Annotated in this window: 46 protein-coding genes and 1 tRNA gene (1 of these 47 running past the window's edge); 28 read left to right on the plus strand and 19 right to left on the minus strand. The window is 55.0% G+C overall.

From position 1 onward, the window contains the following. A partial coding sequence (locus HOV93_RS23375) for a transposase (protein WP_207398978.1) occupies positions 1-592 on the plus strand: 592 nt, incomplete at its 5' end. Positions 593-655: 63 nt separating this feature from the next. Beyond that, positions 656-1,318: a hypothetical protein gene (locus tag HOV93_RS23380; protein WP_207398979.1), complete on the plus strand. Its 663-nt coding sequence runs from the start codon at positions 656-658 to the stop codon at positions 1,316-1,318. Between the two features lie 348 nt (positions 1,319-1,666). Here the strand turns inward: HOV93_RS23380 and HOV93_RS23385 are convergent, their stop codons facing one another. Together HOV93_RS23385 and HOV93_RS23390 are read right to left on the minus strand one after the other, a co-directional pair. Further along, complete coding sequence (locus HOV93_RS23385) at positions 1,667-2,308, minus strand: 3-keto-disaccharide hydrolase (RefSeq protein ID WP_207398980.1); 642 nt, start codon at positions 2,306-2,308, stop codon at positions 1,667-1,669. 97 nt (positions 2,309-2,405) lie between these two features. Next, positions 2,406-3,362, minus strand: a complete 957-nt coding sequence (locus HOV93_RS23390) for a GDP-mannose 4,6-dehydratase (RefSeq protein WP_207398981.1) — start codon at positions 3,360-3,362, stop codon at positions 2,406-2,408. A gap of 169 nt (positions 3,363-3,531) precedes the next feature. On the opposite strand from HOV93_RS23390, the gene HOV93_RS23395 reads away from it, so the two are divergent. From HOV93_RS23395 to HOV93_RS23420, 6 genes are all read left to right on the plus strand, one after another. Then, positions 3,532-3,942: a VanZ family protein gene (locus HOV93_RS23395; protein ID WP_207398982.1), complete on the plus strand. Its 411-nt coding sequence runs from the start codon at positions 3,532-3,534 to the stop codon at positions 3,940-3,942. A gap of 17 nt (positions 3,943-3,959) precedes the next feature. Continuing rightward, positions 3,960-4,982 (plus strand): endonuclease V, encoded by a 1,023-nt coding sequence (locus HOV93_RS23400; RefSeq protein ID WP_207398983.1) that lies wholly within the window; start codon positions 3,960-3,962, stop codon positions 4,980-4,982. Then, the gene (locus HOV93_RS23405) at positions 4,966-5,850 is read left to right on the plus strand and encodes a hypothetical protein (protein WP_207398984.1); all 885 of its coding nucleotides are present in this window, start codon (positions 4,966-4,968) and stop codon (positions 5,848-5,850) included. Before HOV93_RS23400 ends, HOV93_RS23405 begins: the two co-directional genes overlap by 17 nt. Before the next feature lie 101 nt (positions 5,851-5,951). Beyond that, the gene (locus HOV93_RS23410; protein WP_207398985.1) at positions 5,952-6,890 is read left to right on the plus strand and encodes a DUF6807 domain-containing protein; all 939 of its coding nucleotides are present in this window, start codon (positions 5,952-5,954) and stop codon (positions 6,888-6,890) included. Between the two features lie 247 nt (positions 6,891-7,137). After that, positions 7,138-7,431, plus strand: coding sequence for a hypothetical protein (locus HOV93_RS23415; RefSeq protein ID WP_207398986.1), 294 nt, complete (start codon positions 7,138-7,140; stop codon positions 7,429-7,431). A gap of 94 nt (positions 7,432-7,525) precedes the next feature. Then, positions 7,526-7,771 (plus strand): carbon storage regulator, encoded by a 246-nt coding sequence (locus HOV93_RS23420; protein WP_207398987.1) that lies wholly within the window; start codon positions 7,526-7,528, stop codon positions 7,769-7,771. 246 nt (positions 7,772-8,017) lie between these two features. Here the strand turns inward: HOV93_RS23420 and HOV93_RS23425 are convergent, their stop codons facing one another. Then, entirely contained in the window at positions 8,018-8,242 is a 225-nt protein-coding gene (locus HOV93_RS23425; protein ID WP_207398988.1) for a hypothetical protein, read from the minus strand. Between the two features lie 667 nt (positions 8,243-8,909). On the opposite strand from HOV93_RS23425, the gene HOV93_RS23430 reads away from it, so the two are divergent. Continuing rightward, on the plus strand, positions 8,910-9,335 hold the full coding sequence (locus HOV93_RS23430) for a secondary thiamine-phosphate synthase enzyme YjbQ (protein WP_207398989.1): 426 nt from the start codon (positions 8,910-8,912) through the stop codon (positions 9,333-9,335). 147 nt (positions 9,336-9,482) lie between these two features. On the opposite strand, the gene HOV93_RS23435 is transcribed toward HOV93_RS23430, so the two are convergent. Both HOV93_RS23435 and HOV93_RS23440 read right to left on the minus strand, forming a co-directional pair. Then, a complete protein-coding gene (locus HOV93_RS23435; RefSeq protein WP_207398990.1) occupies positions 9,483-10,589 on the minus strand; it encodes a lipid-binding SYLF domain-containing protein in 1,107 nt (368 codons plus the stop codon). Positions 10,590-10,874: 285 nt separating this feature from the next. Further along, on the minus strand, positions 10,875-12,095 hold the full coding sequence (locus HOV93_RS23440) for an amidohydrolase family protein (protein ID WP_207398991.1): 1,221 nt from the start codon (positions 12,093-12,095) through the stop codon (positions 10,875-10,877). Positions 12,096-12,256: 161 nt separating this feature from the next. Between HOV93_RS23440 and HOV93_RS23445 the strand changes: the two genes are divergently transcribed. Together HOV93_RS23445 and HOV93_RS23450 are read left to right on the plus strand one after the other, a co-directional pair. Next, positions 12,257-14,458 (plus strand): serine/threonine protein kinase, encoded by a 2,202-nt coding sequence (locus HOV93_RS23445; protein ID WP_207398992.1) that lies wholly within the window; start codon positions 12,257-12,259, stop codon positions 14,456-14,458. 13 nt (positions 14,459-14,471) lie between these two features. Beyond that, on the plus strand, positions 14,472-16,214 hold the full coding sequence (locus HOV93_RS23450) for an adenylate/guanylate cyclase domain-containing protein (RefSeq protein WP_207398993.1): 1,743 nt from the start codon (positions 14,472-14,474) through the stop codon (positions 16,212-16,214). On the opposite strand, the gene HOV93_RS23455 is transcribed toward HOV93_RS23450, so the two are convergent. From HOV93_RS23455 to HOV93_RS23465, 3 genes are all read right to left on the minus strand, one after another. Further along, on the minus strand, positions 16,215-17,648 hold the full coding sequence (locus HOV93_RS23455; protein WP_207398994.1) for a bifunctional folylpolyglutamate synthase/dihydrofolate synthase: 1,434 nt from the start codon (positions 17,646-17,648) through the stop codon (positions 16,215-16,217). Between the two features lie 476 nt (positions 17,649-18,124). Next, a complete protein-coding gene (locus tag HOV93_RS23460) occupies positions 18,125-19,135 on the minus strand; it encodes a DUF1559 domain-containing protein (RefSeq protein WP_207399028.1) in 1,011 nt (336 codons plus the stop codon). Positions 19,136-19,369: 234 nt separating this feature from the next. Continuing rightward, the gene (locus HOV93_RS23465; RefSeq protein WP_207398995.1) at positions 19,370-20,383 is read right to left on the minus strand and encodes a DUF1559 domain-containing protein; all 1,014 of its coding nucleotides are present in this window, start codon (positions 20,381-20,383) and stop codon (positions 19,370-19,372) included. A gap of 494 nt (positions 20,384-20,877) precedes the next feature. Here HOV93_RS23465 and HOV93_RS23470 point away from each other — a divergent pair, with 494 nt between their 5' ends. The 4 genes from HOV93_RS23470 (at position 20,878) to HOV93_RS23485 (ending at position 26,953) form a co-directional block, all read left to right on the plus strand. Continuing rightward, positions 20,878-21,807, plus strand: a complete 930-nt coding sequence (locus HOV93_RS23470) for an ABC transporter ATP-binding protein (RefSeq protein ID WP_207398996.1) — start codon at positions 20,878-20,880, stop codon at positions 21,805-21,807. A 64-nt stretch (positions 21,808-21,871) separates the two neighbouring features. Continuing rightward, complete coding sequence (locus tag HOV93_RS23475; RefSeq protein WP_207398997.1) at positions 21,872-23,743, plus strand: ABC transporter permease; 1,872 nt, start codon at positions 21,872-21,874, stop codon at positions 23,741-23,743. After that, on the plus strand, positions 23,740-25,659 hold the full coding sequence (locus tag HOV93_RS23480) for a hypothetical protein (RefSeq protein ID WP_207398998.1): 1,920 nt from the start codon (positions 23,740-23,742) through the stop codon (positions 25,657-25,659). The genes HOV93_RS23475 and HOV93_RS23480 overlap by 4 nt, the downstream gene beginning before the upstream one ends. 19 nt (positions 25,660-25,678) lie before the next feature. Continuing rightward, positions 25,679-26,953, plus strand: coding sequence for a MauE/DoxX family redox-associated membrane protein (locus tag HOV93_RS23485; RefSeq protein WP_207398999.1), 1,275 nt, complete (start codon positions 25,679-25,681; stop codon positions 26,951-26,953). Here HOV93_RS23485 and HOV93_RS23490 read toward each other — a convergent pair. After that, a complete protein-coding gene (locus tag HOV93_RS23490) occupies positions 26,950-27,621 on the minus strand; it encodes a class I SAM-dependent methyltransferase (RefSeq protein ID WP_207399000.1) in 672 nt (223 codons plus the stop codon). The two genes, HOV93_RS23485 and HOV93_RS23490, sit on opposite strands and share 4 nt — an antisense overlap. A 176-nt stretch (positions 27,622-27,797) precedes the next feature. Here HOV93_RS23490 and HOV93_RS23495 point away from each other — a divergent pair, with 176 nt between their 5' ends. The 5 genes from HOV93_RS23495 (at position 27,798) to ilvB (ending at position 36,149) form a co-directional block, all read left to right on the plus strand. Beyond that, the gene (locus tag HOV93_RS23495) at positions 27,798-29,609 is read left to right on the plus strand and encodes a serine/threonine-protein kinase (protein ID WP_207399001.1); all 1,812 of its coding nucleotides are present in this window, start codon (positions 27,798-27,800) and stop codon (positions 29,607-29,609) included. Positions 29,610-29,782: 173 nt separating this feature from the next. Then, complete coding sequence (locus HOV93_RS23500; protein ID WP_207399002.1) at positions 29,783-31,549, plus strand: hypothetical protein; 1,767 nt, start codon at positions 29,783-29,785, stop codon at positions 31,547-31,549. Continuing rightward, complete coding sequence (locus HOV93_RS23505) at positions 31,546-32,412, plus strand: glycosyltransferase family 2 protein (protein ID WP_207399003.1); 867 nt, start codon at positions 31,546-31,548, stop codon at positions 32,410-32,412. Before HOV93_RS23500 ends, HOV93_RS23505 begins: the two co-directional genes overlap by 4 nt. A 352-nt stretch (positions 32,413-32,764) precedes the next feature. Beyond that, entirely contained in the window at positions 32,765-33,691 is a 927-nt protein-coding gene (locus HOV93_RS23510) for a hypothetical protein (protein ID WP_207399004.1), read from the plus strand. A 727-nt stretch (positions 33,692-34,418) separates the two neighbouring features. Further along, entirely contained in the window at positions 34,419-36,149 is a 1,731-nt protein-coding gene (ilvB, locus tag HOV93_RS23515; protein ID WP_207399029.1) for a biosynthetic-type acetolactate synthase large subunit, read from the plus strand. A gap of 69 nt (positions 36,150-36,218) precedes the next feature. Here ilvB and HOV93_RS23520 read toward each other — a convergent pair whose 3' ends face one another. The 3 genes from HOV93_RS23520 to HOV93_RS23530 all read right to left on the minus strand — a co-directional run bounded on the left by HOV93_RS23520 (position 36,219) and on the right by HOV93_RS23530 (position 39,786). Beyond that, the gene (locus HOV93_RS23520) at positions 36,219-36,998 is read right to left on the minus strand and encodes a hypothetical protein (protein WP_207399005.1); all 780 of its coding nucleotides are present in this window, start codon (positions 36,996-36,998) and stop codon (positions 36,219-36,221) included. A gap of 36 nt (positions 36,999-37,034) precedes the next feature. Continuing rightward, positions 37,035-38,978 (minus strand): vWA domain-containing protein, encoded by a 1,944-nt coding sequence (locus HOV93_RS23525; protein ID WP_207399006.1) that lies wholly within the window; start codon positions 38,976-38,978, stop codon positions 37,035-37,037. 169 nt (positions 38,979-39,147) lie between these two features. Continuing rightward, the gene (locus HOV93_RS23530) at positions 39,148-39,786 is read right to left on the minus strand and encodes a TetR/AcrR family transcriptional regulator (protein ID WP_207399007.1); all 639 of its coding nucleotides are present in this window, start codon (positions 39,784-39,786) and stop codon (positions 39,148-39,150) included. Between the two features lie 118 nt (positions 39,787-39,904). Between HOV93_RS23530 and HOV93_RS23535 the strand changes: the two genes are divergently transcribed. Further along, on the plus strand, positions 39,905-41,164 hold the full coding sequence (locus HOV93_RS23535; RefSeq protein ID WP_207399008.1) for a multidrug effflux MFS transporter: 1,260 nt from the start codon (positions 39,905-39,907) through the stop codon (positions 41,162-41,164). A gap of 16 nt (positions 41,165-41,180) precedes the next feature. On the opposite strand, the gene HOV93_RS23540 is transcribed toward HOV93_RS23535, so the two are convergent. After that, entirely contained in the window at positions 41,181-41,981 is an 801-nt protein-coding gene (locus tag HOV93_RS23540) for a hypothetical protein (protein ID WP_207399009.1), read from the minus strand. A 209-nt stretch (positions 41,982-42,190) separates the two neighbouring features. On the opposite strand from HOV93_RS23540, the gene HOV93_RS23545 reads away from it, so the two are divergent. Further along, the gene (locus HOV93_RS23545) at positions 42,191-43,195 is read left to right on the plus strand and encodes an SMP-30/gluconolactonase/LRE family protein (RefSeq protein WP_207399010.1); all 1,005 of its coding nucleotides are present in this window, start codon (positions 42,191-42,193) and stop codon (positions 43,193-43,195) included. A 104-nt stretch (positions 43,196-43,299) separates the two neighbouring features. Then, a complete protein-coding gene (locus HOV93_RS23550) occupies positions 43,300-44,184 on the plus strand; it encodes an RAD55 family ATPase (protein WP_207399011.1) in 885 nt (294 codons plus the stop codon). Positions 44,185-44,193: 9 nt separating this feature from the next. Here the strand turns inward: HOV93_RS23550 and HOV93_RS23555 are convergent, their stop codons facing one another. Continuing rightward, positions 44,194-44,532 (minus strand): tetratricopeptide repeat protein, encoded by a 339-nt coding sequence (locus tag HOV93_RS23555; RefSeq protein WP_207399012.1) that lies wholly within the window; start codon positions 44,530-44,532, stop codon positions 44,194-44,196. 284 nt (positions 44,533-44,816) lie between these two features. Between HOV93_RS23555 and lpxA the strand changes: the two genes are divergently transcribed. Continuing rightward, positions 44,817-45,686: an acyl-ACP--UDP-N-acetylglucosamine O-acyltransferase gene (gene lpxA / locus HOV93_RS23560; RefSeq protein WP_207399013.1), complete on the plus strand. Its 870-nt coding sequence runs from the start codon at positions 44,817-44,819 to the stop codon at positions 45,684-45,686. Positions 45,687-45,737: 51 nt separating this feature from the next. Here the strand turns inward: lpxA and HOV93_RS23565 are convergent, their stop codons facing one another. The 3 genes from HOV93_RS23565 to HOV93_RS23575 form a co-directional block, all read right to left on the minus strand. Continuing rightward, positions 45,738-46,142 carry a carboxypeptidase-like regulatory domain-containing protein gene (locus HOV93_RS23565; RefSeq protein ID WP_207399014.1) on the minus strand — a complete coding sequence of 135 codons (405 nt, stop codon included), beginning with the start codon at positions 46,140-46,142 and terminating at the stop codon, positions 45,738-45,740. Positions 46,143-46,246: 104 nt separating this feature from the next. Then, positions 46,247-47,173, minus strand: coding sequence for a DUF1559 domain-containing protein (locus HOV93_RS23570; RefSeq protein ID WP_207399015.1), 927 nt, complete (start codon positions 47,171-47,173; stop codon positions 46,247-46,249). 236 nt (positions 47,174-47,409) lie between these two features. Then, a complete protein-coding gene (locus HOV93_RS23575; protein ID WP_207399016.1) occupies positions 47,410-48,981 on the minus strand; it encodes a hypothetical protein in 1,572 nt (523 codons plus the stop codon). Between the two features lie 395 nt (positions 48,982-49,376). Here HOV93_RS23575 and HOV93_RS23580 point away from each other — a divergent pair, with 395 nt between their 5' ends. Together HOV93_RS23580 and HOV93_RS23585 are read left to right on the plus strand one after the other, a co-directional pair. Continuing rightward, a complete protein-coding gene (locus HOV93_RS23580; protein ID WP_207399017.1) occupies positions 49,377-49,820 on the plus strand; it encodes a BLUF domain-containing protein in 444 nt (147 codons plus the stop codon). Positions 49,821-49,961: 141 nt separating this feature from the next. Further along, positions 49,962-50,046: transfer RNA gene (locus HOV93_RS23585), tRNA-Leu, on the plus strand. A 63-nt stretch (positions 50,047-50,109) separates the two neighbouring features. Here HOV93_RS23585 and HOV93_RS23590 read toward each other — a convergent pair. Continuing rightward, a complete protein-coding gene (locus HOV93_RS23590) occupies positions 50,110-52,602 on the minus strand; it encodes a c-type cytochrome (protein WP_207399018.1) in 2,493 nt (830 codons plus the stop codon). Positions 52,603-52,795: 193 nt separating this feature from the next. Continuing rightward, positions 52,796-54,082, minus strand: coding sequence for a PQQ-binding-like beta-propeller repeat protein (locus HOV93_RS23595; protein WP_207399019.1), 1,287 nt, complete (start codon positions 54,080-54,082; stop codon positions 52,796-52,798). A 295-nt stretch (positions 54,083-54,377) separates the two neighbouring features. Here HOV93_RS23595 and HOV93_RS23600 point away from each other — a divergent pair, with 295 nt between their 5' ends. Both HOV93_RS23600 and HOV93_RS23605 read left to right on the plus strand, forming a co-directional pair. After that, a complete protein-coding gene (locus HOV93_RS23600; RefSeq protein WP_207399020.1) occupies positions 54,378-55,202 on the plus strand; it encodes a DUF4339 domain-containing protein in 825 nt (274 codons plus the stop codon). A gap of 146 nt (positions 55,203-55,348) precedes the next feature. Further along, positions 55,349-57,671, plus strand: the 5' portion of a protein-coding gene (locus HOV93_RS23605) for a PVC-type heme-binding CxxCH protein (RefSeq protein WP_207399021.1). 1,235 nt of this gene lie beyond the right edge of the window; only the first 2,323 of its 3,558 coding nucleotides appear in the window; it begins with the start codon at positions 55,349-55,351; its stop codon lies off the right edge, out of view.

Below are 57,671 nucleotides of genomic sequence, written 5' to 3' on the forward strand. Positions count from 1 at the left end.
CAAAGAGGAAGACTATGAAGCATTTCTTCGCGTGCTGGGCGAAGGGCTGCGGCGTTACCCGGTCGAGCTCTTCGCACTGACGTTGATGCCCAATCATTGGCATTTGATCCTTCGACCCGAGCAAGACGGCATGATGGGGCGGATGCTCCGCTGGGTCACGGCCACGCACACGCAGCGTTACCACGCTCATTATCAAACGACGGGCGAGGGGCATTTGTACCAGTCTCGGTTCAAGAGCTTTCCAATTGCCGACGACAAACACTTCTTGGTAGTCTGTCGTTATGTCGAGCGGAACCCGCTTCGGGCCAGCCTGGTCAAGCGAGCCGAAGACTGGCGTTGGAGTTCACTGTGGCGTTGGACGAACAAAGCCGATCGGGAGCCCCGGCTGCTTTCTCCCTGGCCAATTGCTCGAACGCCCCACTGGCTCCAACGTGTGAACGAATCACTTAGCGAGAAAGAGCTCGGCGCGCTCCGCCAATGCGTCAGCCGCGGCCGACCCTATGGCAATCAAGAATGGACACAAGCCGAGGCCCAGCGTTCCGGCTTGAGTTACACCCTCCGCCCCCGCGGGCGGCCGCGTAAGAGTAGTTAGAGAAAAAGAACCCCGTCCCCTTGTTTCCCTCTTTTCTCCCTCACCAACAAAACACACGAGGCCATGATGATTCTCAAGCACATTTACCTGTATCTAAATCCTTCAGAGTACCCTGATCCGCTCGTTACAGAGTTCGGTTTCCGGACTCGATACATCTGCAACTTCATCGAGCGGCGTCTGAAAGAAGAGAAATTCAATGCTGACGGTTTCAGCAAGATCTGCGTACAAGGGCGGGATGAGCCAGGTGAGGAGTGCCACATTGTTTCTGAAAATGCCCTAGTTCCGGAAGTACACTTTGATCGTGCTCGGTATGAAAACCTGAAAGACGAAGAACATCACGAGTTCTTTCTTGAGATGCTTGAGAGAGGGCTAACAAAGTGTCAGAAATCGTATGTTATACCGCTTTCTTCCCTTCACTCAGCAGTGGAAGAATTTCGCTCCTGCCGGTATGTAAATCAGTGGGAGCACAAGAAGAAACGACTCAGTAACGGACTAGTAGTGAGCTTGCAATGCGAATTGACCATGACCGAGTTTGTCTTAACTCTCTCCATCAAAAAAGGTAACGAGCTTCTCTTTGAGAGGCCAATTCTCAATACCAAGCCAGATGAACTCATCTTCGCCCATCAATTCAAGGACATTGCACAATCGGACGGTGAGCTTGTGGTTACGAATAAGTTCGGAAAGACACTGTATAACCTCCGGCTCAGCGACTTGACATTGGCATGAATCTCTGCGTTACGTTCTTCGCAAATGAAGATAAGGGGACGGGGGTCTTTTTTCTTGAATTCGTACCTGGGCATGACACAACGTGCTGATGCCCAGAACGAGAAAAGAGACCTACCCGCTTTCCTGTCTCCCAACTCCGAGCAACTGCGGCTACCACAATCGGCCCAATGGCTACGATATGCGGTAGTCGCCGATTGGCCTGCCGCACGATATGTGACTCACCGTCCACAATTCCGCTTTGACGTGACTTTGGCGACTCAAACGGGTTTGATTTACCACTCATATTCGTTGAGCAAAAACACGCCTGCAAGAGATGCTGTATTTCCCCATCGTGCTTAGGCAAGAAACCTACTCTCCCAAAACCCGCAGTTCGATCTTCCGGATCTCTCCGGCACTTTGCCAGGCGACAATTCCCATCGGTTCTGATAGATCGACTTCGCTTCGCGTCGAGATCTTCTTTCCTTCCAGGGTTACGTCGATTACCTGTTTGCCGTCGATCCAGGCTTCGATTTTTTTGTCGGTTACGCGGAGCTTGAACTGGTACCACTGCTCGTCTTTGAAGGCGATGTAGGTGGTTGTTTCGTTTTCCGAAGCGTCAGCGCCGTCGACGTTGCTGAGGCCGACGACGGCTCCGCCCCAGCCGCCGGGGACGAAGCTGCAGTACTTGTCTTTCACGGGGAACGTGACGGCGGCGAAGAAATCGATGCCCATTGTTCGCCGGGCTTCCCAGGTCAGTTCGTAGTTCGACCGGGGGAAGTCCGCGTTTTTGTAGGTAATGCCGGTCAGCATTGCCCCCTGCCCCATCGTGATGACGCCATCTTTGACTTCGACGGCGCCTTCGCCGCCAAACTGGGGCACGTCGAAGTGCTCGAGCGTTTTGCCGTCGAACAGAGACTTGGCCTTCGGCTTTTCTTGGGCCTCTTCGGCCAGCACTGGCAGGGCAATCAGAAGAAGAGTCGACAGAGCGAGAGCATTGGTTATGGTGCGCATGGCGTGAATTACTTGCAGGCAGGAAGTTGGATCGAAACGCATTTCGCGTCCACGTGGCGGACCCTTCCAGCTTACCAAGCCGATGACGCCGATTCCATTAGCCGTGCCAGTCGCGGAACCAATCGACGTATTCCTGGATGCCCTCTTCGATCAGTACTTTTGGGCCGTAACCAAGCAGCTGCTCGGCCTTTTCGAGATTAGCGTAGGTGATTGGCAGGTCCTCAGGCCGCTCAGGCTGATAGTCGATGACGGCCTTTTTGCCGAACGACTTCTCGAGAAGCTCGATCAACCGCCGCATCTCGATCGGGTCGCTGTGCCCTATGTTGATCTCTTGCCCGACGACCCCGTCTGCGGTGAGCGCGGAAATGAAGCCTTGGCAGATGTCGCTGACATGGGTGAAGTCGCGGCGGATGCTGCCGTCGCCGAACAGGGGAATTGGGGTCCCTTCGTGCACGGCCTTGGCGAAGATCGTCAGGGCCAGGTCAGGCCGCAGCCGTGGTCCATAAACACTGAACGGACGAAGACACGCCGTCGGAACGCCGTGCAGTTGATGGTAGGTCAAACACAATAACTCGGCGGCCCGCTTGGTGGCCCCGTACGGACTGGCCGGAATACCAAGCGGGACATCTTCGCAAAAGGGAACACCAGCACCCTTGCCGTAGACCGTGGAAGACGAGGCCAGAAGGAAACGCTTCACAGGATGATGCCTGGCCGCTTCGAGCAAACTCAAGGTCCCGGCGACATTGGCGTGCTGGTACATCTCTGGCTTCTGCACGCTGATCCGCACGCCAGCCATCGCACCCAGATGCACCACCTGGTCGATATCGTGCTCGTCGAACAGCCGCTTCATAGCAGCCGAATCGCAAAAGTCCCCTTCGATGAGCGTTACCCGCGGTTCGTCGGCCACCGGCTTGACGTTTTCTCGCTTGAGCGCCGGATCGTAGTAATCGTTGAAGTTATCGATACTGACAAGCTGCGCGTCGGATTGCTTCAGCAAGATCTGCGTCAGGTGACTACCAATGAAACCGGCTCCGCCGGTGATCAGAATGGCCATGCGTTGATTTGGGGGTTGTGCTCGTGATCAGGAAATTGCCCAGAACCTATATTCGCTACAGACGATACTAGATTCGGGGCGATTCTCGCAAGACACAACGTGGTTGTGAGCCCCTCAGGCGTCGAGTAGTCTGGAAGCTCCTCGTTTTTATCTGCCAAGAAAGCCATTGATGTCACAGCGAAAAATGCCGCTGATAGCCACCATCGTCCTTTTGGGGCTGTGGGCAATTGCTTTCACGGCAACGCACTGGCCCATGTCAGATCCCCAGCAGCAAGCCCTATTTCCGCACGTCGATAAAGTCGTGCATGCTGCGATCTACGCGGTTCTGGCCATTACGACACTAATAGCTGCGACCGTTTGGAACTATCGATGGTCGCTCACGCTGGCGGCGACGGTCGCATTGGCAATGGTGGGCCTGGGCATCTTCGACGAAGTGACCCAAATGCTGGTTGCCGGTCGCACGGCCGATCCGCTGGATCTTGCGGCCGATGCCTTGGGGGCGGTCGTGGGTATTGGCCTGTTTGGCCTTTCGCGGTGCGTTTGTGCTTCGTGGGAAGTTTATGCTAGCGATACTCCTTGAAACCAAGGTCTGCCTAAATGGCCAGTCCTGATCTTCGTGAAGTTGCCGACTCGTTCGTCGCTGGTATCCCGAATTTAAGGGACCAGGTCGACCAGCTGGTTCGTTCGATCGCGCCGGGAAGCGTTGCCACCTATGGCGATCTGGCCAAGTCGCTCGGCGATATCGCGGCCAGCCGCTGGGTGGCGACGTATCTGCTCGATCCCACTTGCCGCGTGGCGGACTTTTCGCATCGCGTGGTGCGCTCGACGGGGGAGATCGGTCTGCACTACTCTGGCAGCAGCGAGACCAAGACTGAGTTGCTGCGTGCCGAAGGAGTTGTGATTGCGAAAGAAACCGTCCATCTTGAAACCTACCGCGCCCAGCTGCCACCGATTGGTCGCTCGCTCTCCGAGTTAAAAGCATGGCAGCTTGATTTTGAGAGCCCGGCAGAACCGGCGTTTCGACTTGAAGACATTGAAGCGATCGGCGGCATCGATGTTTCCTACGGCAAGGTCCAAGCCGTGGCGGCCTGTAGCCGTATGCAAGTGGATGGGAAAACTACGATCGGCACGCAGACCTATGTGGGCGCAGCAGAATTTCCCTATATCACCGGCTATCTGGCGTTTCGTGAGATCCCATTGCACTTGAATCTGCTCGCCGATATGCAGGTAGCAGGCACATTGCCGGACGTGCTGCTGGTCGATGGCAACGGGCGGCTGCATCCGCGGCGGATGGGGATCGCCACGATGCTAGGCGGGCTCGCCGGAATTCCAACGATTGGTGTGGCTAAGAAGCTGATATGCGGAGTGCTACGGGTGCCTGAGCTTCGCGTCGGTAAGTGGGAACCCATTGTCGTGTCGAAAGACCAGCCAGACGAGATCCTCGGCTATGCGATCGTGCCGCATACGAAGACGAAGCACCCGATCTATGTTTCACGAGGCTTCGGAGTGGACGACCAGGCGATGCTCGAAATTGTCGAACGCTGCTTGAATGGGCATCGCTCGCCAGAGCCTATCTATTGGGCCGATCGCGAAAGTCGGCGGCATGCTAGCACGCTGTAGCCGATTCATCTGGACCTCAGGCAAGCGATTTAGGTATGGTTCTCCGCAATCGGAGTTCCCCTACCTATACGACTTTTTCGCCGAGCAGATCGATATCGTGAAAACTGCATTGCTTTCGACCGCTATCCTGACCGCCTGGGCCTCTTTCGTGTGCGTGAGCGCCGCCGCCGACTTTCAAGTGACTACGCAGATCTTTCGGGGCAATGCCCGGATTCCAGCGGTCACCTATCAGACGGTCTTTCAGGGAACCAAGGTCTACGACGTGGTCACCACTCCGCCGCGTCAGGTAACGATCATCGACTACGACTCGGGCCAAATTACGCTGCTGGATCCACAGCGAAGCGTGAAACTCATTCTGACCACGCAAAACGTGCTGCAGCACTCGACCTATTTCAAATCGCATGGGACTTTTCCTGAGGGCCCCCTGTGGACGTTCCTCCGCGATCCCAAATTCGAGACCAATTACAATCCACAAAACCAGGTGCTGAAACTTGCTGGCGATCCGCTGACTTATGAAGCAGACGTGACCAAAATCGAGAATCAGCCGATCGTCGTCGATTACGCACGCTTCTGTGACTGGTCTTGCCTGTTGAATTTCATCTGCGCCGGTAGCGATTTGCCCCAGGCACGCATGGAGTTGAACAGCCAGATTCGTGCGAAAGGGGCCGTTCCAGCTGAAGTCCGCAAGACAATCCGGCATGCCGACCCTACCAAAAGCATCTCACTGCGCAGCACGCACGAGTATCACTGGAAGCTGCAGGAGGACGACACCAAGCTGGTTCAGTCGATTCAGGCCGACCTCGAAAAGGCCAATGCCGTTTCCTTCGACGAATACGTAAAACCAGCGTTTGTCGCGCCACAAAAGTAAATGGTTGCTGGATTGCGGAATATCTCTCAGGTACGATGAGAACAGTTCTGTAAAGATTGACTGTTCCTCTATCCCACCTGAATTGTAAGGATATGCCGCGCATGATCCGTCTGTTTAGCATTCTATTGCTGGTTGGTTTTTCGTCTGTCTGTGTCGCTCAATCGTATGAAATCGTCCAAGAGGACGACGGCCTGACCGTTCATTTCGACGGAAAGCTGCTGACCCGCTATCTGACCAAAAGCGGCTCGAAGCCGATTCTTTACCCGCTGCTAGGCCCAGGCGGCCTGCCGATGACGCGTCAGTACCCGATGGAGGCCGCTGGCGAACACGAACGGGACGACCACCCCCACCATCGCAGTGTGTGGTTCACCCATGGTAAGGTCAACGGCACCGACTTCTGGCTGGAAAAGGACGGAGTCGGCGGCCTGATCATCCACGAGAAGTTCGAGAAGGTCACCGACGGCGACACAGCCCAGATCGTGTCGCTCAACCGCTGGGAGACGCCTGAGGGCAAGGTGCTTTGCCACGATCGCCGCAGCATCACTTTCGGCCACGACGAGGGACGTCAGTACTTTGACTATGACGTCACCGTGATCGCTGGCGAAGAGCCGGTCACCTTTGGCGACACCAAAGAAGGTGCGTTCGGCATTCGTGTCCCTGGAACCATGAAAGTGGACGCCAAGAAGGGGGGCACTCTTGTTAACGACCAAGACGAAAAGAACAAAGACGCTTGGGGTAAGAAGTCGGCTTGGGTCGATTACTACGGCCCTGTAAAGGACAAGACGGTCGGTATCACCATCATGAACCACCCGTCGAGCTATGGTTACCCAACGCACTGGCACGTCCGCACGTACGGTCTGTTCGCAGCCAACCCATTCGGCATCCACGACTTTGTCGGCAAGGACGTCAAGTCAGGCGACCACACGATCGAGCCTGGTAAGACAATGAACCTTCGCTACCGCGTTCTGCTTCACGAGGGGACGACCGAAGACGCTGATATCGCTGCTGCCTTTGCACGCTACGAAAAGGTCAAAAAGTAAGGCCTCGCGTCTCAAAATCTCTCGAATTCTGCTGAAATAGATCAAAGCCCAGGCAATCTTGTTGCCTGGGCTTTTTGTTCGCGCACAACGAATAAAATTCCCATACTTCCTAGTCTATCTATGTCAAACTTTGACGCGTGCCCTGCCGATACCTACTTTTGCAAACACTTAACCCAGACTACCCAACCAGCCTACTCTCGATGGCGATTGAGACATTGGCAGGATAGATACGGAGTATCCCCAACCTATGGCCGCTGATTCCCCGTGTTTCACGCAGTTGGAACACCTTCGGCAATACATTTACCAGATTCTATGTGACAAAGAACAGCTTGAGCCGGGCGTATTCCCCATGACCGAGCGAGTCATTGTGCGGGCAGAAGATCCTTGCGGGATCTACTTTTGCTTGCACGGCCCTCGTAGCGTCAAATGCACGGCCATCTGGGAGACTGATACAAACACGATCTTGTTCTATGGAGCCAGTGGCGAGCGGTTCCTGAGAACGCAACTGTCGAGTGCTTCTGCCTTACAGGTGGCAGCCTGATATCAGGACCCTCGGCTAATGGATTGGCCGACCGTCACATGATCGCTGGATCCGAATTTCATCTTACGACACATAAACATGGAGGTTTATTCATATGCTAGTGCTTTCCCGCAAGGAAGGTGAGAAGCTTCGACTTGGCGAAGAGATCTTAATCACCGTAGTTAAAGTCGGTGCTGACAAGGTTCGCCTGGGGATTCAAGCACCTTCGAATTTACTGATCCTGCGCGACGAACTCGAGTTGCACGATCAGATTGAGGCCGAGGAGGATGAACGCATCACGCTGGTTTTCACACAGGAAATCAACCAGCCGGTAGCCAAACCGATGCGTATCGCGGCCTAATCATGCCGAGGGCAGGCATGATTGCGGAACACGTAGGATGGCTACGGCCCAACAAGAGCGAATGCCATCTTCCCAGTTTGGTGCGTCAGGCGGACGAATTGATGGCCGTCTGCCGACGCTGGTAGCCATCCTACGAGACGCGTGAGATTTGAAAACAAACCAATTGATTCAGGCAGCGCATAAAAAAATGAGGGGTGTATCCGACCCCTCATTCATCCTGTATCATCCGATACGTCCTCGTCAGCTTTACTCACGAGGACGAATGGCACCAGTCAGACCGGAGTAATCGCAACGGTCTTCGTCGTGCCATAGCGGCAGACCCTGCTCGACTCGGCGACGAAGGACATGAATCTTTGCTTCGGAACCAGCGGGAGCGTCGGTTGGAATAAACTCATCACCAGCATCCGGGACGAAGTCTTCATCGTGGCCGAACTTCAGGATCGCATCAAAAACATTCTTAATCTTCTGCATCTTGTAAAATACCTACTTTCAAACAAGGTCGCACTAGGCGTGATTTTGTGTACGGCTTATTCAGCCGGATGGTTCGTATCGATCAAAGGGCAGTGTGGGCAGAAATTCTACCGACTGACCTATGCGGGTATTCAGAGCAATATCCGTTCGCTCGTGAGACAGCATGCAGCCGGCTTATTGAACTTGGGGCTCTAGACCCAAACAGTTCTCGGCTTGCGGTGCTGACGACCTCCACTTCGACCCTTAAAAATCAGTAAATTCTTTGCAGGGCGATGTGTCTTGAGACTTGGCCGCTGACCTTTCCTAAAGATCCTCCTCAGGATTGATCAAGCACACGATTATTTATCGATCGCTTAACGTGTCAATAGAATTTTCTGCGCGTTGCCGCAAGGCAGGTTTTTCTACAAAGGTCAAACGATTCAATACCTTCCGATCTAAAGCATATGTTTGAAATGCCAAAAGGCAAAAACCTTCCTGTAACTAAGAGCTAAAACTACCTTAGCTTCAAGTTAACGGACAATTAACCTACATTGGTGGTTCACCAGACGGGTTGCCGAAGAAAATACAATCCGTGAAGCTGTACGGGTTAACCGGCAAGGCCCCTTGCCAAAACTTTTTTCCTTGCTTCGAAATTTTCCTCGACGATTGTTCCACTTGGGGGGCCAAAATGGCTTGGATCCAAAAAGAAGTAACGCTCCGTGCTCGTTCTCGCGGATTCCATTTAGTGACCCGTGAGGTCCTCGCCGAGTTGCCGGAACTGCGTGATATCTCGGTTGGCTTGCTGAATATCTTCATTCAACACACATCGGCCAGCCTGGGAATCAACGAGAACGCCGACCCCGATGTGCGTACCGATTTGGAGATGGGGTTCTCGAATATCGTCCCCGAAGATTTCCCCTACGTGCACACCATGGAAGGCCCCGACGACATGCCCGCCCATATCAAAGCGGCCATGATCGGCAGCAGCCTCAGCATCCCCATCACCGACGGGCACCTCAACTTAGGCACCTGGCAGGGGATTTATCTGTGCGAGCACCGTAACCACGCTAGCGGCCGCCACCTGGTGCTGACCATACAGGGCCAGAGCCGCTAGTTCTGCACGACTTGCCGCTTACCGTCGTAACCGGCCCCTTTTGCCGGCAGATTACCACGCCCAAACGCTGGGATCGTGCAGGCAATAAAAAAGGAGGTCCGCACGGCGAACCTCCTTCTAGTAAATGTCTTTCAGCGACCGTATTGACTACGGCTGGGCTGCGGCCTGCACGGGTGGCGGAGGCAAGTTGATCGCTCCGTTTTCGGCGGCCATGGCCGAGAGGGCATCGGTATAGGTAATCAGCAGCCCGTGGACATGCTGAAAATCAGGCCGCTGCGTCAGCTGGGCGTAATTGGCGTTGCCGGCAACCTGGTCGTAACGGGCAATGCAGGCCTGCAGAATCTGCGGATTGGGGTGCGGACCTTGCTCGTAGATCTGCTTCGGCAGTCCGAGATAGGCCTTCCACTGGTCGTCGAGCATGCTTCCCAGGCGATTCGAGGCGGCGGCGAGCTCCATCCGAAGCTGATCGACACTGATACTGCCATGCTGCACGACGGTGGGGGCAGGCTGGACCGTTTGCTGAGGTGCTTCGTAAGCACCGACCTGCTGCGGCTCGACCCGCATGTTGTCCGAGTATTTGGTCAAGGTGGTCAGCAATTCAGCCGCCGAAGCAGGCAGCACAGGTGTATTGGTCGCTTGCTGTCCGGTAGGCGTGAGGCCGGTGCTGGCGTAATAGTTACGATTGGCGGCCGGATCGATCTGCAACGAACTTCCATCGACCGAAGCCCCGACGAACAAACCGCGGCTACGGCTGTACGAGTAAATTTCGCTCTTCAGAGACAAATCGGTTCCGGCGGAAGCATTTCGCCCCACGGGCCCCGCGGCTGCGGCCGCATCGACGCCGATCGTGAACTTTCCGGTAAGCAGCCCCTGAACGCTGTTGCGGGTCATGAACACCAAAACCACGTCGGTTGCCTGAATTCCGGCTTGCCAGCCCACACTTCCACCGGTCATGGTGACGAACTGCGGCGGCTGCCAGGCTCGATTTTCATCGCGAATCATCACGACACCTCGCCCGTGACGAACGCCAATGACGAAGCCGCCTTTGATCATATTGGGGATGACGACGACGCCTTCTGCCTTGGCGAGCATCGAGTGGGGAATCCCACTGGCCGGGATCGCCATGACTTCGTTCAGCACGCCGGTCGCCTGACGCACGATCATGTCTTCGCGGCTTTGCTGGGCGAGGGCACTATGCACCGTAAGCAACGAAAGGGTCAGTGCCGCGAGGGCAACGGATGTATGTCTGGTCATTTGAGAATCTCCTCCGTGAACGTGGGCAGCCGCTAGCGATGCATGCAGTGAGGCGACGGCTTAGGTTTGCCCAATGTATCGTAGTCACCCAGAACGACAAACCTCGATTTGCCACGAATGAGCGGGCTTAGGTCCTATCGAGTACTACGGATGGACGCCCGTTCCGTTCGCTATGCTGCTTTCAGGCAAGAGCAGTGTCAGCGGACCGCACGACGCATTGGCACCACCCCTGAAAGAACAGTGATGCGATACAGTCGGCTTCGCCTCCCTGCTCGCATCCTACGACTAGGGCGTCTGCTTTGCGACGTATTTCTTCAACTTCTCTTTCACCCCGGGGATCACTTTCGCCGCGTTCTCGTGATAGATCTTCTTCAAAACATCATCCGGGAGACCAATCCCGAAGATGTACCACAGCCCTTGGGGTGGGGGGACTTTCTCGGAATAGGGAAAATACTCGTCGTAGGTCTCGAAGAAACGCCAATAGTAATGCAAACGTTCTTCCGGCCAGGGACCATCGGTGCCGAAGAGGATCCGATCTTGGTACTTCAGCATGAAATCGCGCGACGTATAGGGCTGGCGGCCCAGTTCTGAAATACGCGATGCCGGCTCGATATAGAGATTCGGGTATTTCTCTAACCACTTCGCCACGACGGCCAAGTCTTCGGAATTGTTCGCCATGTGCGCACCAACGAAGGTTGTCTCTGGGTGACGCTCGATCACCCGATTGCGTGCGGCCAGCAGAGCCTCGCGCGAGGGGAACTCGTCGCCGTAGAAGCTCCAGTCAGGATGGCGAGACAACTCTTCCCAGCGCTCATTCGTTTTGTCGATTGGATCGAAGAACGCCATAGGGTCTGCCGTATGAATGATGACCGGCAGACCCAGTTCACCACATGCCTTCCAGATGGGGTCCCAACGGGGATCGTCGATCTTCAGCAGCGAGCCGTCGGCGTCTTGATACCCCAATCCAAACTGCTTGAAGAGTTTGAGCCCACTGGCCCCCTTCTTTTTCACTTCAGCTAACTCCAGAGCCATCCGCCGCCCAAATTCGGGCCGCTGACAGGCCCAGGTCTCCGGCTTGTCGGGGTCTCCGGCACCTTGCCAGTCGATGTTGGCGTAAATCAAAAACCGATCGGGGTACTTGGTCCACAAATATTGGGCATGGCCGTCGAAATCATCCCCCAGCTTTCCATCGAGACTCACGCACAACGCAATATTGTTGCGATCCATCACGCCGACGAAATCGTCTAGTTGTTCAGGCGAGTGCTTCAAGCGGTACCGAAAATGGGTGTGGTCGTCGACGACGGGGAACTTGGCGCGGGTCAGATTCGTCTGGCGGACCTTCAGGGTCGCCTCGGGACGAAACTCTCCGATCGCCAGCGGTCGACCATCCTCGCCATCCAAGCGGGGCTCGGTTTCACCCTTTTGAGCATAAGCCTGGCTGGCACTACCCACGATGGCAACTAACAGCCAGCCCAGCGATAGCAAGCGAAGCGAGGGACACAGCATGAAACTTTCCTTTCGTTGTCAACTTTTTTCGCCCGCTGGGGATAACCCTAACAAGGCATTTTTCATTGTCTGGCGGCAAGGGTGGTTAGTAGCGATTGGTACTCAAGCAAATTGGCCGTAAAATGTGGCGATCGACCCAATCTTCGAACTCTTGCGATCTTATGAGCCTGGAAGAAACCCAAAAACAAACGCCGGGGCAACTAAGTGCGGCGAAACATCTAAGCCGCCCTAAGGGGAAGCCTCCTTGCGAGATCCCTGGCTACGATATGGATTCGTTGCTGGGACGCGGTGCCTATGGCGAAGTGTGGGTTGCCACCGCCCAGAATACGGGACGCCGGGTCGCCATCAAAATCTACCACCATCGTGGGGCCTTGGATGAAAGTCTGATTGCGTCGGAAGTTGAAAAACTCGTCTTCCTTTCGGCCGATCGCTACGTCGTCCAGCTGTTGGAAGTGGGTTGGAACGCGGAACCTCCCTATTATGTCATGGAATACCTCCCTAATGGTTCGCTGGAAGATCTCCTGCGACGTGGAGGGGCCATGGAGGTCGAGGACGCGATCAACAAATTCAAAGACGTCGTGATTGGTCTGTTGCATGCTCACGGGAAAGGCATCTTCCATTGTGATCTGAAGCCGGCCAATATCCTACTCGATCAAGACGGTAAGGCACGTATTGCCGATTTCGGCCAATCGCGGCTCTCTAGCGACCAGCGGCCTGCTTTGGGGACGTTGTTCTTTATGGCCCCAGAACAAGCCGACATCGAGGCCTCGCCGGACGTCCGCTGGGATGTCTACGCGTTGGGGGCACTGCTCTATACGATGCTCGTGGGCGAACCTCCGTTTCGCTCGTCTTCCAGTGTGGGGGAAATTGACTCCACATCAGGGCTCCGTGACCGTTTAGAGAAATACCGTAAGCTGATCGCGTTGTCTCCCCTGCCCGATGCCCATAAAAAGATCCGGGGTGTCGACCGAGAGCTGATCCAGATCATCGATCGGGCCATCGCCGTCAATCCACGCCAGCGATATCACAACGTCCAGGAAATGTTCGATGCGCTCAACGAGCGCGAACGTAATCGTTACCGCCGCCCTTTAATCATGCTAGGTATTTTGGGGCCTGCGTTACTGCTGACAATCGGGTTGCTCTTCGGGTGGCGGAATTACACCGAGGTGATGCGTACCAGCGAAGACGCCATGATTGCCAAAGCTCATGAAAGCAATCAATTTGCTGCCGAACTCGCTGCCACCAATGTTTCGCATGCCATTAATGGCCGATTTGAAGAGGTGGAGCGTCTCGCGGCCGATCCTGAGTTCCTGGACCTTTATCTCAATACCATCTACGACCCAGACCTGGGCGAACTGCTCGAAAAGCTTCACCAAGAGCGGGCAACCGGCGCCAACCAAACGCCCGAACGGCTCTCGTTTCAGCAGCACCCCAAGCGTCAGGCGCTGCAAGATCGTATCCGGGCACAGTTTGAACTCCCTTCGCAAAAGAATACGGCCAGTTGGTTTGTAACCGATGCCGAGGGATTTCATATCGCCTCGTCGTTCGATTCCGATCCGGCGGTCTCTCCGATTGGGGGTTATTTCGGTTATCGAACTTATTTCCAAGGAGGTAGCGCCGATCTCTCGCGTACCGCACCGACGCCTGAGCCCATTCAAGAAACGCACCTCTCGGCGGTCTTTCTCAGCACGGCTTCTGGCACTTGGAAGGTCGCCATGTCGACTCCCCTGCGTACCAACGGCAAGATCGTGGGGATTGTGGCCATGTCGATCGATGTCGGCAAGTTCACCAGTTTAGAGCCGGCCGAGCATCAGTTCGCCGTGCTGGTCGATGGCCGCGACGCCCCCACCCAAGGCGTCATCCTGCAACACCCGCTGTACGACCAAATGCTCGAGAACCGCGAAATGGTCCCGATCCGGTTTTCGGAAGAGGATAAATATCGCGTCAAACTCGACCAATTCGAAGCAGGAACCCCCGTCGTTGGCCAAGACCCCATTAGCCGCGACGAGTTAGGCGAGGCGTATGACAAGAACTGGATTTTTGCCGCCAAACGGGTTTCGCTACCTCAGCGCAATCGCCAGGCCACGGAAGACCCCGGTTCCACAGGCCTTGTCGTTGTTGTGCAGGAAGACCACCAATTCGCCGTGAAACCCATCCATGAGCTAGGAGACCAACTTTCTCGTCAGGCGGTACTTGCTGCCAGTCTGATTATTATCGTAGTGGTGACGCTCTGGTATTTTGTGGTCAGGGCTCTGCGTCGCGTTAAAGTCGGGGCCATGGCATCCGCCGATTCGAGTAGCGTCATCCCACCGCACGAATTGACGACCATCGTGGTGCCGTCCAAGACGGGTACTAAATCATAAATCAGGGGCCAGAATGGCTGAATTGTTCGCCCGAGACACGCTCTCCTCTCAGCGATGGCGTCGACGACTGGTTCCCAATCAGTCATTTACCCTCGGGCGTTCTACGCAGAAATACCCGGTAGTGTGGGATAAGCAAATCTCCTCGCAGCATGCCCAGCTCAACTGGAATGGGGTGCAACTGGAGATCCGCAAAATCGAAGAAGCGGCCAATCCCATCTTCTTTGGCTCGCGTCCGCGGATCTCGTTCATGCTCGACCCAGGCCAACACTTTGTCATTGGGCATACCGAGTTCCTACTCGAAAACTCGGAACCGACAATGCCGCTGCCGCATCGCAGCCCCCGTACGGAAGTCACGATTCGTCCGGAAGAGATCCGCCGCACATCCTTTCGCAAGACACCTGGCCGAATCGAGCTGTTGACCGAACTCGTCTCGAAGATGACCGCTTCGACCGACCACGACCAGTTGATCACCATCGCCCTGCAGCAGCTTTTGCACGGTATTCCGCACGCAACCGATGTTCAACTGCTAGAGCAATCGCTGGATGGGGATACCAAGACCTTCTCGCCGATTGCCTGGGATAGCCGCGATGGTGTTTCGACGCCGGGGGGCTCAAGCCAAAGCCTGATCGAAAACGCGACGACTTCCCATATGTGCGTCTTGCATGTCTGGCCCAATGAACCCGACCCGGCCACAGCAGACTTCACGCAAATCGCAGGGCACGACTGGGCGATGTGCATCCCCCTGGAGATCAAACTGAATCAAGTGGCGGCCTTGTACATTTCTGGCAAACGCGCACGGCTCGAAGGGAATCTTACGGAGGTAGAGATCCTGCAGGACGACATCAAGTTTGCGGAACTGGTGGGTTCCACGTTCGCAAACCTTTCTCGCAATATGGCCTTAGAACGCCGGCAATCGCAGCTGAACCAGTTTTTTACGCCAGGTTTACTCGATCACGTTTCGACCGACATTGAAAGCTACCTGGCCCCGCGCGAGGCTGGCTTGATGGTCTTGTTTTGTGACCTACGTGGCTTTTCGGCCGCGACTGAAGACAACATCGATCGTTTGATTCCTCATCTGCATCAGACAAGCGAAACCCTTTCGATTATCACCTCAGCGATCCTCGCGCAGCAGGGCGTGATCGGTGACTTTCATGGGGACGCGGTCATGGGCTTTTGGGGCTGGCCTGTTTCCGCATCCGAGAACCCACTGGGCGGCATTCAGGCTGCCTGGGAGATCGTGCAAACTTTAGCCGGCACCGAGTTTCTGTGCAGCGACACGCCAGCCAAAGCTGGCATTGGCATCGCCGCCGGACAGGCCGTCGCCGGCATGATCGGAAGCCGCGACCAAGTCAAAGTGACCGCGTTCGGCCCTCCGGTGAACTTGGCTTCGCGAATTGAAGGAATGACCAAACCCCTAGGCATTCCCCTTTTGCTCGACGATCACGCCGTGACTCAATTGCAAAGTCACCCATCGATGCCCCCCAATACGTTTCTACGCTTAGGCAGCTTTCGCTTATCAGGCTTGCGGCAAGAAACGCAGATATTCACCGTTAACTCGGGGGAGATCGCCTGGTTGCCCGAGTTCTCGCAAGCGCTCATCCTGTTTGAAGAAGGCGACTGGCCTCAAGCAATTTCCATCCTCCAGTCGCTTCCCACGCAGTTCGGACCGAGAAACCTACTGCTACAGTACATGCAGGGTTTCCAGAACCAATGCCCCGCTTCTTGGAGCGGCACCATCGAGCGGAACACGAAATAGCTACTGGGTTGCCGAAGAAGCGGCTGCTTGGCGATCGGCCCCCACCTCGCGCCAAAACCGTTTGAACTCGGCGGCGATGAAAAACGAACCTGTGACGACGAGCACGTCTTCCTTACCCATCGCGTTCAACGCTTCATGGAAGGCGACCTTGGCCTCATCAGTCGTATGAATTGGCAACGATCGGTCGTAATCAACCGTTTCGATCACTTTCAAAAGTTCCTGCGGACTGGTCGATCGGGTGCTGAAACCATATTTCGTAAACCAAGCCTGATCAAACGCGCCCAGCAGCTGCGAAAGCACCGCTGCATGGTCCTTATCGCCGCTGGATGCGAAGACCAGATGACGTCGCCGATCGGGGAAGTGCTTCAGCAGAACACGTACCAGCGCCGCGGCGGAAGCATCGTTATGGGCGGCGTCTACGATGACGATCGGACGGTCGGAACAACACTCGATCCGCGCCGGTAACTGCGTCGCTTGAAGGCCAGACTGAAGGGCTTCCGGCGAGATTTCGTGTCCCAGTTCGCGTAGCTTTTCGACAGCCGCCACAGCCAGGCCTGCGTTGGCAACCTGGTGGTCTCCTTTGACGCTGACGACCAGCTGCTGTCGGGCAGACGATTGCCACTGGAACTCAAACGCCTGTTGAAAGGGGCTGCCGGCATCCGCTTCTTTCCAAGAGTCCGGCAGGGGGACGCTTGTAAACTGATCGCCCAGTTGATCGAGTGTCGAGCGATTCTGCGTGGCAACGTCCGCGATAACCTCTTGAGCTTCCGGCGCCATCACACCACTAATGACTGGGACCTGCGGTTTGATAATGCCTGCTTTCTCTCCGGCGATTTCCGCCAAAGTGTCTCCCAGCAGTGCGGTGTGATCGCGGCTAATGCTGGTGATGATGCACAGAAGAGGGTGACAGACATTGGTCGAGTCGAGTCTCCCACCGAGGCCCACTTCTATGACGGCGAAATCGACTCCCCGTTCGGCAAACAGTAGAAAGCCCATGGCCGTGGTGATCTCGAAGAAGGTCAAGCGATCTTCCGCACTCGAGTTGGCATCCATTTGGGCAACGACCGGACGAACGGCGCTGACCAGTTCCACGATGTCTTCTGCCGTGCAGTTTCCGCCATCAAGCCAATAACGTTCTTCCAGCCGCTCTAAATGGGGCGAGGTGAAGCGTCCCACGCGGTGGCCAGCTTTCCAAAGAATGTTGGAAAGGAACGCCGAAGTCGAACCTTTCCCCTTGGTGCCGGCGACATGAACGATCTTCAGGCGATGCTGCGGATTGCCCAGCAGCTGCATGAAGGCCTGCATCCGATCGAGTGCGAAGTTCCGCGACCGGTAAGGAATATCGGTGGTGCGTTCGTAATTGATCCGCTGGAACAACCAATCCAGGGCTTCCTGATATTGAGGCGAATCGGAATCGGCTTGGCTGGCGTCCAACGAGGTGACTTTCTCGGAAGCGTAAGCGGGCAGTGGAAGCAGGTACCACCCGTTATTTTAACGAAAAAGCGTTTTTCCCCCACCGGCATCCACTGTTCCCTTGCTGAAAACAGCAAACTGAATGCAGAACGGCAAGAACAAAAAAAGGCCGGTTCACTGCGGGGGTGAACCGGCCTAATCAGGAGACGGACATTGTTATCAAACGGGGTCTCGTTTTGTTGGACAGACGCAACGAGAAGTTGGAGGTTGCACGATGACGTTCAGGGAACACTTCGTACGAGCTTGTCTTTCAGTAATGCACTAGGCGTGCCAAACCTTCTAAAAACTTTCGGGCAACAACGCAAGTCTTGTTTCCGCAGCAGGTTACAAATTATCCTGCGAAAAACATACTGGCAGAGCTAGCGTGATTGTTTGTAACGATTGCAATTTGTACAAACGGGCTTTTGAAGTTCCTACCCAAACCGGCTGCCAGAAGACTACAACTTGTTCCGCAGCGAGACCTCGCCGCCAAAGCGTGTCCCGATGGTCCAGTAAACGTTTCGGTCGACCGTTTCGGTGACCTTGCTGACACTTCCGTCGATAAACGCTGTGTTGACGACACCTGGATGAAAACTACGAGCGGTTACCGCTGCCATGCACGGCGCGTCTGGATCGGCCCCTGCTTCGGTATTGTTGATGAAGTTTGCCGGCAACAGGCGACCATCAATCAGGAATAGGACGTTGGGCGTAAACATGGTTGTGAAACCGGTTTGATGGACGTTTCCACTTACCCATGCCGAATGCCCCGAAGGATTCGTAGTTGCCGTGACATTACTGGTAATGATGTTGGATATATCGCCTTGAGACGGTGTGGCGTCGCCATCGAAATCACTGCTCGAATGGAATCGGGTAAAGGTATTCACCTCGCTCAAACCTATCGTATTACTCGTGCCGTCGACAAACTCGGAAATTCGCGTATACCGATTCGCTCCGAAAGCACCATCTCCAGATTGGGAACCGTTATAAACCATGAAAGTCCCGTGCGACATCGCATAGTTCGAGGGAAAATAATCCGCAGCACCATCGCCATCGATATCAACCGATCGGAGATTCACTTCCGAAGGGCATTTGAACATGTCGAGTTCCACCGACGGCAACGCGAAACCCAAGTTGGGAGCTGAAGCTGGGGGTGTACTATTGGATTGATAATTGGTGTAGTGGCTATCCCATTGAATTGCCGCTTCCAATGCACCTTGCTCGATGAATGGCAGGATTCTCGCTAATCCAGACCATTCTCCACCGGGATTCCAGGAAGAAGGAAACGTATCGTAAGTGTCGTGATAGGAATGGCATGCCAGCATCAACTGCTTCAAATTATTCGTGCATTGCATTCGCCGCGCGGCCTCACGCGCCTGTTGCACTGCCGGCATCAGTAACCCAACTAACACGCCAATAATGGCAATAACGACCAGTAATTCGACGAGCGTGAAACCAGAACGGCGTTTCATTCAAGACGACCTTTGAAAAACTCAGGCAGGGTTTAGGGAGGAACGAGAAATCTTCCCCCGCGCTAGGTATTTGAATGATACCCATCTGAACGCAATAATCCGAGTGATTTTGCCTCGAATTTCGACGTTATTTTGTCTAATGAGGCAGACATAAGCATTAAAAACGCCACCTCAGAACGTTTCCGAGGTGGCGATCTTGATCTTTAGGGTCAAAATCGGTCTCAATACGGCCGCTTAAAGCTCGTTCCGATTCAAGACTTCACCACCGTTTCGGGTCGCTGCCGCGCGGTAAACACTTAAATTTACCGTATCGGTGACACGAGAGACCGATCCGTCCATGAACGCCACATTAACGACCCCGGGGTGATAGCTCCGGGCAGTCACGGCAGCGAGGGTCGGATTCGAGCTCAAACCGCTTCGGTCCTCACGGTTATTGGTAAAGTCGGCCGGAAGTGGCTGGCCTGCACCGATATCAAAATCTGTATTGGGCGGGAAAAACGCGGTGAAACCTGTTTGATGGGTCTTCCCGTCGACCCACTCGGTATGGCCTGAATTACGTGTCGAGGTGGTCACGGTCGATTCGATATACGAACCGATGTCAGGAAACGAATTAATCTCTGCAGTACCGTAAGTCGCCGTATCGCGGTCGTAGTGGGTGTAGGCCTTTACTTCGGCAAGTGCCATGGTGTTGCTGGTACCATCGACCATATCGGCCATTCGCAAATACTTGCTCGGGACGAACGCCCCTTCGCCCCCATTGGAACCATTATAGACGTACCACACGCCCATATTCAGGGCGTAGTTCAACGGATAGTGGTAGGCGTCTGAGCCATCAAAACGCCGCGTATCCTTGACTTCCGAAGGACAAAGCAAGGTATCAATACGTACCGAAGGAAGTACGATCCCATTCACTTTGCCCTGGTTCTCGTGCGAGCCACCGACATGGTATTCGGTGTAATTAACGTTGTAGTCAATCGCGCTTTCAAGTGCTCGTTGTTCCATATAGGGAAGCAGGCGAGCCTGGGCAGACCACTGATTGGTTCCATCTTGCCAACTGGTGGGGAACTTGGTGAACGTATCATGATAGTTGTGCGTGGCGAGAATCCACTGCTTCAACTGATTGGTGCATTGCATCCGCCGCGCGGCTTCGCGCGCTTGTTGCACCGCAGGCAAAAGCAGGGCAATCAAAATGCCGATGATGGCGATCACCACCAACAATTCAACAAGGGTAAAACCATTTCTTTTCATTTAATGGGGCCTTCTCTATAAGGGATCATGGAGTGCGTGAGAACTCGATAGGCCAACAAAGCTGCCAGTTATGATACACAGTCTCAGTCCACTCGCTAGGCCTACTGGGGGATTCTTGCCTAATCAATCTCCAAGGATTCCAGCGGATCGTATTGGGGTGTAGAGGACGACCTAAATGCCTGCCAGGCCCCTATAAGCGGTAGAAACAGGACATTAAGAAGGGAAGATCGTGTGAAGTCCGCATCCTACGTAAGCTTGGTTCCTTGTCACTTGGCTGCGGTGGATTTATAGTCGGACTTTCCCTCTTTGGTTCTTTCATCCATAGAAGGAGAAGGAAAAGCAGGCACCGCTAGCCGAACCAAGCTGGCTGAACTGCGTAAACAGGGGATATCGGGTCGAAATGCCCACGTTGTAGGGTACAAAGACTCGGCTATTATTCACTGCTCATCCGTTCTTCTTCACTATAAGCACCACCGTGGCTTGAAACAGGTTCCATGGCATCGGTAGAAACTCAACCGCAATCGTCCGCATCCTCGTCCAACAACGAAGTCGTTATTGAAACGCGAAACCTGACCAAGGTTTATCGCGATTTCTGGGGACGCCAAAAAGTACGAGCCCTGAAAGCACTCGACCTGGAGGTGCGTCGTGGCGAAATCTTCGGCCTCTTGGGTCCGAACGGTTCCGGCAAATCGACGACGATGAAGCTTTTACTGGGGCTGCTCTTTCCCTCAAGTGGTCAAGCGTTGGTCTTCGGGCAAGATCCGACCAACATCGCCACCAAGGAACGCATCGGCTATCTTCCGGAAGAGTCTTACCTCTACCGGTTTCTCGATGCCCGCGAAACACTCAACTTCTATGGCCAGCTGTTCAACATGCCAGCCGATGTTCGCCAAAAGCGAGTGAACGAACTGATCGAGATGGTGGGGCTCAAATGGGCCGAACGACGTCAATTGAAGGAATACTCTAAGGGTATGACCCGGCGTATCGGTCTGGCCCAGGCCCTGATTAACGACCCCGAACTCATCTTCCTCGACGAACCGACCACCGGCTTAGACCCAATCGGTATTCGCGAGATGAAGGACCTTATCCTGAAGCTCAAAGCCGAAGGCAAGACGGTCCTGGTGACAAGCCACCAACTGGCCGACCTGCAGGACGTGGCCGACCGTATCGCCATTTTGCACCAAGGCGAGCTGAAAGAACTCGGTCGTGTGGATGCCTTGCTCAAGGTCAGCGATGAAACGCAAATTCGAGCCAAAGGCGTCAGCGAAGAAGCGAAGGCCGAAATCCGAGCAATCCTCGAACGGGAACATGCCGAGAACATCTCGGTCGAGAACCCCACCACGACGCTGGAAGAACTCTTCCTGAATATCGTCCGCGAAAGCGAAGCCCGACCTGGTCGCCGCGCCGGTTCGGACCGTTCTTAAATCCCGTTGCCTACGCACTTTGGCTCAACCTTCCACGCGAATCATCGATTAAGAAATAGTCATCATGGGGATTGAAGACACTATCCAGCCGCTGAGTGAGTGGCTACTTCCCATCCCGGGGCAGCAACTCGGCGGGCTCCTTACCTTTTTGATTGCACTCGTCATCCTGATCGTCAGTGGTCTGGTGTTCGGGTTTGTCATGTCGGTATTCCGCAATGGCCCCTTCGAGGCGTTCTACGCCGTGTTCGGTACGGCCGTTAAATCGGTTCCCGAACTGCTTTCGATATCACCTCGACGCGTATGGGCGATGACCTGGCTCGCATTCCAGGAAGCGATCCGCAAGAAAGCGTTGCTGGTCTTCGCGCTGTTTATGGTCGTGCTATTGTTTGCCGGTTGGTACATCAACCCGAGCGCCGAACAACCGGTACGTCTCTACCTGACCTTCGTGCTGACCTTTCCCAAGTGGTTGGTCCTGCTGCTGGTGATCGGCCTGAGCGTTTTCAGTATTCCTGACGACATCAAACGCCGCACGATTTACACCATCTACACCAAACCAGTCTTGCCGAGCGAATTGTTCCTGGGGCGTCTGTTTGGTTTCGTCAGCGTGGGAACCATCGTTCTTTTCGCGATGGCTTTGGTTTCCTATGTCTTCCTCCTGCAAGGCTTTAATCACACGCATTACGTCAATGCCGACAACCTCGTTTCCGGCCCAGATGGCACACTCATCGGCGAGACGACCGAAGCAGCTGGTCACAAGCATTCCCTAACCGTCTATCCCGACGGCAATGGCGAAACCGACCGCACGCACGAACACCGCCATGCGATCAGCACCAACGAAGGATCTACTGGCCCAGAAGACAAATACGTCGTTCATGGCCCGACCGACATGTTCCAGGCCCGGGTGCGACACATCGGCACGGTCCGCTTCCTCGACCGCAGTGGTAAGAACGCGGCCCCGCGCGGAATCAACGTCGGTAAAGAATGGGAATACTTCAGCTATATCGAAGGGGGTACCTTCGGTGCGGCCGTTTTCAGCTTCAATGACATCAACGAAAACATGCTCACCGAAGTCACCGACGGTGACGAGACGAAGCAGATGCTTCCCGTTGAATTCAATTTAAGCGTTTTCCGAACCTACAAAGGCATCATCACCGAAGGGATTCGCGGAAACTACTACCTCAAGAACCCGGAAACGGGTGCTCGTAGTATTGCGATCCCCTTTACCGCTAAGGAAGTGTCCGACCTCCACTACATTCCTCGCACGCTATCCAATTTCAAGGCCGATTCTGACAAGCCTGAACTGGATCTTCTGGAAGATCTCACCACCGAGGATGGTGGTCGCCTGGAACTGTGGATTCAGTGTGTCGAGCCGGGCCAGTACTTTGGTGTCGCTCAGAACACCGTCTACATCCTGGAAGCAAACCGCAACTTCACCCTGAATTACGTCAAATGCTACCTCGGCATTTGGTTCCAGGTGATTCTGGTCATCACGTTTGGCCTGGTGTTCAGCACCTTCCTCAACGGTCCGGTCGCCTTACTGGCGTCGTTCCTGGCTTTGGGCTACGGAAGTATTGCTGGAGAAGTGAAAGGCCTGGCCCGCAACGTTATCTTCGGCGAGAAAACCGGATGGTACGGGGGTGGTCCGGCGGAAGCCATGGTGCGATTATTCACGCAGAAGAACATCATGACGGAACTTGGCGATTACTTCTGGGTAGATGTCGTCAAAGGTATCGACATGGTCTTTGCCTTTCTGATTTACGTTTTTGTGAACATGCTGCCAGATTACAGTGTGTTCGATACGCAAGGTTTCGTAGTCGACGGATATAGCATTCCCATCGCCGTCGTAGCGGAACAGTTCGTCACTGTTCTCGGCTTCCTGGTCGCATTAGTGGCGGTTGGTTACTTCTTTCTGAAATCGAAAGAAATCGCGGCATGAACAAGAATAAATCTTTTCAGCATAAAGTTATCTACGGCGTTTGCATGATCGTGATTCTTATCGCGGTCTCGCTGATCAGCCGTCCGGCGACCTCCGACCAACCTGGCGGAATGCTCGCCCAAATGCGCCGTGACTATCACATCTCGGATGCCCAACTCGGTAAAGTCGACCCGGCCAGTGAAGCCATGCGGCTGTCGCTATTGGGTCTCGACGGTGTGGCGATCACCTTCCTCTGGAGCAAACTCAACGAGTACCAGATGACCGAGCAGTACACCCTCATGGAGGCGACTGCCAAGACCATCTCGTACTTGAACCCGCACCTGCTAAAGGTTTGGGAGTTCCAAGCGTGGAATCTGTCGTACAACGTGTCCCGCGAGTTCGACAACTACGAGCACCGTTACTTGTGGGTCAAGCGTGGTATCAACTACCACATGGACGGCACCGAATACAACTACAACGAACCCCGCATGATGAACTCGATTGCCCACTTCTTCGGCAACAAGTTCGGCAACGCGGACGAAAAAGTTCAGTACCGCGAAATCTTCCCAGAGGATGACCTCTTCCACGAGGAAATCCAAAAGCATTTGGAAGGGACCCCCTACTCGGTCACTGAAGATGCTGAAGGGGTGCAAGAGAATAAACCAGACCACTGGCTCGTGGCCCGTCTATGGGACAAATGGGCAACCGAAGTTGTGGACAATGGTTTAGGCAGCATCGGTGCCATGTCGCCCACGATTTTCTATCAGTATCCAGCCAAACGACTGATGAATTTCGGGGAAGCCATCGAGAAGGAAGGGCACATTTCCGAAAAAGCTCAGGCTGCTTGGGCCCAAGCTTATGAAGAATGGAAAGAGTATGGCGACCACGAAGTTCCCTCGACCTACGGCATCTCGATCAAGCTGAATGATTCGGATCGTCTGGCGAAAGAAATCGACGAAGCCAATAACAACTTCAAAAACTCGTACGACAAATACACCAATCAGATCTCAGAAGAGAAGATCGCTAAGCTTCCTGAAGAAACGCAGAAAGCCCTCGATACGCCTGAGAAAGATCGTACTGAAGAACAGATCCAACTGATTCAAGCGGTCCAAAATTCCTTGCGTGTTTCGCGAATTGAAACCGTGAAGTACATCCAGGAAAAAGCCAACGCTCTGAAGGAAGAAAAGCCTGACTCCCCCGAAGCGAAAGAGCTGTCTCAAACCGCATTAGAGGCCTCTCGTGAAGCGAACCGTTTGGGCGAGATGGAGTTCCTCAAAGGTGTCATCGAACGCCAAAAGGACATCGTCGCGTTCAACTACTGGCGAACACGAGCCCTCTCGGAAAGTACCGATCGTACGATCGAAGCTCGCCGCTTGGTCTTCGAAGCCCACGAGGCCTACAAAGACGCCAACTTGATCAAGGCCCGCGAGCTGTACGAAAAGGCCTGGGACAAGTGGATTGCGATCTACGATGACTACCCAGAACTTCGTGACGACGCATCGGCCGACGTGCTGTCGGATTCCATCAAGGAATACCGCGCTCTCTTGAATCAATTTGACGAAGACATTTCTCCAAACTTCCCGCTGATCGACATTCTGCGTTCCAACTCAGATGTGTTCGTCGAACCGGTCTGGAACCCGGATGATCAGCCGACTCCGGCCAATAAGCCAGACGAAGCGACCGAGGAAAAAGCCGAGCCAATGGATTCCGAGCCAATGGATTCCGAGCCAATGGATTCCGAGCCAATGGATTCCGAGTCGGCAGACAAACCGGAAGCAGATCCAGCAAAGGAAGAATCTTCCGAAGAAGCGACTGCTGAGAAGCCTGCCGAAGAGGCAGCCGATACCGAGTCAAGTGATGCCGAGCCAGCCGACGAGCCTGCCGAATCGACCGAAACGGCTACGGACTCAGAGGAAACAGCAAGCTCCGATTCGTAAGGCCTCATCTCGAGTGAGCATGACTTCTCAAGAAACCATCGAGGCTCGATCCGCTGCGGATCGAGCCTTCTTTCTTTACCAGCGGCTGGTCGCCCTGTTTTTACTTCTATTGATCGGGGTGACCTATCCACTCTGGATCGACCAGACACAGTTCCCGGCCGTTCCTGTTATCCAGGGCCTATGTGCTGTCCCCGGCCTAGTCGACATCATTCTCTGGGGAACGCTGATCGCCTTGTTGATCGCCATTCAGTGGCTTGGCCCTCGATCGCAAATGAGTCCCAAACTTTGGCTGGCGACGTCGTTGGTTCTCGTGCTTTGCTTTGCCCTCAATCAACATCGCTTTCAACCGTGGGCTTACCAGTTTGCCGTGTTGGGTTTGATTTTCGGTTTAGCGCCCCCGAGAAACGCCTGGCAAATGACGATCTGGATTTCGCTGAGCATTTATTTCTACTCGGCGGTATCCAAGCTAGACCCTTCGTTCGTCAACGAACTGGGCTCCGATTTCATGCTCACAATCAGCTCCATCGCTGGCTTCCCGATGTCGCAAGATCAACTGGCATCCTGGAAGTGGCTGGCACTCGGGTTTCCAATTTTTGAGCTAATTGCATTCTTCTTGCTGCTCATACCGCGGACTCGCAAACTGGGTATCGCTGCTGCTTGCCTGATGCATGTCGGCTTGATCCTGGTCCTTGGTCCCGTGGGCCTTTCCCATAGCTGGGGCGTGTTGATCTGGAACGTCTTTTTCATCACGCAAACCATTCTCCTCTTCGGGTTTCCCCAGCCATCGGAAACCAGCGACACGGCTCCTAACGCAACATTCCGACTGTCTGCTGCGCGTGCGATCTGTGTTTTGGTGATCATCTTCCCCACATTTGAAATCGTGGGACTCGGCGATCCTTGGCCTGCTTGGGGACTGTATGCTTCGCACGTCGGACGAACGCATCTCTTCCTCTCTCGGCACGCGGTCAATCACCTGCCGGAGCCGTGGCGAAAGTTCGTCGACACCCAAGCGTCCGACGATCTATTCGTTCCCGTCCAACTCGAAAAATGGTCTCTCCAGACTACCGGTGCCCCCATCTATCCGGGTCAGCGTTTCTCGTTTGCCGTGGCACGTGCTTTTGTTACCAAGACCGACACGTCCCGCAGCGTGAGACTCGTCATCGAGTCACCGGCGGGACGTTTCCAAGATGATCGCGAAGCCGATACATTCGCTGGCGACAAAATCGGCATGCAGGCAGATCGCCGGTTCTGGCTGAATACCAAACCGCGTGATGCGTTTCTTGAAGCACCCTAGTTCTTCCGCCCTGCGAACAACGCCACCGAGCCAACCTGCTCGATTGCGACGTCCACCAAGCAGGTCTCAAGAACCACCTTCAACGATGCCTGCGTATCGTGCTCGTTGCCGAAAATTCCTTGGCGGTTGTAAGAGGCCATCACATGCCGTCCCAACCACGATCGCGGACTTGGCTTCCCTAATATTGTGGCACCAAAGAGCGTTCCATTTGCCACCAGCGCAGAACTTGCATGCTGCAGCACACGTTGCCGAAACGCCTGCTCTCCTGGTAGGCAGTGCAACACATACATGAGCGATACCGACGTAAAAGGCTCAGTTAGCGTCACAAGTGGATCGGCCAGATTGGCCTGAATCACTTCCGGTTGAAAACGCGCTAATCGCTTCTCTGCCGCAGTCAGGCAGTCGAGATTTGCATCGAACAGGCCGATACGAGCATCTGCTGAAAACACCGAGCAGCGATCGGGAAAGAATCCTGTCCCGACCCCAATATCGAGATGATTGTCGGTCGCGTGCTCATCGAACCATGCTTCCAGCAACTGCGTCGGACAGCCCCAAAACCAGCGATTCGATATCCCATGCACCAACAGGTCGTACCACCGCAGCAGCTTCGGCGTGTAGACCTGATGTCCAGAATGAACATCCAAGTTGTCGCTGTTTGCCGAACTCATGAGAAAACGACCCGATTTCCAAATTTGATGAGCAAATGAGGGGACAATCCGTTGATTCTTGTAACAAATTGGTGTCTGCTGATAAGATACCCCCGCTTTTGAGCTAATAGCAAGCGACGTAACCTTGTCGCTCATCCATCATGAAAGACGATACCACGAGGGGAGTCTGGTTCCCTTTGTATCAAGAATTCGTCGAGCGTTGGGCCGCGGATACCCCGCCGGACCTGGGGGATTTTATTTCCCGTGTCTCACCCGACGAGCGTTTCGATCTGTTTCGTCAGTTGGTCATGCTCGACCTATGCGAACGCCAGAAACGCGGGCTCGAAGCGAGCAAAGCCTATTACAGCAGCCACTTTCCCGAATTCCAACCCCTCATCGAAAACGTCTTCGAGCGCATCGCAGAAGAACTCGGAGAAACCCGCGGATCGGGTTCCTCCTCGCGCGATACGCACACGAACTTCTCGTTAGATCAAACGTCATCCCATGGCGCGCCTCACACTCAGCACTTGTGGGAAGCCCTGCAGGACTGCCAATCCCATCCCAACGAAGTGATCGGGCTCCAGGCAGGCGAGTACCAGTTTCTGGAACTCATCGCCCAAGGTGGCATGGGCACCGTCTATCGTGCCCGCCACCGCACGCTCGATCGATTGGCGGCGATTAAACTGATGCGTCCCGAAGCATCCACCGATCGCTTCATTCGCGAAGCCAAACTACTGGCCCGAATCCGCTCGCCACATGTCGTTTCAGTCTACGATTTCTCGGTCCTTCCCCAAGGCTCGCCCCTAATCGTCATGGAATGGATCGACGGCATCGATCTGAAACAAATCATCAAAGAGAGCCCCGAGCGACTCCCCGAAGAAAAGATCCTCCAGTGGATGCAGCAGGTCTGCGAAGGCATGAACGCCGCAGCCAAGCTGGGGGTGACCCATCGCGACGTGAAGCCCTCGAACATCTTGATCGACCGCGATGGCTATGCGTTGGTGGCCGACTTTGGATTGGCTCGAAGTGGCATCTCGTCGACCGACTTTTCCATCTCGGGAAACATGATGGGAACTCCCCTCTACATGGCTCCCGAGCAAGCGGAAGATCCCCGCAATGTTGACGTGCGAAGTGATATCTACGCATTCGGCGGAACGTTTTACCACGCAATCACCGGGCAGCCTCCGTTCGTCGGAGAGACGGCCTTCAGTATCTTATTCAAACACAAGATGGAACCGATCGTTCCCCCCAAGACCCACAACCCCAACATTTCCGATCGCGTGAACGATATCGTCGAGCGATGTCTCGCCAAAAATCCGCGTGACCGGTTCCAATCGTTCGACGAAATCCTTATGCAGCTGCGTGATCCGGCCGAGAGCGTTTCGCCGTGGCAGTTCAGCGAGAGTAAGATCCTCCAATCGTTTCGCGCGATGTTCGAGGATCAAAAAGAAGACTACATCCACAAGCCCGAAAAGTTCATCCGTCCCGATCCGTACTACCTACCCAATGGCCGCCGCCTAGAGATCGTGTGCGGTGATGTCACCAAACAACACGTCGACGCAATCGTCAGCTCGACCGATTGTCGGCTGTCGCTCGACATGGGTCTGGCCAAAGCGGTCAGCGAAGCAGGCGGGCCGCTGATCGAGTTCGACGTGCGCCGCTTAGGCATTCACCGCGTTCCGCCTGGGCGTGTCGTGGTCACGCCCGGTAGCGAACTACCAGCGTTATACGTGTTTCACTCGGTCACTCGTAGTGAAGTCACCGGCGTGACCCCTAGCCGCGACTTGATCTCAGAGATCGTCTCGAACTGTCTCTACAACGCCACAACGCTCGGCATCGAGTCGATCGCGTTCCCTCTGATCGGCACCGGCATCAGTCGTTTCGCGGCCGAAGTTTGCCTCGATACGCTCTTCCGCAACCTCGTCCGCCGCCTTCTGTATGAACCAACCAGCCTGAAAGTTGCCCGGATCGTGATCCGACCGACGCAGGACCAAGAGCAAATCGTCTAGCGTCCACCTCAAGTAGGTTTGGCGCGGTAGTTACGATTTTGCCGACGGCAGCCACAGCGGCTAAGCCCAGCATTTGTCCATTCTGGCTTGCTTCAACAACCGGCGTGCATCTTTTGCAACCTATGGTTGACCAATGGGTCTGTCTACTGCGAACCATTGGGTCCTCTGATACCGTGCAAGAATCGTCTCCCAATCTGAACGTCTCTGAGCCACGTCCTTGGTCGGCCTGGGCTATTGTTGCCGCCACCATGTTGGCCGCCGCGATTGCCGTGAGCCCCAATAGCGCCGATCCCGATTTGTGGGGTCACGTTCAATACGGACGCGATGCCCTCCGCGAAGGCTTGGCCCGCACAACCACCTACAGCTATACCGCCAACGGATACCGCTGGATCAATCACGAGAATCTGAGCGAACTGGCCCTGGCAATCGGCGTCGACACAATCGGCCCGGCCGGTCTTCTGGTCCTCAAAACACTGCTTGGCCTGGCGATTTGCCTGGTTCCCTTTTGGAAGACCAAGGACTTCGCCAAAAATCCACTGCCGGTCGTGGTGGTCGCTCTACTGATCGCCGTGAACTTAACCAACCACTGGAACGTCCGCCCGCAGTTGTTTAGCTTCGGGTTCTTCGCCCTGCTGTTGCTGCTGATCGAATTTGCGTTTACCGGATGGCAGGGGCACTGGAATTTGCCTTGGCTGACGACCCTTCGCCGAGGTGAATCCGCCGAGGCTTTCAGCTGGAATCACCGCTGGGTGAAGCTGATGTGGCTGGCCGTCCCGCTGTGCTTCCTGTGGACCAACACGCACGGCGGCTTTATGGCTGGCGTGGGCGTGCTTTGCGTCTACCTGGTGTGCCGCATGATCGAAGCGGCCACGATGCGCAAGTGGCAAGCCTCTGGCATGCTCCGCCGGTTGATGCTCATGATTGTCGTCACGCTGCTGGCCACGCTAATTAATCCCTATAGCTTCGGCCTTCATCAATGGATGCTGGAAGCGCTGCGCGAGCCACGCCCCGAAATCACCGAATGGCATCCGCTTTATTCGCTCGACATGTTCAGCATTGCGTTCATTGCCATGGTAAGCGTCATGGTATTGTCGCTCACCTTTTCCCGCAAACCGCTCGACTTCACTCAGTTGGTGGTCCTAACCCTGGTCGCCACTCAGGCAGTCATGCACCAACGTCACGCACCGTTTCTGGCGATGCTGTGCGGGTTCTGGGTGACACCACATGTGGTGAGTGCCTGGAACCGCGTCACCCAGCGAAATGGCGATGCCGAGCGAAGCCCTCACCCGGCGGTCGCCTGGGGTGTCGTCGTGCTTGTTGGAATCTTGTTTGCCATTCCACTGTTTCATCGCCTGAGTGTGATGCCGGTGTACCGCAATACTTATCCCGTGTCGGCGCTCGAGTTCCTCGACAAGCATAACGTGCACGGAAAAACGATCGTCTCCTATAACTGGGCGCAGTATTTCATTGCCGCTCGTTGTGGTGAAGGCGACTCAACGGTTCAGTTCGACGGGCGATTTCGCACCTGCTATCCGCAATCGGTCGTCGATCGTCATTTCGATTTCATCTTAGGTGATGCCCCCGGGATGCGCCATCGCAAAATCGCAGGCCCGGTCGATCCCACAGCCGCACTGCTCGAAGGAGACCCCAAGTTAGTGCTCCTGGATCGCGGCCAACCTCACTCCGAACACGTGATGGAAGACGTCGCTGGATGGACGCTTCTGTACCAAGATTCTTTGGCACAAATCTGGGGACGCAGCGACTTGTTCAACGAGCCGAAGTCTCCCGAATACCTTGCCCCACAACAGCGCAGTATTTCTGACGCTGAACAAATTGGCTACGTTGCCTGGCCTGCGATACCTCCGCATGACGGCGACAACCACCCATCATCGCAACTGGCCCGTGCCAACGGCACGCCAACCTCACGAGGGCAACCATGAGTACCACTTTACTAACGCCAAATTGCGGAGCATCGACCTGGGAACCAATCGACGATCACCCGCTCGACTTGGCACCCTACGAATTTCGGCTCGCCGATGCAGAACAACTTTCCGAAGACGTTCTATCAGCATTGGACGCGACGACCGACGTCGACTATCCCCTTCCCCACGACTTCCGACTTTCGGTGATTGTGCCGGTTTACAACGAAGAAGGGACGATCGCGACCGTAATCCAGCGACTCATGCAGTTGCCCTTTCGTACCGAGATTGCCATCGTCGACGACGGCAGCACCGATGGTACCCGCGACGTGCTGGCCCGACTGGCCCACTTCTGCGATTTGAAGATCTTCTATCACCCCCAAAACCAGGGCAAAGGCGCAGCGATTCGCACGGCAATACCGGAAGTGACCGGTGACGTGGTCGTCATTCAAGATGCCGACCTGGAATACGACCCGCAAGATCTTGTCCAGGTCATTCGCCCCATCGTGACCGGCGAAGCGGATGTCGCGTACGGGTCTCGATTCATGAACCAAGACACCGCCGCCAAGCAGACGTCTTGGGTTCGGCAGTTGGGCAATCAAACGCTGACGTGCATTTCCAACTGCTTGACCGGGCTGCACCTGACCGACATGCAGACCGCCTTGAAAGCGTTCCCCCGCAATGTCATTCAACAGGTCGAACTGCAAGAGAACCGCTTCGGCATCGAGCCTGAAATTACCGCCAAACTCGCCAAGCGAAACTATCGCTTCGTCGAACGTCCGGTGACCTACAACGCCCAAGATTGGTCGGCAAGCAACAAAATTGGCTGGAAAGACGGTTCGTCCGCCTTGTGGTGCATTCTAAGATATCGCCTGGCAGACTAACCGGCGATCTCAACATCCAAGCAAGTCTCGATCCGTAAGGCCCCACGCGGGCGCGGGTCGGCCGCCTGAAATCTGCTTAATAACCCACGCCCGCGCGAATCTTAAAAAATTTTCATTTGAGCACTATACATATGCTACACCAGGCTGATATATCTAAAGCATGCCCAGGGGACGCTTCCCCGGCACCGTGCCTATTTTCTTTGTAGGCATACGAAAACAGTACCCCAGTTCGCTGCTAAACAAGCAGCAAACCGTAGGGCCCGCGTGTCGCGGGTCGGACGCCTGGTACCCGCTTCGCGACCCGCGTTCGCGCGGGGCCCTACAAAACCCAACACCACACAAGAGCACCGTTATGTCCCATCACCACGAAAAACCTGAAAAACACGAACCGAGCGCCTCCGCGCACGGTTCGCAGGTTGCCGTGATCGATGGCAACCGACTGCTGTGCCCCTGCTGCGGAGAAGTCCTGGCCATCCTGGCCGATGAGCCTCCTGAGGAGCCAGTCGATAACGAATCAGTCAATAACAATCCGGCCCAAGAAGAGCCAGCCGACGAGCCCCCTTGGCAACCGACCGAGTCGAAACACTTCGTCCTACCGCAACCGGACCTTTCATCCCCCTGGGATGAAATCGCTCGTCGGCAAGACGCCCTTAAAGAAGCCGCCTGGGAGGCCTACAACCAGTCCGAAAAGGCCAAGCAGGAAGCACTTTACGCCCAATATCTAGAGTCCGATGACCCCGGCTTCCTAGCCGATTATCTGACCGTGCCGATCGATCCTGAGATCGACGCCTACGAGATCCCGGCCGAAGATCCGCCCCCGCTGCCGAGTCGAAAAAAGACGAAGCCAGCGCGGACGGTTACCCGACCACCACGCGAGCAAAACACAGAGACCTGGCGCCAGCGGAAACTCCGTTGGCGAACGCATCTGTTCGAAGAACCGCGCACGCGCGATCGAGATCGCTTCTTAGCGTGGACCTTTTACCACACGAAGATGTTCAATCTGCAACTGCAGGAAGAGATCCGTTTAAAGCAGGCGAAGATCGAAGGCCTGCGATTCGAGCATGGCGCCGCGGAAGTGCCCCCTTCGTACGAAGAACACTTGCCCGGCGAGAATCTGCCAAAGGCAAGACCTCATGTCGCAGTCCAGGAGTTCGATCTTCTGTACTGGATCGAACAGGTAAGTCGTTCAGAAGAAAAACACGCCCACAAAGACGTGAGCATGGCCCCCGCCGATGTTAAACCGAACCAGTATCTAGCCAAAGAACGCGGCCCACCCTGACAACCCGCCCCTCAATCTTGGGTAGGGTGCGAGCAGAGACGCGAAGCGGAACGTATCGCACCAAATGCGGTCTCCATCAAATGGCAACGCGACAACGTTGTGCAAGGTGCGATTCGCTGCGCTGCTCAGCACCCTACGGCAGAACAGGGTTCTCATCTCTTGCCCCCCTCTCCCTCGAAGGGAGAGGGCTAGGGCGAGGGAATTCTGAACAACATTTAACAAAGACCACAAGAACACGTTCCGAATCGTTCGGGAACGTCATTCGCGCATGCGCTACCAACAAGCCGGATGCCCCCTCACCCTAACCCTCTCTGTGCGGGTAAGGGGGCGAGGGGAACAGCCATGTTACGCTGCCCTATTCCAGGCCATTCGACCACCTTGGTGGGGATACCTCACAGGTCCTTTATTTCTGCTAATCGTAAAGATCCGCGCAATCGATCATTAATCTTCCCACCCAAGACCCCCTAAACACCCTGTTTTGGTGGTTTTCCGTAGGCGAAAACTTTCTGATTCGGTTGAACCTTGAGCCGTTAATGCCTATCCTTATAGCTTGGACTAATGTCCCCTGACTCCGTCTATGGGCATAGGGCCTCTGATAAAAGGGATTCAGGCAATCCATAGCGCGTGCAGCGGTTTGCACCTGGATTGGGTTCAAAAGGATTCTGTTTTCAATCACCGGAGAAAATCTGTGAGTACTTCGACTGAAAAATCTACGCAAAACCAAGTCATGCTAGGCGCCGACATTATGATCGAATCGCTGGTACGACATGGCGTAGAAGTACTCTTCGCTTATCCCGGCGGTTGCAGCATGCCGTTGCATCAGGCCCTGACGCGTTACAAAGACAAGATCCGCACGATCCTTCCTCGTCACGAACAAGGGGGCGCTTTCGCTGCCCAGGGCGTGGCTCGTTCGACCGGTAAGGTCGGTGCCGCCATGGCCACGAGTGGTCCTGGTGCGACGAATCTCGTGACGGCCATCGCCGATGCCAAGCTCGACAGCATCCCGCTGATCGCCATCAGTGCCCAGGTTCCGCGTGCCGTCATCGGTAGCGACGCGTTCCAGGAAACGCCGATCGTCGAAGTTTGTCGTGGCATTACCAAGCACCATTACCTGGTGACCGACATCAAAGACCTGTGTCGGATCATGAAGGAAGCCTTTCACATCGCCACGACCGGTCGGCCTGGCCCTGTGCTGATCGACATCCCGAAAGACGTCCAGCTCGAACAAACGGTGCCCGATTGGGACTGCGAAATGGACCTGCCTGGCTACAACATCTCTTCGCGGATTGCCAAGCCGGAACAAATCCGTCAGGTTGCCGCCGCGATCAAGCGTGCCAAGCGTCCGATCATCTACGCCGGTGGTGGTATCATCACTTCGGAAGCTTCCCAGGAACTGCGAGAACTGGTTAAGAAGACCGGCATTCCGACCACGATGACCGTGATGGGATTAGGCGTGCTGCCGAATTCCGATCCACTGTCGCTCGACATGCTCGGCATGCACGGCACCGTTTACGCCAACCTGGCCGTGAGCGAGTGCGATCTTTTGATCGGTCTGGGCGTTCGCTTCGACGACCGCGTGACCGGCAAGCTCACCGAGTTTGCCAAGGACGCCAAGATCGTCCATATCGATATCGACCCAGGCGAGCTCAACAAGAACAAGATCGCCCACATCCCGGTCGTTAGCGATTTGAAGCCAGCCCTGAAAATGCTGAACGAAGTGGTCGAAGCCCCGGAAGATATTTCCGATTGGGTCGCCCACTGTCAAGACATGAAAAAGACCGATCCGCTGACCTACAACAAGGACTTCGACGGCATCTTGCAGCAGCACGCCATCGCTGAACTTTCGCGGATCACCCAAGAACGCGAAACGATCATCTCGGTAGGCGTCGGCCAGCACCAGATGTGGGCGGCTCAGTTCTACCAGTTCAAAAAGCCACGCACGTGGATGTCGAGCAGCGGATTGGGCACGATGGGCTTCGGTCTTCCAGCGGCCATGGGCGCCCAGGCAGCGAACCCCGATGCGTTGTGTATCGACATCGAAGGGGACGGCAGTTTCCAGATGAATATCCAGGAACTGGCAACCTGCTACTGCGAAAACCTGCCGGTGAAAGTGCTGCTGCTCAACAATCAGCATCTTGGCATGGTGGTGCAGTGGGAAGACCGCTTCATGTCCGGTAACCGAGCCCATACTTACCTGGGCCCGATTCACCACGAAGAATGGTACGGCAAGGGTGAAGACATCTACCCGAAAGAGACCTACCCGAACTTCGTCCAGATCGCCAAAGGCTACGGCTGCGGCGGGGCAACCATCCGGGCCAAGAAGGACCTGCTTCCAGCCCTGGAAGAGATGATCGCCTACGATGGCCCGTACGTGCTCGACGTTCAGGTTCCTTATCAGGAACAGGTGCTGCCGATGATCCCGAGCGGCATGACCGTCAAGGAAATGATCCGCTCGTAAGCCGAGCCAAGCAAATTGAATTCAGAAGAACAGGGAGCGCGAAATGGCTCCCTGTTTTTATGCCTGAGTTTACGGCTGCTGCGGTTCTTTTTCAATCCAGAGGTGAAAGACTTCCTGCGGCAGCAGCTTTCCGGAAGTTTGACTGGGAGAACTAGGGTCGTAAGCTTCGTAAGTGACCAGCGATACCTGTTCGTCGAAATCAAATTCCGATTGCGGCGTATTCAGGACCGGCCCGGAAGTGCGAAACGAGATTCGCTGCGGCGTTTCCCCTTCCGACAACGGCGGCAGCTCAAACTGGTTTCTGCCCACGTTGTTCGCGACGAGCCAGCTCGGGGCATTCACCGGAAGGCCATGACGAATTCTTCCGCCATGGCCCGGCTTACTGGCCGTGATGCAGATGCGCCATTGGCTCTTATTTTGGGAAGGCGTGAACTGAAACGTTTGAGAAATGGTGTAAGTCCCAGGCGGCAACTTGATCCCTGAGACTGGGTGGTACTTATTCGTTGGATCGCGATCAGGAGGAAGATCCTTCCAATCGTACTTCACCCGATAGTCCCTCCCTTCTGGCAGATGAACCCGCCAGCGTCCCATCCGCTCGAAAGGACTTACCATCGCGCAAACGTAGATCTTGCGGGGATCAACGACGTTAAGCAACTGATTCGCTTGGCGAAGTTGCCGCAGTTCCTCGCGTAGCGTTACCGTTTGCGCTTTCCATTTTGCCCGTTCGCCAATCATGGCAAATAAGGCAACAAACAGTGCACAAACCGTCATCAGCCCTAGTAGAGCGAGGATCGAGAATCGCAATGGTCGTGGTGAAGGATTCGTGGTGGCCTGGTCGGTGGTGTTCATGGGGCATAGTGTAACGACACAACTGCCAGCACACTACTAAAGCTTAGGAATGGGCACCTTTTGGTCGCTCTTGCGGCGGCGGACGTCGAAGTAATACGGCACCAGCGTCGAGCCAAAGCCTCGCTTGACTTCCCAGGCAGCTCGGGTTGCCCATGGGGTTCCCTGATACTCTTGGGTGACAAAGGTGAGCAACTGCTTCGCACGATCGGCATCGGCCTGCGTTTTATCGGCGGCGACCAGTTCCTTCCGTGTCCGCAGTTCCCAGCCGCGAAACTCCAGGTATTCTGCTCGATCGGGGTTAGGTGGCGTGGGGTTTTTCAGAAACAGCTCGCTGCTCACGCCATACTCGTAGGCGCGACAGCGATAGGCATAAAGCTGTCCGAGAATTAGGTCGAAGTTGGCTTGCCAGCGAATAGAGACCGAGTTGTCGCGAAGCTCCACGTTCTTTTCCATGACCTTAATCGCTTCGTCGAGATATCGCCCGTAGGGGATGACCTCGGATTGCTCCTTGCGAACCTGATTGGCCATCTCTTGCGGATTGCGGCTGTACCAGTGGCGAATGGTCAGGACGTTGGCCCGATCCTCTTGAAAGGGGTTCAGGTCATACACGACCTTCGTCACCAGGCTCTTGAGCGGGTCTCCTTTGATCTCGGCGACCTGCTCGGCCCGGGGTCGTAAGTCAGGTCGGAAATAGTCCATCGTTTTCGGATCAAACTTGCGATCGGTCACGCGGTGAATTTTGTCTTCCTGCCCCGGAAGCATGAAAAACCGCCCGCCTGTTTCCTTGGCCATGCGAACTTGTTCGTACGGTCCAAAGCCAGCCGTCATGGCATCCCAGCGTTTGCCGTAGCCGTCGGTCTGAAGTTGTTCGACGAAAGCCGTTTCCGGGCCTCGGTCGATTTTCAGCAAATGCATTTCACCATCGAAAGGATGCCGCCACTGATAGTGAGCATGGGGATAGCCGAACATGGCCTCGCGGCCCATCACGAACAATCGACAGTCCATTTGCTGAGCCGTCTTGATGACGTTTTCAAGCTGCGACTGATTGTCGCCCGGGTTGCCACTTTCGTCGGAAACCAAAATCATGGCGATCTTGCGATCGGCGATGTTGGCGTACTTTTTGTGTTGGGCTAATGCTTCCATGATGGCAGAGCAACTCATCTCTTCGCCGGAAGTATCGACCTGAATTTTGTCGATCGCGCTTTGAATCTCGCTGAGCACCGCAGTTGGTGCAGGCGTCAACAATTGGAAACCTTGACCATAGCTGGTGATCGCGGTCGTCAGCATGTCGCCCTGCCCTTCTTCGGTCAGGCCGATCTCCTGGTACACGCGTGAAATTCGCCCGCGAATGATTTGTTGGTCATCCTTCATGCTTTCCGACTGATCGAATAGCCAAATCACTAAGACCTTATTTTTCGAGAGCATCCAAATCAGCTCCTGGGCGATTTGGTCCATCGCTTCCTGGTAGTCGGAAACGACTTCCTGAGCCGAGCCAATGGTCCCCGAGGGGATCTCTTGAATGAGCGAATCGGTGTCTTTCGAGATCATGGCGATGTCGCTCAGTTGAACATCGACCGTTTCCGTGGGATCAATCGCTTGCTCCTGCAGCACGGGGGCCGACAACGACGCAGCGACCAGGCCCCCCATTCCCATTTCGGAAACAGGCATGGATGCCTCGGCCATTTCCGTTGAAATCTCATTCGATTGATCGAGTTCGATTTCAAACATTTCCAGGTCTTCGGTCATGTCCGGCTCGATCACCGTCAGCAATTGCGGCGGCTGAGAGGGGCCGACGAGTGTGAACATCGCCAGAAAAACCACCAGGGCAAAATGAAATATGAACGAAGTCAAAAACGCGATCGAATTATAGGCAGCATGTGCCGCAGAACGCAGCAGCCCGCGCGGTGCAACATCGTGCGTTTCAATCTGAGGACCCGACGACGAAGAGGCCGGAAGCGGAGCGGCTGGAAGAATTGGCATGGGCCTGCCTGGCAATAGGGAGGGAACGTCAAGTCAATAAGATTCAACATATCAAGCAATTGTTATGCCTTGCACCCTTTTTTGCAGATTTTGCAGCGAAGGTTATGGTGCCTAATCACTTCAAGTCGAATCGCCTGACACACGTGCCGCCTAGCGCGACACGGTATGATTAGTAGCCCAACAACCGCAAAGCTGTCTCGACTTGGTGTTCCAATTGTTTTTTGGTTGCCTTGGGAGTGCGGTCGAAGAGGGCTCCCAAGTGATTACGTGCCAGGGCTGCCCCCAGCAGCGTCGTGGTCATTTGCTCGATGTCTTCCACTTGGGGGCCGATTCCTTCGTCTCGGGCTCGCTCGACCGCTTCGGCCAAGTAACGCCGGGCTTTCGAGATCACGCGTTCATGAAAATCGCGGGCCAGCTTCGGCGTTCGTTCGGCTTCCGAGATTAACAGCCGCGTCAGGCGTACTTGCCGCGTCGTCATGATGAACTGGACCATCGCATGTAGCCGCCTTCGAAGCTCGGCCTTGGCATCTTCGCTTGGTGCGGGTTGGTCGTTCTCCCACGGAGAATCCCACAAGCCGCCCACCATGGCAGCAAACAGATGCTCCTTGTCGGGATATTTGGCATAGAGTGTCTTCTTGGACATCCCCGCCGATTTCGCGATTTCCTCCATGGTCGCCGCGCCGTAGCCTGTCGTGGTGAACACCTCTTCCGCCGCCCTTAACAGACGCTGACAGCGTTCTTTCTCGGTGTAAACAGGGGGACGGCCAGGTTTGGCCTTCTCTTGTTCCGAGGATGCGGGTTTCGTCATAAACGTTGACTTCAAAGAAGAGGACGAGTAATGTTCCATTTAAGAAACGATATCGTTTCCAATATTCACAATCAAGTGAAAAATTTTGACGTACTGATTTTCATTCGCAGGACGCACCATGACTTCGCGGAAAATTCATCCTTGGCTGATCGCTCCCATCTTGGGAATCCTGGGGGCCGTTGGTCCCTTGGCCATCGATCTTTACCTGCCGGGGATGCCGCAGATCACTGCCGAGTTAGGCATCAGCGAAGGGGTCGGACAATTCAGCCTGATGACCTTTCTGGCCGGGCTGATGATCGGACAATTATTCCTTGGCCCGGTCTCCGATCGCATCGGGCGCAAGCCGATGATCATCGCCGGAATGCTGTTGTTTGCGGCCGCGTCGCTGGGCTGTGCGTTTGTCCAAAACGGCGAACAGCTGTTAACGCTGCGGTTCATTCAAGGGCTCGGGGGTTCGATCGGTCGCGTGATTGGAATGGCCGTGGTGCGCGATCTGTACACCGGACCTACCGCCGCGAAGTTGGTGGGCATGATGATGCTGGTGCTCGGCCTGGCCCCGATCTTGGGGCCTCTGTTGGGGTCGACTATTTTGCTGTTCGCTTCGTGGCGTTGGATCTTTGTATTTCTCGCGTTATTCGGCTTGGGCTGTATCGTACTCGTGCTGACGCTCATGCCAGAGACCCGCTTGCCAGAGCAGCGGACATCGAGCCACCCAGTTGCTGCGATACGCAATTACGGCATGCTCCTTTTCAGCCGACAATATATGCCGTACGTGGCCACCATGGCCCTGGCCCAGGCAGGCATCTACGCCTACCTGACCGGTTCGTCCTTCGTGTTTATTAACATCCATGGCGTCTCGCCGACGCTTTACAGTGTTATTTTTGCATCCAACGCGGTGGGCCTGATGATTGGTGCTCAGAGTGGTCCGCGGCTGCTGGGGCGTTTCCGCGCCGAGACCATCATCCGCACCGCCTTGGCTACTTATATGTTGGCGGCCGTAACGCTTCTATCGCTCGAGATGGCAGGCGAAATGAACGTGGTGCTGCTATCGGCGTTGCTGTTTGTGATCATCATGTCGATCGGTTTCATCTTGCCCCTGTGCGGCGTGATGGCCTTGGAAGCCCACGGCAAGATATCCGGTACAGCCGCCGCCATGATGGGTGCGTGTCAGTTCTTCTTCGGTACGATTGCCGCGTTGGTGATCGGCTTAACGGCCAATGGAACGGCGATCCCAATGGCCGTCACCATCGCGTTTGCCAGTATCGCCGCAGGCATCACGGCTCACTGGGCGTTTCCGAAAGAAGCTATTGAAGAAGATGTCGACCTATCGACCGACACATTGCAGCCGGTCCCAGCCGAGTCTGGCAAGTGGCAATGAGCTACGGCAGTAAGCGTTAAGGTGATGGCTTCGGCGGAGGCTCGCGTTCGATCCACAGCCGAAAGATCTCGAACGGCAGATGAAAATCGAGATCGCTTTGACGTTCCGGTTCATAGTCCAAAACTTCCCAACGTAACAGTTCTACCGGCTGATCTGCGGCGCATTCTATTTGAGAATAATGCAAGGCAGAAAGAGAGGGCACTTCTGGAGTGATCCGAAACGTCACGCGTTCTCCCGACGTGCCATCTTCGTCGCTGGTTAGTACATGTCTTAGAAAACGTCCGTCCTCACCAATCACTTTCGCATCGAGCCAACGAACATCGTTTCGCATTAGTCGGCTCACCACGCGAGTATTCGCGTGGGGTCCGATTGCCGATAGGGTTGACCTCCACTTCGCAATGTGATGGTCTGGCTCGTTTGCAAACATTTGCGTGATGACATAATGCCCAGGTGAAAGAGTAAGACTGGTTCTGGTTGTAGGCTTAGGGTCCTTAGGAGGGATGCTGTTGTAGTCGTATTTGATTTGGTACTGGGCTCCCTCCGGCAAGTAAACTCGCCACTGCCACATCTTTTCGGCAGGCACGCGTAACGGCCGAACGTAGATCTGGGAGTCGTCCGTGACGTTTAATAACTCGTAGGTTTTGCGGGTCTGTGTCAACTCATCGCGGACATCCAACAGCTGGCTGCGAGATTGGCTATACGCCAAGGCAAGCCCGACAATCGCCGTGATAAGAAAGATGGTAAGAATGGAAAAGCGGAACCGCTGCCCCGTTGGCTGGGCTTCGACTGTTTCGGTTGCGGGTTTGGTTGTTTCCATTGGACTTGGTAGCCGGTTCGATCCGGAAGATGATACCGTCTGATTCCACAGAGCGGATTCAAAAGTTGTAATGCGCTCAGTCTAGCCAATCAGCTGTGGCTTAGGCAATCAACTTTCAACGAATTGCCTCACGTCTTCTGGCAAGTTAGGATAAACATTCCTCGACCTGCCTCACCCAATTGAAACTTCTAATACTCGGAGTTACCCCCATGCGTTTTTCCTCCCTTGCGCTGACTCTGCTAACTTGCGCGGCGATCGTTGGCACGGCTGTGGCTGATGATGTGAAGAAGACCATTGGCGAGATCGAGCGGCTCGATCCGGCGTTCGATCAGCTGGTTGCGACCGACGCTAAGGTCGAAGTGTTGGCCGATGGGTTCGAGTGGTCGGAAGGGCCTGTTTGGATGCCGAAGGGGTTTCTGCTGTTCAGCGATATTCCCAATAACCGCATCGTGAAATTCAAGCCTGGGCAGGGGACTGACGTCTTCATGCAGCCTGCCGGGTACACCGGGATGCCCAAGTTTGAAGGGCGCGAGCCGGGCACCAATGGCCTGGCGATTTCGCCGGAAGGCCACCTGACGATGTGCTGCCACGGCGATCGCAACATCACGCAGATGGTCGATGGCGAACGCAAGGTGTTGGTCTCGCACTTCGAAGGGAAGCGGCTCAACAGCCCTAACGATTTGGTGTATCACTCTAACGGCGATCTCTACTTCACCGATCCTCCGTACGGCCTGCCAGGCGGATTGAACGGAAAGGATGCCGATCTCGACTATTGCGGCGTCTATCGGTTTTCCAAAGAGGGTCAATTGACGCTGCTGACCAAAGAGTGCCCTCGACCGAACGGGATCGCTTTCTCTCCGGACGAAAAAACGCTGTATGTGGCCGACTCGCAAGAGTGCCACTGGAAAGCTTTCCCCGTGAACGACGATAGCACGCTGGGCGAAAGTAAGATGTTCTACGACGCCGCCCAGTGGAAAGGAAAACGTCCCGGCGGCAGCGATGGCCTGAAGGTCGACACCGACGGCAACGTCTGGGCAACCGGCCCTGGTGGTGTGCTGGTCTTCAATGCCGAAGGCAAGCTGCTGGGTCGAATCAGCACCGGCGAACGCACCGCCAACTGTGCGTTTGGCCCGGACGGCATGCTTTATATGACGGCCGACATGTATCTCTGCCGCGTGAAGACCAACGCGAAGGGACTGATCGGGTCGAAGTAGGCTCAGCCGTTGGCTGGCAAGGGTCCGCTGTGCGGACCGAAATCTGGTTGGTAGGTTATAGGTTTTCCACTCCGATTTCGCGCCCGCTTAGCGGACCCTACGTTATGCCTACACCACGACAAACAACCGGTATTGCTAAGCTCGACGAACACCTGGGCGGTGGTCTGATTCCTGGAACGCTCACGCTGGTGATCGGCGCAACCGGGATCGGCAAAACGCAAATGGGCGTTCACTTTGCCCATGCCGGAAAGGATACCGACAACCACAACGGGATCTTCTTCGACATGAGCACGCGAGGAGACTCGCAGAGCCATGTCGAATACGCCGAGCGAATGTTCGGCTGGACGCCGGTCGAAGCTGATTCGCATAAGCTGCCTGATCTCGATAACTTCTTCGAGTCGGATCTCACCCACGGCGAGATGCTGCATGTCTTCGACTACCAAGGCAAACGCGTCTCGCGCCGCGAAATGGATTGGGACGAGTTAGGGCATTGGCAGAAGCAGATCAACGAAAAGCTGGCGACCACCATTGGCTATCTGTACGGCAACTTCACCCGGGGCTGCCGCCGAGTGGTGATCGATGGCCTGGAACCGGTTGATGTCCCGGCCGAGTCGATTCAGATTGAACTGTTCGAGTACGTCTATCACCAGGTACTGCGGAAAGATCCGATGTGGGTTGCCCGCGATCTTTTCCGTCAAGCGTTTCGTAAAAATAGCGAGGCAGCCGAGAAGCATAGCTATGCGAGCGAGTCGATTGGCTGCATGATGCTACAGACCTCGAAAGAGGCGATGCTCGAGCATCTGATCTCGCGGAACCTGGACGAAGGGGATTTGATCAGCGGCGCGAACACGGTGATCTACATGGGCAAGATTCTCGACGGCACGAAGATTCGCCGGGCCATGTATATCAACAAACACCGAGGCAGCGCCGCGACGGACGAAATCATTCCGTACCACATCGACGACGCTGGCATTCAGATTGACGGCTAGTCTAGGGAACTACATCCCGCCGCGTGAGCTGTCCGAATGGTGCTTGGCCTGCTCGGCTTTCTCGATGAACTTCGGATCGCGGGTGGCCTCGTAGGCCTTTTGGTAGGTGACACTCAGAGCCGTAAAGTTGAACGGATCGGTCGGTTCTAGCTGGCAAACCATCTCGGCGTGATAGCACGCGTCGTCGAAATTGTTCAGATTCCCGTAGGTCACCGCCAAGGCCAGATGCGAAAGGACATGCTCAGGCTTCTCGGACAAAACGGCCTTGAATTTATCAACGGCTTCTTCGTATTTCCCTTCGTCTCGAAGCTTTTCGCCTTCGTTATACAGGGCAGTCGTATCAGACATGGTCTCTCAATCATTGGTAAAAGACGCAAAATGGGTTCGGGAACGTCTTTCAATTATAGGGAACGGCGTCTCGATTGACACGACCCTGCCTGCTGGCTTTGCTAGCGATGCGATCTGGCAGAAGTCCTGCGCAAAAATGTGGTTTCTATCGATCGGGGTGGACAGGTTTTACCGATAATCGTATCTAGGAACACAATACGCGGAGAAATGTGGCCAAGAAGGCCCGTTTGCATCGCAGCGATATTATCGATACCCATCTTCGACCTTCAGCAAAAGGATTTGCTGTGACTCAGATCCACCCTTCCGCAATCATTCATGCTTCGGCGGAGATTGGCGAGAACGTCACGATTGGCCCGTTCTGTGTCATCGAAGAAAATGTGAAGGTGGGAGATGGATGCCAGCTGAATTCCTTTGTCTCCATCAAGCAAGGCACCACGCTAGGTGCCAATAACAAAGTCCACGAACATGCTGTCATTGGTGGTCCTCCTCAGCACCTAAGAGCCGGAACCGATCTCGGCGACGTCATCATCGGTACGGGCAACGTCATCCGAGAGTTCACCACAATCCACCGCGGTTTGGCACCTGGCAAGAATACCGTGATCGGCGATAACAATCTGCTGATGGTCCAAGCCCATGTTGGCCACGACACGATCATCGGAAACAACACAATCATCACCAACAACGTGATGCTAGGTGGACACGTCGTCATCGAAGACCGCGCCTACGTCAGCGGCGCCGTTGCCGTGCACCAGTTCTGCCGCGTTGGCCGCAATGCCATGGTCGGCGGTCAGGCACACGTCGTTCAAGATGTGGCTCCTTATGTGACCGTCGATGGTTGCACGAGCTTGGTGGTGGGACTGAACATCATTGGCCTGAAGCGAAGCGGCTTCACGCCAGAGCAGGTCTCGGATTTGAAGCGAGCGTACCGCATCATCTTCCGATCGAACCTGACCAATCGCGAAGCCCTGCAGCGTGTTCGCCGCGAGTTCCCGCTGAGCCCTGCGTTGCATTTCGCCGAGTTCCTGGCCGAAAGCGAACGCGGCTTTATCCAGGCTCGCAGCCGAGGCCGCGGTGTGGATGTCAGCCGTCCGCAACTTCGCGTCCTTTCCAGCGACAAAGACACGACCACCGACGTGAACCGACGTGCAGGTTAGGCAGATTCGCAGCGTCTAACCGATCGGTTTTCCGTTCTAAACGACTTGGCCCTACCGGCCTTTGTCGACTTGAAAGTCGATGACATTCTTTCCATCGACCACTTCAGCCGTCAGCGGAGTTTGATCCTGGTTGGCAAACTTCGAGCTGATCGGAGAAGACTTTCCGTAGTCGCTACTGCCGATGATGGTCACTTTGTAACGGCCTTTCGGGGCACCGTCTGATTCGCCAAACGTACCGAGCGTATAGGTTCCATCTTCTTTGATGTAGCCCACGGAACTCGAGTTGTTTTGCGTGTCGGCGAAAACGATGGTGCCGCCTGAGACCGGCGATCCATCGGCGAAGCTAACCTTTCCGGTAACCACTTCGGTCGCACCGCCACTTCCGCTGCATCCCAGGAAACCAAGAAGTGTTGACGCGAAAAGTAATGTAGCTACGGAAGTATTTTGCATCTGCATGAGAAGAATCCTGCTCGAAATGGGTCTATCAGGACAGAAAAGATTGCGAACGTCCACAGCAAAGGGACGTCCGCAAGTCGCCATGAAACAAGACGCGAGGAAGGTTATTGGTCGTAGTTATTCACGCGTCCATCGCGGCGATCGGCCATGAGCAGTGTAAATTCTGGATTCACATTGTTGGCGACATTTCGAACACTTCCATCTGCCATCAGAAACTGACTGATGCCGGGATGATAACTCCCCAAGCTCTTTCGGTACTCACCGGTAGTGATATTAGGGCCACGCATGAGAGGAAACTTCGTGTTTCGGATAATCATCCAGGTCTTCCAGTCACTTATGTGCCAGTAATAAAGCGTTCCATCTCCCACGTTGGCATGCTTGTTAATATTGCTTGTGGGGACATATTTTTCACCGAGGACCGACGTGTTGGACAGACCGTCGGTGATGCTCGCGAAGTTTGTCTGAGACTTCCAACCGGTTAGGCGACTGCCACTATCAACGGTACCGCCCTTGGCCAGAATCAACGCGCTATAGTGCCGCCCCGGCGTGGCATCATCGGCATCTAGCCGGTCGCATTCATTCGTGCTCTCACGGTTGCCGGTAATGCAATAATCGGTGGCGGCACCAAGCTCGGAAATCTGAGTCCCGCTACGGCGGCTAGGACAAAGGAGCATCGACAAGGAGGCCGCATCTGTCTTGATGAATGTGTCGTTGTCGCCCGAAGTCATCGGCAGTTCAAGATCCAACTGATCGACCACATTCTTTTGTTCTAGATACGGCATGATCAGCGGATAGAAGCTCGCGTATTCGTTCCGCAAAGCGGCTGGCGGCAGATAACCGAAGGTGTCGTGGAAGTTATGAAACGATAGTCCAAGTTGCTTGAGATTGTTGCTGCATTGCATTCGACGTGCGGCTTCACGAGCTTGCTGTACCGCTGGTAAAAGCAAAGCAATAAGAACACCGATGATCGCAATCACGACCAATAATTCGACCAACGTAAAACCAGAACGAACGCGTTGAGATAATGGCATAAGGCACCGATCGACAAGTATTCTGAAAAGAAAAGATTTAAATGCCTAGACGGCTAAGCATCGCTCAAATCGTATTCAGGTCGGGTAGCCATAACAACCGAGTTCGACGTTAAAAAAACGCATTTTGCGGGAAGTATACGCCAAAATACGGTTTGTTCGATCCAAGGAAACCGATGCACAGAAACCATGTTCAATGGCATCGCAAAGATACTCAAAATACAGGCTCGTCGCCGGAACTACTTCATCGTATTGAGACGCTCGTCCGAGAGATCGAGCCGGTACATGATGGTGTTGTAGTCGTACCGAGGCGTGCCAACCTGGGTGGCAGAGAACTGCTTGGTGTAGGTGCCGTCGAAGTAGATCAGCTTTCCGTCGGCCTGATCGAGGAAGGCGTGCTGCACCGGGTTGTAGAATGTGTACTTGTCGTGGGTGACGATCTTCTTTGCTTTCTCCCACGTGCCGGGGATTGTCTTCGAGGTCAGGAAATAGACCTCGCCCAGGTCCGACTCTTCCCCATGAATTTCATTGGCGATCATCACCCAGCAGTCGAGATAATCGTTCCAACGAACCGAACCGCGATGCAGCGTGATCTTTCTTCCTTGGTCGATATCGGTTGTTTGGATCCAACCTTCGCCGGGCTGAATGTATCCGGCTTGCTCTAGTTGTCGCTGCTGTTGAGCACCCACCAGATCGGTTCCCTTTCGCCAGGCATAGTCGAGCTTGCCTTGCGGGTTTCGGGCAAGTTGAGGGCTCTTCTGATGGAACTGGGCACCTTCTTCTAAGCACGTCCAGGCTTCGTACTGAGCAGGATCGAGAACGGCATCCCACTTGGCCGGAACGCGCAGCATGGGGTAAGGCGTCGCGAAATAGATGTACGCCTGGTCGTCGTCGGTGTGCTTGAACGCTTGTCCTTGTGGGTAAAGCCGTACTGACTCCGGAAACTGAGTAACCTGCTCGAACAGCTCTTTCTCTTCGTTGAACACGGCGATGCCGCTACGGTGCTGCTTGCCAAGCCCTTCCCGAACGGTGTAGTGGGTGACGGCCTTCGTCTGTCCGTCGTTGTCTTCAAGGGTGAAGAGGCCATGCATCCAAATGACGGTTCCGTCGATATCGTTCTGGTACATGGGCTTGCTGAAACCGGTGTCGTCGACGAGATATGCTTGATCGATCCCGAGCGCCGGATCCATTCCCCCATCCTTTGGAAGTTGGGACCAGGCACCTGAGGTCGCGAAGTTGCCCAGCGGATAAGATGCCCTCGCCGTATCGCCCCATGTCCACAAGATTCGGTCGCCTAGGACGACTGCCTGGGTCGAGTCCTGGCCCATCACTTGGGCGTTCAGATTAGGACGCCGCCAAGGACTCGGCATGCCGAGGTGAGTCGAGTGATGAAACTGCCCCTGACCGGTGATTCGATAAAGCCGTTGGGCAATGTTCTTTCGATGGACCTTCAACTGAACCGACTTGCCTGGCAGAACCTCCAAAGCCCGGCCCCGTTTGCCAAAGCCATCGGCCGGAAATTCATAGCCATGCCCGGTGATCGCAAAGAACACCTTCTGCCCCATCAAACCAGGTTCATCCACAGCGACCCAGCCTGCGTTGTCTGTCACCAGTCGGATTTCATTAGTTGTCCGCAGTTCGATCAGCGGCACGCCGCGACCAGTGGCTTCATCGATCACCTGAATGCCAAAGGGAGAGGTGGCAACCGAACGCTGGGTAGGTAGGCCCTGAGCCGAAAGCATGGCGTGAATGACAATCGCTAGCAACAACGAAGCAAGAATCATCACCCAATGTGAGCGGTGGCGTAACATGCAAAAACTCGACGGAGAGATAGGAGGGAGGGCATGCACCGTAATGCACGCACTAAGGGAGGGATAAGCGAGGGGAACTCGAAGGAATCGATGAACTTCTATGTTAACTGGTTTCCCTAGAGCGTTACCAGAGAATAAAATTATGGGGTTCACTAGTCAAAAGAAATAAATGCTTGCTAGCGATATCTTCCGAGCCATCCTTCCTCTGGCTCGCTTCGATGCCGTTTTAAGATGCAACTTCCTGTTAGATCCCCCAAACTTGCTGTGCGAAAAGCAGTAACGTATGTGGATTGTTGAATTTGATTGAATTCGCGGTAGATCGATACGAAGATGAGGACAGAAGTAGGAAGCAGCCGGCGGCTCGAAACCGCTGATACCTCGAAAAGGATTCTCATTTGTTTGCGCTTGCTTATGCTAGTTACAGTACCGTCGATGCCTCGGAACTTGATCTCGACGGGATTGCTACCCGTGCCTCGTCTAAGAACGCCGTCTTAGGTATTACGGGCTATTTGTGTTACGACCACGGCGTATTCTTTCAGTACCTGGAAGGGGAAGACCGGGAAGTCGTGTGGGACCTGATGGAGGTCATCGGGCAAGACAGCCGTCACGATATCGTCAACAAGGTCGACCTGGGCGAACACGACGAGCGGGTCTTTCCTGAGTGGAGCATGCGCTACCTGAACCGCAGCGACCTGCGACGTGTCGACCTTGAGAACGTGCTAGAGCACTCGATTTTCCACATGGACCCGAAGCTGTACGGCCAAGAGAATATCGTCGCGCTGATTAAGGCCTTGGTGGCGAATATCTCGGCACGGCAAAGCCAGCTGAAAGCGGTCTGAGTTACCGATCGACGTCTTTCTAGACGGGTTGAATTGGTTTTTCAGGCAAAACTAAGACCGCAGACCATTTTTTGGCCGGAGGGGTCCTTGAAAAAAGAGGCATCCACAGGCATAAATGGTTGTTTCCAGCCTACAACATAGGCCGAAGTGGCGGAATTGGCAGACGCGCTAGGTTCAGGTCCTAGTGTCCTTTTTGGACGTGGAGGTTCAAGTCCTCTCTTCGGCACTTAACAAAAAAACCACGATGGGTCTCCATCGTGGTTTTCTTTTTTTGGGCTTCGGTTGATCTCTAGTTCTCGCTGAACATCGCGTTGTTGCGATCGCCTCGCGACAGAAGATAAGCCATCAGGTCCTTGATCTCGTCTTCGGTAAAGTTGTCCAGCAATCCTTCCGGCATCATCGATTTGTCGGATGGGGCGATTTCTTCGATCTGGTTTTGGTTGACATCGGTCATCGCGTTCGGGTCGAGCATGTTGGTGTTCACCTTGATCACGTCCCCATGCAGATTCACGATACGACCCACCACAACCTTACCGTCTTCGGTCAAAATCTTGACGGCCTGGTATTGGTCGCTTACCTGCTTGCTCGGCAAGAGGGTCGACTCGAGGATGTCGCGAGGACTGAAGCGTCCCGAGAGGCCGGTCAGGTCGGGACCAATCGCCCCGCCTTGCTCGGCAAACCGATGGCAGGCAAAGCAGCTTGCTTCACCGAATAGCTGTCGCCCCCGGTCGTAGTTGCGGTTCTTCAGTGCTGAAGGTTCGACAACGGTTGCCAGATCTTCGACGGTCCACTTCTTCACAAGCGTGCGAGGCTTGCCGCTAAACACAGGGGCGTTGGAGGTTGGCTTATGATCCAGAATGGAAGCCAAGGCCTTTTTGCGTTCAGGCGAAAGATTCTCGACGGCTTCCTTTTTGATGTCCTGGACGAACAACGCGAAGCTGGCCCCGCCGCGATAGGTCGCCGCTTTGTGGAACCAACGGAAGTAACGCTCTTGTAGTTGATCGGTCCAGCCAGCTTTCAGCAGTCGCAAGCTTTTAGCCAGTTCGATCTGCTGTTCCTGCGTTGGAGTCGATTCCAGCAACGCGACCAGACGCGGGGCAGCGACCGGCGATTGCAAGCGAACGAGCAGTTCGGCCAGCATGCGATTTTCTTCCGGAGACTGGGCCGGCAGTAGCGGTTCGAACTTCTTCAAGTAGCGGTCACGAACCGCAGCGTCGTCTCCCATTCGCATGAGCACCAAGCCATAGGCCCGTATGAGATCGAGCTTCTGCGACTTGCTGGCCGAGGCGTAGTCGATCGTGTCGAGCTTGTCCAGAACCTGGCCTCGCTGCGAGTCATCGCCGGTACGAGCCAACGCGATGGCCGTGTTAATCACGCTGTTGGCGTCGCTGAGTGCGAGTGCTTTGGCTTGCCAGGTGGCCGGATCTTGATGCTCGAGAGCGATGCGGGCCGCCTGACGGATGAAACGATCGTCGCTTCCGAGGTTCGCCAAAGCGAGGTCGTTGCCAGACGAATCCTGGGCCAGATGCAGCTTCTCTAGTTCACGACGAAGTTCCATCTTGTCGTTGCTGTCGGACGAGGCGACCTGTTCTTCGGCGCGGTCGTCCCCCACGTAGGTCACTCGGTATAGGCCCGACTGAACCTTACGGCCACCCACGGTGAAGTAAAGGGCCTTGTCGGCAGGTCGCACGATGATATCGGTGAGGGGCAGCGGCGTGCCGGTGATGAATTCTTCGGCGGTTGCCTTGTAGGACGCTCCGTCCTCTTCAAAGTGCACCGCGTACAGCTTGCCGTAGCTCCAATCGCAAGCGTAGAACGCGTCCTGATACTTCTGCGGGAAGTCGGCCCCATAGCCGAATGCAACGCCGGTCGGAGAGCCAGGGCCGATATCAATCGTGGCCGGGGTGCTGTCTGGGTAGTACTCTGGCCACTTGCCAGATCCATTGCGCCATCCGAATTCGGCACCACTGACAACATGACAAATGCGGGTCGGGCGATACCAAGGCGTGTTCAGGTCCCACTCCATATCGGCATCGTAAGTGAACAGCTCTCCGTCTTGGTTGAAAGCGGCGTCGTATTCATTTCGGAAACCAACGGCCATCAACTCCCACTCTTTGCCTTCGGGGTCGATCTTGGCGATATATCCGCCGGGGGCCATTTTGTCTCGCATGAAACCGCGGCCAAAAATACGTGGCAGCATCAGGTCTTCGTCCCAGACTTGCGGCACGCGCGAGGTTGCAAATTCGGTCTCGTTGGTCTGGTTACCACAAACAACCACTAAGTGCTCGCCATCGGGGTGCAACATGATGGCATGAGGACCATGCTCGCCGCCACCTTTGAGCTTGCGAAGCTCGGTGACTTTATCAAGCTTGCCATCTCCATTGCTGTCGGTAACGCGATGGAGTCCGCTGGGAAACTGACCGCTATTGACCACGACGTACAAACTGTCGAACGCCCAGATCAAACCTTGGGCTCCGCCAATCTCGACATCGATGGGGGTCACCGCGACTTCACCCTTGGTGCCTGCATCCGGCACCGCAACATGATACAGCTTGCCGTACTGATCGCAGACAATCAGATTGCCGTCTGGGCCGACGCACATGCTGACCCAAGATCCCTGTTGATCTTTCGGCACCGAGTAGAGAAGTTCCACCTTGAAACCATCGGCAACCTTGAAGTGCTTGGGATCGGTAGCGGTGGGTTCCTTGGCGAGCGCCGCACTGCCCAAACTGAGCAGCAGCGCGAATGTGCTGAGGAAGGTCCAAACTTGCTTTTTTGTCATCGAGATCAACTCACCAGGGTGAAATACAAATAATAACGCAAGAGAACGTTAATTCTCTTTTGGGGAACTTTCCAATCTAATCACAGCCGTTGCGGGCTTTCAACTCCCTTAGAAGGGACGACTGATCGTTTTGGGATAAAAAAGAGCTGCCGAGTCAACTCGGCAGCCTTGGCATTTAATGAACGCTGGTGTCTTAGGAACTTAGGTCGTAGCACATCAGCTTGTCTTGCTCGCGAAGATAAAGCTTGCCATCCACGATTACCGGATGCGACCAGCTTTCTTTCTCCTGAAATTCAGGCGTGAACGTTCCTTTGAGAACGTACTCGTTGGGGTTCGCTTCCACGAGTGCGAGAAGGCCCGATTGATAGCGGTAGATCAAATTGCCGTCGGCGTAAAGAATTGCGGCTGATCCTTTTCCCTCAGGTCGGAAGTCGCCTCCCCACTGGACTTTGCCGGTCTTCATTTCGACGCAAATCGGAAAGCCACTGTTATGCTTGGTGCCGGCGTAGATGTAGTCGCCCACCTTGATCATTCCGCCATGATGGTTTTGGAACGTCTTCGCATCGAGAAAGTAAACTTCTTCAGCTTCAATCTTGCCGCCGTTGTTCTTTAAGTGAACCAGCCCTGCCCCCGTTTGGTAGCCGGTGGAAGCGAAGATGTAATCTCCGTCGATCACGGGATCGGGAATGTTGGCCACACCGTTGGCGACTTGATTGTACGACCAGAGAAGTTCGCCGGTCTCGGCATCGACACCAATCAAACCGCGGCCAATCAATTTGACGTATTGCTTCTTGCCGGCAGCATTGCAAACGAGAGTCGAAGAATAGCCTGCCTCATCTTTGCCCTTTTCGCCTAAATCAGCGTCGCCCCGGGGGGTCACCCAGATTTCGCGGCCGGTCTTTTTATCAAGACAAACCAGCAGGGCTTTGGACGATCCAGAACCACAGATCAATTTATCACCGTCAATCAGTGGCGATTCTGCGAAGCCCCAGCTAGGCAGTGCCGCACCATACTCTTCTTGGAGATTACGCTGCCAGACGATGTCTCCCGATTTGCGGTTCAAACGTGCGACGGTCCCTTCCGACATCACAACGTACAAGTCTTCTCCGTCGACCGTCGGCGTGCAGCGCGAGCCGGTGTAGCCGTGCTTGGGGACTTTCGATGTCAGGTTTTGCTTCCAGGCGACTTTCTGCGAGGCCAGGTCAAAACAAACAACAGCCTGACCATCAGAGAAGTTGCCGGTGGTGTAGAGGTCATTGCCCACGATCGAAACACTGGCGTAACCTTCGCCGAGCCCTTCGGCCATCCATAACAGCTTGGGCTGCTTTTCTTCCCAATCAGAAATCAAACCGGTCGCAGACGATTTACCGTTTCGGTCGGGACCTCGCCATTGAGGCCAATCCTGATCGTTCTCTGCAGCCAGCGAAGGGATGGCCCCTGTAAACAGAAGCAGTGCGATCGTTGTGTACCGGCTAATCATGCCAATTCCTTGAAAATATTGGGAAGGACTCTGGTCGGGGAGGCGATTATGGAAGGCGCGTTCGCCGTGGGATAGAATAGGAGATACCTTATTCGCAGGTAAACCTTATGTAAGGAAAGTTTAAACGGGGTAAAATTCCCTTGCAACTAATGAGCAAGTTCATTACCCCATAGATTCAGCAGGTTAATGCCCCCAAGATGCAAACCAACCAGCGAACAGTGATCGCCGGTGGTTTGAGCCTGTTAGTTCCCGAACACCCTGTTTTACGACTTCGCGTGGGAATGGATTGGCCCGAATGCCCTCGTCTTCTAGCTCGACCCAATCAGAACTGCGGTGGTACTACGCCGTCGACGACGCCCACGTAGGCCCCGTCTCGGCGACTAAATTTTGGCAATTGGCCGAAGAAGGGGTCATTAAAGCCGAGACTCTTGTCTGGTGTACCGGTTACACCGATTGGGTTCCGGCGAAAACGATCGACGGGCTTTTTCGATCTCGTCCGAGCCGTTCCAGTGATTCGGGCTTTATGGGAGGCTCGCCGAGTTCAGCACAACTTAACCCAACCCCCATGAAGCCCCCTCCGATGGAGGGCATCACTGCGGAGCTCGATTCCACGTTATTGATGCAAATTGCGAAGTCGGGCATTCTGCTAGGCCTGCTTTGTATCGTGTTTACCCGAGGTTGCGATCAAATCGACCAGGCTCGCATCGATGGGCTTTCCGCGGAAAGAAGTATCTCGGAGCAAGAGTTTGAACAACGCGAGGCATCGGAACTTGCCCCGTTGCAACAAACGGTCGACGAGCTTCAGGCCAAAGAATTTGTTTCTGCCGAGGATAAGAAACAACAGCAGGAAGCGGTCGAAGCGTTGCGTACGGCCAAAGTCATGATGGCCAACGAGCGAAAGCGAATGGAGTCGGAAACCTGGGGCCCGCTTCGCGCGGAGGAAGCACGCGCGGCCTCCGAGAAGCTCGCGGTGCAAATGTTTCGGCGAATTGCCGGACTGCTGGGGACTACGCTCACACTGCTGGGGCTTGGTATCGCTCTTTTCTATGGCCCCCCAGACCAACAACTGGGCATTTGGATTGTGTTGGCAGTCCTGATCGCTGCTGCTTACTTGGCGTAGGCGTGCAGCTAAGCAATTTCACAAGCTGCCTACCCGATTTAACACACCAGTCTCGTTTTGATTGGAATTGGTGTCGTTAGCTTCTACATTAGTGAGAGACATTTTCCCTCGCGTGTGGCCCCACCCTCTCCTCGGAAAGCTCCTTGATGGCTTGCCTTCTTTTTCGAATTGTCTCGTTTGCGACCCTCATTCTGACCGTTTTTTCTGCCATTGAAGCAGCCGAGAACGACCAAGAGTTTGTTCCTCGACGTCAACAAGGCATTCCAGGACCGCCCCTTTCGCCGGCGGATGCGATTTCCAAGATGACCGTCCCGAGCGGTTTTTCCGTGGAAGCGGTCGCGGCAGAACCTGACATCGTGAATCCGGTTGCGATGACATTCGACGAAAAAGGACGCATTTGGGTCACCGAGAGTTTCGAATACCCACGCCTATCGCCTGGTCCCGGACGCGATCGCATTAAGGTACTGGAAGACACAGACCAAGATGGCGCGATCGACAAAGTGACCATCTTCGCCGAAGGGCTGAACATTCCCTCCGGCATCGCCGTTGGCTACGGGGGGGTGTGGGTGGCGAATGCCCCGGACATCCTTTTCCTGCAAGATACCGATGGCGACTTGAAAGCGGACAAGACGGAAGTGATTGTCACCGGCTTCGGTAGGACCGATACCCATGAGTTGCCGAACTCGTTGACATGGGGTCCCGATGGTTACCTTTACGGCTTGAACGGCGTATTTAACCACAGCCACGTAAAGCATCGTGGCCAAGATTTTGTATTCACATGCGCCCTGTTTCGGATCGATCCGCGGACTCACGATTTCGAGCTTTTTAGCGAAGGGACCAGCAACCCTTGGGGCATCGCGTTCGATCCCAACGGCGAGGCGTTTGTCAGTGCCTGTGTGATTGACCACCTCTGGCATCTGACCGAAAGCGGTTACTACCGTCGGCAAGGCGGACCTTACCCACCGCATACCTGGGAGCTTGGGTCAATCGTCAATCACAAGCACCAAATGGCGGCGTACTGCGGGATCGAGTACTTCGACAGTGACGCGTACCCCGCCGAGTACCGCGACTGCTTGTACATGGGCAACATTCATGGTGGGTGCGTGAATGTCGATGTTCTTCAGCGAGATGGCTCCACTTATTTTGCTAAGCCGCGGCCCGACTTTCTCACGGCCAACGATGTCTGGCATATGCCGGTCGATCAGAAGACTGGCCCGGATGGTTGTCTGTACGTGCTCGACTGGTACGACCGGTACCACTGCTACCAAGATGCCAGGGCACGTCCCGGCGATGTCGATCGCCTGAAAGGGCGTCTCTACCGCGTTCGCTATGAAAACACGCCGCGAGCCCAACTATTTGACCTGAACCAGGAAACCGACGACCAACTCATTGCCCGACTTGCTTCCCCCAATCGTTTCTTCCGAGATCAAGCGCAACGCGTTCTTTCCGAGCGAGCAAGCTCCGCAGCGATCCCCAAGCTCGAGTCGGTGGTACTCGACGAGTCGGCGGCTCAAAAGACGCGTCTTCACGCATTGTGGGCCCTCATTGGTGCTCGACAGCTCAGCGAGGAGTTCTCTTTGAAACTTCTCTCGCATGCGAATCCCCAACTTCGAAATTGGGCTGTTCGCTACCAAGGAACCGTTGCCTCAGACCAGGCTGAAATCGCTCAGAAAATTCGAGAACTGGCCCACGACGAAAGTCCTGACGTTCGATTGCAAGTGGCTATCCTGGCTCCCCAAGTAGATTACCTGCCGACGGTCCCCACCCTCTTGGAAGTCTTGCACCACTCGCCAGGCGACAAACTGATTCCACACATCGTCTGGCAAAACCTGCATCCCCAGCTGGAAAAGGAAACGCCCCAATACCTGGCACTGATGCAGCAATCGCCGTACGCACAGAGCGAGGCCGCGTTGTCCCTGTTACCGAGAGCCGCTGGACGTATCCTCGGCACACGAAGTCTTTCGGTCGAACACGTGGCGACGCTGGTGAAACTACTTACGGCTCAAAAAGGGCAGGAAAGCCAATTGGCTGCTTGCCTGCAGAGAATTGCCGCGCAAACACAATCGCGTGAGTTAACCGGCCAGCGGCTGGCTCAGCTTAAATCGGAACTCGCCGAGTCTCTTTCCGATGTCATGGCGGCCGGCAACAAGCACCCCGGCTACTACCATGCGGCCAACCTGGCAATTGCCTGGAACGACTCTAAAGCCATGCAGATTGTGCCCCAGGTGTTTACTTCGACCAGCGAGCCCGCTGACCGCCGCGTCGCGGCGCTCGATGCATTGCTTGCCGCGGGGCATCCCCAGGCAATTACGCTGGTAACCAACTACTTTGAAACTTCCGGCAAAGACCAAGCCGAAGTCGGGCGGGTAATTCAAACGCTCGGCAAATCCGACTCCGACGTCATCGCCACGCTGCTCTTAGAACGCCTCGAGGCGCTCTCGTCCGAGAATCGCCCCAAGGCCATCGAAG

Source organism: Bremerella alba, assembly GCF_013618625.1.
Lineage (GTDB): Bacteria > Planctomycetota > Planctomycetia > Pirellulales > Pirellulaceae > Bremerella > Bremerella alba.

Excerpts from the sequence above, each read along its gene's own strand:
- HOV93_RS23380 (WP_207398979.1), top strand. The coding sequence starts at position 656 with ATGATGATTCTCAAGCACATTTACCTGTATCTAAATCCTTCAGAGTAC.
- HOV93_RS23385 (WP_207398980.1), bottom strand. The coding sequence starts at position 2,308 with ATGCGCACCATAACCAATGCTCTCGCTCTGTCGACTCTTCTTCTGATT.
- HOV93_RS23390 (WP_207398981.1), bottom strand. The coding sequence starts at position 3,362 with ATGGCCATTCTGATCACCGGCGGAGCCGGTTTCATTGGTAGTCACCTG.
- HOV93_RS23395 (WP_207398982.1), top strand. The coding sequence starts at position 3,532 with ATGTCACAGCGAAAAATGCCGCTGATAGCCACCATCGTCCTTTTGGGG.
- HOV93_RS23400 (WP_207398983.1), top strand. The coding sequence starts at position 3,960 with ATGGCCAGTCCTGATCTTCGTGAAGTTGCCGACTCGTTCGTCGCTGGT.
- HOV93_RS23405 (WP_207398984.1), top strand. The coding sequence starts at position 4,966 with ATGCTAGCACGCTGTAGCCGATTCATCTGGACCTCAGGCAAGCGATTT.
- HOV93_RS23410 (WP_207398985.1), top strand. The coding sequence starts at position 5,952 with ATGATCCGTCTGTTTAGCATTCTATTGCTGGTTGGTTTTTCGTCTGTC.
- HOV93_RS23415 (WP_207398986.1), top strand. The coding sequence starts at position 7,138 with ATGGCCGCTGATTCCCCGTGTTTCACGCAGTTGGAACACCTTCGGCAA.
- HOV93_RS23420 (WP_207398987.1), top strand. The coding sequence starts at position 7,526 with ATGCTAGTGCTTTCCCGCAAGGAAGGTGAGAAGCTTCGACTTGGCGAA.
- HOV93_RS23425 (WP_207398988.1), bottom strand. The coding sequence starts at position 8,242 with ATGCAGAAGATTAAGAATGTTTTTGATGCGATCCTGAAGTTCGGCCAC.
- HOV93_RS23430 (WP_207398989.1), top strand. The coding sequence starts at position 8,910 with ATGGCTTGGATCCAAAAAGAAGTAACGCTCCGTGCTCGTTCTCGCGGA.
- HOV93_RS23435 (WP_207398990.1), bottom strand. The coding sequence starts at position 10,589 with ATGACCAGACATACATCCGTTGCCCTCGCGGCACTGACCCTTTCGTTG.
- HOV93_RS23440 (WP_207398991.1), bottom strand. The coding sequence starts at position 12,095 with ATGCTGTGTCCCTCGCTTCGCTTGCTATCGCTGGGCTGGCTGTTAGTT.
- HOV93_RS23445 (WP_207398992.1), top strand. The coding sequence starts at position 12,257 with ATGAGCCTGGAAGAAACCCAAAAACAAACGCCGGGGCAACTAAGTGCG.
- HOV93_RS23450 (WP_207398993.1), top strand. The coding sequence starts at position 14,472 with ATGGCTGAATTGTTCGCCCGAGACACGCTCTCCTCTCAGCGATGGCGT.
- HOV93_RS23460 (WP_207399028.1), bottom strand. The coding sequence starts at position 19,135 with ATGAAACGCCGTTCTGGTTTCACGCTCGTCGAATTACTGGTCGTTATT.
- HOV93_RS23465 (WP_207398995.1), bottom strand. The coding sequence starts at position 20,383 with ATGAAAAGAAATGGTTTTACCCTTGTTGAATTGTTGGTGGTGATCGCC.
- HOV93_RS23470 (WP_207398996.1), top strand. The coding sequence starts at position 20,878 with ATGGCATCGGTAGAAACTCAACCGCAATCGTCCGCATCCTCGTCCAAC.
- HOV93_RS23475 (WP_207398997.1), top strand. The coding sequence starts at position 21,872 with ATGGGGATTGAAGACACTATCCAGCCGCTGAGTGAGTGGCTACTTCCC.
- HOV93_RS23480 (WP_207398998.1), top strand. The coding sequence starts at position 23,740 with ATGAACAAGAATAAATCTTTTCAGCATAAAGTTATCTACGGCGTTTGC.
- HOV93_RS23485 (WP_207398999.1), top strand. The coding sequence starts at position 25,679 with ATGACTTCTCAAGAAACCATCGAGGCTCGATCCGCTGCGGATCGAGCC.
- HOV93_RS23490 (WP_207399000.1), bottom strand. The coding sequence starts at position 27,621 with ATGAGTTCGGCAAACAGCGACAACTTGGATGTTCATTCTGGACATCAG.
- HOV93_RS23505 (WP_207399003.1), top strand. The coding sequence starts at position 31,546 with ATGAGTACCACTTTACTAACGCCAAATTGCGGAGCATCGACCTGGGAA.
- HOV93_RS23510 (WP_207399004.1), top strand. The coding sequence starts at position 32,765 with ATGTCCCATCACCACGAAAAACCTGAAAAACACGAACCGAGCGCCTCC.
- ilvB (WP_207399029.1), top strand. The coding sequence starts at position 34,419 with ATGCTAGGCGCCGACATTATGATCGAATCGCTGGTACGACATGGCGTA.
- HOV93_RS23520 (WP_207399005.1), bottom strand. The coding sequence starts at position 36,998 with ATGAACACCACCGACCAGGCCACCACGAATCCTTCACCACGACCATTG.
- HOV93_RS23525 (WP_207399006.1), bottom strand. The coding sequence starts at position 38,978 with ATGCCAATTCTTCCAGCCGCTCCGCTTCCGGCCTCTTCGTCGTCGGGT.
- HOV93_RS23530 (WP_207399007.1), bottom strand. The coding sequence starts at position 39,786 with ATGACGAAACCCGCATCCTCGGAACAAGAGAAGGCCAAACCTGGCCGT.
- HOV93_RS23535 (WP_207399008.1), top strand. The coding sequence starts at position 39,905 with ATGACTTCGCGGAAAATTCATCCTTGGCTGATCGCTCCCATCTTGGGA.
- HOV93_RS23540 (WP_207399009.1), bottom strand. The coding sequence starts at position 41,981 with ATGGAAACAACCAAACCCGCAACCGAAACAGTCGAAGCCCAGCCAACG.
- HOV93_RS23545 (WP_207399010.1), top strand. The coding sequence starts at position 42,191 with ATGCGTTTTTCCTCCCTTGCGCTGACTCTGCTAACTTGCGCGGCGATC.
- HOV93_RS23550 (WP_207399011.1), top strand. The coding sequence starts at position 43,300 with ATGCCTACACCACGACAAACAACCGGTATTGCTAAGCTCGACGAACAC.
- HOV93_RS23555 (WP_207399012.1), bottom strand. The coding sequence starts at position 44,532 with ATGTCTGATACGACTGCCCTGTATAACGAAGGCGAAAAGCTTCGAGAC.
- HOV93_RS23565 (WP_207399014.1), bottom strand. The coding sequence starts at position 46,142 with ATGCAGATGCAAAATACTTCCGTAGCTACATTACTTTTCGCGTCAACA.
- HOV93_RS23570 (WP_207399015.1), bottom strand. The coding sequence starts at position 47,173 with ATGCCATTATCTCAACGCGTTCGTTCTGGTTTTACGTTGGTCGAATTA.
- HOV93_RS23575 (WP_207399016.1), bottom strand. The coding sequence starts at position 48,981 with ATGTTACGCCACCGCTCACATTGGGTGATGATTCTTGCTTCGTTGTTG.
- HOV93_RS23590 (WP_207399018.1), bottom strand. The coding sequence starts at position 52,602 with ATGACAAAAAAGCAAGTTTGGACCTTCCTCAGCACATTCGCGCTGCTG.
- HOV93_RS23595 (WP_207399019.1), bottom strand. The coding sequence starts at position 54,082 with ATGATTAGCCGGTACACAACGATCGCACTGCTTCTGTTTACAGGGGCC.
- HOV93_RS23600 (WP_207399020.1), top strand. The coding sequence starts at position 54,378 with ATGCCCTCGTCTTCTAGCTCGACCCAATCAGAACTGCGGTGGTACTAC.